The sequence below is a fragment of the Kitasatospora sp. NBC_01300 genome (assembly GCF_041435235.1).
In the GTDB taxonomy this organism is placed as follows: Bacteria; Actinomycetota; Actinomycetes; order Streptomycetales; family Streptomycetaceae; genus Kitasatospora.
In genome coordinates this window covers 4,841,854-4,897,798 of sequence record NZ_CP108408.1, presented here as the reverse complement: position 1 = coordinate 4,897,798, position 55,945 = coordinate 4,841,854, and the positions used below count along the sequence as shown (strand labels likewise).

General features: G+C 73.0%; 53 protein-coding genes (2 of these 53 running past the window's edge). 22 read left to right on the top strand and 31 right to left on the bottom strand.

The genetic code is table 11. The annotated features are described in order from the left end of the window. The 3 genes from OG556_RS21840 to OG556_RS21830 all read right to left on the bottom strand — a co-directional run. Positions 1-395 carry the beginning of a DUF5719 family protein gene (locus OG556_RS21840; RefSeq protein WP_371518599.1) on the bottom strand. Its footprint begins 1,327 nt before the window's first position, so the window shows 395 of its 1,722 coding nt (coding positions 1-395); it begins with the start codon at positions 393-395; its stop codon lies beyond the left edge, outside the window. A gap of 6 nt (positions 396-401) precedes the next feature. Next, positions 402-4,271, bottom strand: coding sequence for a glycosyltransferase family 2 protein (locus tag OG556_RS21835; RefSeq protein ID WP_371518598.1), 3,870 nt, complete (start codon positions 4,269-4,271; stop codon positions 402-404). A 217-nt stretch (positions 4,272-4,488) separates the two neighbouring features. Next, a complete protein-coding gene (locus tag OG556_RS21830) occupies positions 4,489-4,761 on the bottom strand; it encodes a WhiB family transcriptional regulator (RefSeq protein ID WP_063349134.1) in 273 nt (90 codons plus the stop codon). 622 nt (positions 4,762-5,383) lie between these two features. On the opposite strand from OG556_RS21830, the gene OG556_RS21825 reads away from it, so the two are divergent. The 3 genes from OG556_RS21825 (at position 5,384) to OG556_RS21815 (ending at position 8,410) form a co-directional block, all read left to right on the top strand. Further along, positions 5,384-6,043, top strand: coding sequence for a cysteine dioxygenase family protein (locus OG556_RS21825; protein WP_371518597.1), 660 nt, complete (start codon positions 5,384-5,386; stop codon positions 6,041-6,043). Between the two features lie 80 nt (positions 6,044-6,123). Beyond that, complete coding sequence (cofD, locus tag OG556_RS21820; protein WP_371518596.1) at positions 6,124-7,083, top strand: 2-phospho-L-lactate transferase; 960 nt, start codon at positions 6,124-6,126, stop codon at positions 7,081-7,083. Positions 7,084-7,117: 34 nt separating this feature from the next. Next, a complete protein-coding gene (locus tag OG556_RS21815) occupies positions 7,118-8,410 on the top strand; it encodes a coenzyme F420-0:L-glutamate ligase (RefSeq protein ID WP_371518595.1) in 1,293 nt (430 codons plus the stop codon). A gap of 3 nt (positions 8,411-8,413) precedes the next feature. Here the strand turns inward: OG556_RS21815 and OG556_RS21810 are convergent, their stop codons facing one another. From OG556_RS21810 to OG556_RS21800, 3 genes are read right to left on the bottom strand one after another with little or no spacing between them, the layout of a single operon-like run. After that, complete coding sequence (locus OG556_RS21810; RefSeq protein WP_371518594.1) at positions 8,414-8,860, bottom strand: PIN domain-containing protein; 447 nt, start codon at positions 8,858-8,860, stop codon at positions 8,414-8,416. Beyond that, positions 8,857-9,111 (bottom strand): type II toxin-antitoxin system prevent-host-death family antitoxin, encoded by a 255-nt coding sequence (locus tag OG556_RS21805; RefSeq protein ID WP_363377417.1) that lies wholly within the window; start codon positions 9,109-9,111, stop codon positions 8,857-8,859. Before OG556_RS21805 ends, OG556_RS21810 begins: the two co-directional genes overlap by 4 nt. Positions 9,112-9,136: 25 nt before the next feature. Beyond that, positions 9,137-10,102, bottom strand: a complete 966-nt coding sequence (locus tag OG556_RS21800) for a DNA-3-methyladenine glycosylase (RefSeq protein ID WP_371518592.1) — start codon at positions 10,100-10,102, stop codon at positions 9,137-9,139. Between the two features lie 6 nt (positions 10,103-10,108). Between OG556_RS21800 and OG556_RS21795 the strand changes: the two genes are divergently transcribed. After that, on the top strand, positions 10,109-10,600 hold the full coding sequence (locus OG556_RS21795) for an SgcJ/EcaC family oxidoreductase (protein ID WP_371518591.1): 492 nt from the start codon (positions 10,109-10,111) through the stop codon (positions 10,598-10,600). A 24-nt stretch (positions 10,601-10,624) separates the two neighbouring features. On the opposite strand, the gene OG556_RS21790 is transcribed toward OG556_RS21795, so the two are convergent. Further along, positions 10,625-11,737, bottom strand: a complete 1,113-nt coding sequence (locus OG556_RS21790; RefSeq protein WP_371518590.1) for an N-acetylmuramoyl-L-alanine amidase — start codon at positions 11,735-11,737, stop codon at positions 10,625-10,627. 103 nt (positions 11,738-11,840) lie between these two features. Between OG556_RS21790 and OG556_RS21785 the strand changes: the two genes are divergently transcribed. The 3 genes from OG556_RS21785 to OG556_RS21775 all read left to right on the top strand — a co-directional run bounded on the left by OG556_RS21785 (position 11,841) and on the right by OG556_RS21775 (position 15,857). Beyond that, complete coding sequence (locus OG556_RS21785; RefSeq protein WP_371518589.1) at positions 11,841-12,632, top strand: TIGR03089 family protein; 792 nt, start codon at positions 11,841-11,843, stop codon at positions 12,630-12,632. A gap of 36 nt (positions 12,633-12,668) precedes the next feature. Beyond that, complete coding sequence (locus tag OG556_RS21780) at positions 12,669-14,015, top strand: LCP family protein (RefSeq protein ID WP_371518588.1); 1,347 nt, start codon at positions 12,669-12,671, stop codon at positions 14,013-14,015. A 192-nt stretch (positions 14,016-14,207) separates the two neighbouring features. Continuing rightward, a complete protein-coding gene (locus OG556_RS21775; RefSeq protein WP_371518586.1) occupies positions 14,208-15,857 on the top strand; it encodes an LCP family protein in 1,650 nt (549 codons plus the stop codon). Positions 15,858-15,870: 13 nt separating this feature from the next. Here OG556_RS21775 and OG556_RS21770 read toward each other — a convergent pair whose 3' ends face one another. From OG556_RS21770 to ssuE, 6 genes are all read right to left on the bottom strand, one after another. Further along, positions 15,871-16,485, bottom strand: a complete 615-nt coding sequence (locus tag OG556_RS21770; RefSeq protein WP_371518585.1) for a DapH/DapD/GlmU-related protein — start codon at positions 16,483-16,485, stop codon at positions 15,871-15,873. Between the two features lie 96 nt (positions 16,486-16,581). Further along, on the bottom strand, positions 16,582-17,622 hold the full coding sequence (locus tag OG556_RS21765; RefSeq protein WP_371518584.1) for a glycosyltransferase family 2 protein: 1,041 nt from the start codon (positions 17,620-17,622) through the stop codon (positions 16,582-16,584). Between the two features lie 236 nt (positions 17,623-17,858). After that, positions 17,859-19,859, bottom strand: coding sequence for a hypothetical protein (locus tag OG556_RS21760; RefSeq protein WP_371518583.1), 2,001 nt, complete (start codon positions 19,857-19,859; stop codon positions 17,859-17,861). 178 nt (positions 19,860-20,037) lie between these two features. After that, the gene (locus OG556_RS21755) at positions 20,038-22,605 is read right to left on the bottom strand and encodes an ABC transporter permease (protein ID WP_371518582.1); all 2,568 of its coding nucleotides are present in this window, start codon (positions 22,603-22,605) and stop codon (positions 20,038-20,040) included. A 17-nt stretch (positions 22,606-22,622) separates the two neighbouring features. Then, positions 22,623-23,411: an ABC transporter ATP-binding protein gene (locus OG556_RS21750; protein WP_371518581.1), complete on the bottom strand. Its 789-nt coding sequence runs from the start codon at positions 23,409-23,411 to the stop codon at positions 22,623-22,625. A 331-nt stretch (positions 23,412-23,742) separates the two neighbouring features. Next, positions 23,743-24,297 (bottom strand): NADPH-dependent FMN reductase, encoded by a 555-nt coding sequence (gene ssuE / locus OG556_RS21745; RefSeq protein WP_371518580.1) that lies wholly within the window; start codon positions 24,295-24,297, stop codon positions 23,743-23,745. A 493-nt stretch (positions 24,298-24,790) separates the two neighbouring features. Between ssuE and OG556_RS21740 the strand changes: the two genes are divergently transcribed. Next, a complete protein-coding gene (locus tag OG556_RS21740; RefSeq protein ID WP_371518579.1) occupies positions 24,791-26,122 on the top strand; it encodes an LCP family protein in 1,332 nt (443 codons plus the stop codon). 152 nt (positions 26,123-26,274) lie between these two features. Here OG556_RS21740 and OG556_RS21735 read toward each other — a convergent pair whose 3' ends face one another. After that, complete coding sequence (locus OG556_RS21735; protein WP_371518578.1) at positions 26,275-26,832, bottom strand: hypothetical protein; 558 nt, start codon at positions 26,830-26,832, stop codon at positions 26,275-26,277. A gap of 229 nt (positions 26,833-27,061) precedes the next feature. Continuing rightward, entirely contained in the window at positions 27,062-27,556 is a 495-nt protein-coding gene (locus OG556_RS21730; protein WP_371518577.1) for a peptidylprolyl isomerase, read from the bottom strand. A gap of 152 nt (positions 27,557-27,708) precedes the next feature. Here OG556_RS21730 and OG556_RS21725 point away from each other — a divergent pair, with 152 nt between their 5' ends. Next, positions 27,709-28,101: a MerR family transcriptional regulator gene (locus OG556_RS21725; protein WP_371518576.1), complete on the top strand. Its 393-nt coding sequence runs from the start codon at positions 27,709-27,711 to the stop codon at positions 28,099-28,101. 32 nt (positions 28,102-28,133) lie between these two features. On the opposite strand, the gene OG556_RS21720 is transcribed toward OG556_RS21725, so the two are convergent. The 4 genes from OG556_RS21720 to OG556_RS21705 form a co-directional block, all read right to left on the bottom strand. Beyond that, positions 28,134-28,583, bottom strand: coding sequence for a MarR family winged helix-turn-helix transcriptional regulator (locus tag OG556_RS21720; RefSeq protein WP_371518575.1), 450 nt, complete (start codon positions 28,581-28,583; stop codon positions 28,134-28,136). A 75-nt stretch (positions 28,584-28,658) separates the two neighbouring features. After that, a complete protein-coding gene (locus tag OG556_RS21715) occupies positions 28,659-30,251 on the bottom strand; it encodes an alpha/beta hydrolase (RefSeq protein ID WP_371518573.1) in 1,593 nt (530 codons plus the stop codon). A 140-nt stretch (positions 30,252-30,391) separates the two neighbouring features. Further along, complete coding sequence (locus OG556_RS21710; protein WP_371518572.1) at positions 30,392-31,060, bottom strand: class I SAM-dependent methyltransferase; 669 nt, start codon at positions 31,058-31,060, stop codon at positions 30,392-30,394. A 107-nt stretch (positions 31,061-31,167) separates the two neighbouring features. Continuing rightward, on the bottom strand, positions 31,168-32,334 hold the full coding sequence (locus tag OG556_RS21705) for an acyl-CoA dehydrogenase family protein (RefSeq protein ID WP_371518571.1): 1,167 nt from the start codon (positions 32,332-32,334) through the stop codon (positions 31,168-31,170). A 181-nt stretch (positions 32,335-32,515) separates the two neighbouring features. Here OG556_RS21705 and OG556_RS21700 point away from each other — a divergent pair, with 181 nt between their 5' ends. Together OG556_RS21700 and OG556_RS21695 are read left to right on the top strand one after the other, a co-directional pair. Continuing rightward, positions 32,516-33,853: a UDP-glucose/GDP-mannose dehydrogenase family protein gene (locus OG556_RS21700; RefSeq protein ID WP_371518569.1), complete on the top strand. Its 1,338-nt coding sequence runs from the start codon at positions 32,516-32,518 to the stop codon at positions 33,851-33,853. 43 nt (positions 33,854-33,896) lie between these two features. After that, positions 33,897-34,310: a CoA-binding protein gene (locus tag OG556_RS21695; RefSeq protein WP_371522804.1), complete on the top strand. Its 414-nt coding sequence runs from the start codon at positions 33,897-33,899 to the stop codon at positions 34,308-34,310. A 26-nt stretch (positions 34,311-34,336) separates the two neighbouring features. On the opposite strand, the gene OG556_RS21690 is transcribed toward OG556_RS21695, so the two are convergent. The 3 genes from OG556_RS21690 to OG556_RS21680 are packed head-to-tail and all read right to left on the bottom strand — an operon-like array spanning position 34,337 to position 37,251. Next, positions 34,337-35,551, bottom strand: a complete 1,215-nt coding sequence (locus OG556_RS21690; RefSeq protein ID WP_371518568.1) for a dipeptidase — start codon at positions 35,549-35,551, stop codon at positions 34,337-34,339. A 27-nt stretch (positions 35,552-35,578) separates the two neighbouring features. Then, entirely contained in the window at positions 35,579-36,115 is a 537-nt protein-coding gene (gene purE, locus OG556_RS21685) for a 5-(carboxyamino)imidazole ribonucleotide mutase (RefSeq protein ID WP_371518567.1), read from the bottom strand. Next, on the bottom strand, positions 36,112-37,251 hold the full coding sequence (locus tag OG556_RS21680) for a 5-(carboxyamino)imidazole ribonucleotide synthase (protein WP_371518566.1): 1,140 nt from the start codon (positions 37,249-37,251) through the stop codon (positions 36,112-36,114). The genes purE and OG556_RS21680 overlap by 4 nt, the downstream gene beginning before the upstream one ends. A 246-nt stretch (positions 37,252-37,497) precedes the next feature. Here OG556_RS21680 and OG556_RS21675 point away from each other — a divergent pair, with 246 nt between their 5' ends. Further along, entirely contained in the window at positions 37,498-38,064 is a 567-nt protein-coding gene (locus OG556_RS21675) for a GtrA family protein (RefSeq protein ID WP_371518564.1), read from the top strand. 39 nt (positions 38,065-38,103) lie between these two features. Here OG556_RS21675 and OG556_RS21670 read toward each other — a convergent pair whose 3' ends face one another. Next, positions 38,104-39,348, bottom strand: a complete 1,245-nt coding sequence (locus OG556_RS21670; RefSeq protein ID WP_371522802.1) for an ATP-binding protein — start codon at positions 39,346-39,348, stop codon at positions 38,104-38,106. A 63-nt stretch (positions 39,349-39,411) separates the two neighbouring features. After that, a complete protein-coding gene (locus OG556_RS21665) occupies positions 39,412-40,086 on the bottom strand; it encodes a response regulator transcription factor (protein WP_030290974.1) in 675 nt (224 codons plus the stop codon). A 329-nt stretch (positions 40,087-40,415) separates the two neighbouring features. On the opposite strand from OG556_RS21665, the gene OG556_RS21660 reads away from it, so the two are divergent. From OG556_RS21660 to OG556_RS21650, 3 genes are all read left to right on the top strand, one after another. Beyond that, positions 40,416-41,924, top strand: a complete 1,509-nt coding sequence (locus OG556_RS21660) for a peptide MFS transporter (RefSeq protein ID WP_371518562.1) — start codon at positions 40,416-40,418, stop codon at positions 41,922-41,924. 108 nt (positions 41,925-42,032) lie between these two features. Further along, on the top strand, positions 42,033-44,105 hold the full coding sequence (locus OG556_RS21655; RefSeq protein ID WP_371518560.1) for a prolyl oligopeptidase family serine peptidase: 2,073 nt from the start codon (positions 42,033-42,035) through the stop codon (positions 44,103-44,105). 287 nt (positions 44,106-44,392) lie between these two features. Next, on the top strand, positions 44,393-45,223 hold the full coding sequence (locus OG556_RS21650) for a phosphotransferase (protein ID WP_371518559.1): 831 nt from the start codon (positions 44,393-44,395) through the stop codon (positions 45,221-45,223). Positions 45,224-45,279: 56 nt separating this feature from the next. On the opposite strand, the gene OG556_RS21645 is transcribed toward OG556_RS21650, so the two are convergent. The 3 genes from OG556_RS21645 to OG556_RS21635 are packed head-to-tail and all read right to left on the bottom strand — an operon-like array spanning position 45,280 to position 46,012. Beyond that, positions 45,280-45,402: a hypothetical protein gene (locus tag OG556_RS21645; RefSeq protein WP_363369142.1), complete on the bottom strand. Its 123-nt coding sequence runs from the start codon at positions 45,400-45,402 to the stop codon at positions 45,280-45,282. Continuing rightward, positions 45,399-45,653, bottom strand: coding sequence for a hypothetical protein (locus OG556_RS21640; RefSeq protein WP_371518557.1), 255 nt, complete (start codon positions 45,651-45,653; stop codon positions 45,399-45,401). The genes OG556_RS21645 and OG556_RS21640 overlap by 4 nt, the downstream gene beginning before the upstream one ends. After that, positions 45,650-46,012: an ATP-binding protein gene (locus tag OG556_RS21635; RefSeq protein ID WP_363369146.1), complete on the bottom strand. Its 363-nt coding sequence runs from the start codon at positions 46,010-46,012 to the stop codon at positions 45,650-45,652. Before OG556_RS21635 ends, OG556_RS21640 begins: the two co-directional genes overlap by 4 nt. Positions 46,013-46,172: 160 nt before the next feature. On the opposite strand from OG556_RS21635, the gene OG556_RS21630 reads away from it, so the two are divergent. From OG556_RS21630 to OG556_RS21600, 7 genes are all read left to right on the top strand, one after another. Next, positions 46,173-47,168, top strand: coding sequence for a helix-turn-helix domain-containing protein (locus tag OG556_RS21630; protein WP_371522800.1), 996 nt, complete (start codon positions 46,173-46,175; stop codon positions 47,166-47,168). Beyond that, positions 47,161-47,361, top strand: a complete 201-nt coding sequence (locus OG556_RS21625) for a DUF397 domain-containing protein (RefSeq protein WP_371518555.1) — start codon at positions 47,161-47,163, stop codon at positions 47,359-47,361. Before OG556_RS21630 ends, OG556_RS21625 begins: the two co-directional genes overlap by 8 nt. 124 nt (positions 47,362-47,485) lie before the next feature. Then, positions 47,486-47,767, top strand: a complete 282-nt coding sequence (locus OG556_RS21620; protein ID WP_371518553.1) for a hypothetical protein — start codon at positions 47,486-47,488, stop codon at positions 47,765-47,767. Continuing rightward, positions 47,739-48,263: a DUF6879 family protein gene (locus OG556_RS21615; RefSeq protein WP_371518551.1), complete on the top strand. Its 525-nt coding sequence runs from the start codon at positions 47,739-47,741 to the stop codon at positions 48,261-48,263. The genes OG556_RS21620 and OG556_RS21615 overlap by 29 nt, the downstream gene beginning before the upstream one ends. Positions 48,264-48,293: 30 nt before the next feature. Next, positions 48,294-49,142, top strand: a complete 849-nt coding sequence (locus OG556_RS21610) for a helix-turn-helix domain-containing protein (protein ID WP_371522798.1) — start codon at positions 48,294-48,296, stop codon at positions 49,140-49,142. Between the two features lie 117 nt (positions 49,143-49,259). Continuing rightward, positions 49,260-49,715 carry a hypothetical protein gene (locus OG556_RS21605; protein ID WP_371518550.1) on the top strand — a complete coding sequence of 152 codons (456 nt, stop codon included), beginning with the start codon at positions 49,260-49,262 and terminating at the stop codon, positions 49,713-49,715. A gap of 100 nt (positions 49,716-49,815) precedes the next feature. After that, complete coding sequence (locus OG556_RS21600) at positions 49,816-50,535, top strand: class I SAM-dependent methyltransferase (protein ID WP_371518548.1); 720 nt, start codon at positions 49,816-49,818, stop codon at positions 50,533-50,535. A gap of 54 nt (positions 50,536-50,589) precedes the next feature. Here the strand turns inward: OG556_RS21600 and hutI are convergent, their stop codons facing one another. The 4 genes in view from hutI to hutU are tightly spaced (at most 34 nt apart) and all read right to left on the bottom strand, a layout consistent with a single transcriptional unit that may run on beyond the window. Then, a complete protein-coding gene (gene hutI, locus OG556_RS21595) occupies positions 50,590-51,765 on the bottom strand; it encodes an imidazolonepropionase (RefSeq protein ID WP_371518547.1) in 1,176 nt (391 codons plus the stop codon). Between the two features lie 34 nt (positions 51,766-51,799). Next, positions 51,800-53,179 (bottom strand): formimidoylglutamate deiminase, encoded by a 1,380-nt coding sequence (locus OG556_RS21590; RefSeq protein WP_371518546.1) that lies wholly within the window; start codon positions 53,177-53,179, stop codon positions 51,800-51,802. Continuing rightward, entirely contained in the window at positions 53,170-54,351 is a 1,182-nt protein-coding gene (locus OG556_RS21585; protein WP_371522797.1) for an allantoate amidohydrolase, read from the bottom strand. Before OG556_RS21585 ends, OG556_RS21590 begins: the two co-directional genes overlap by 10 nt. 17 nt (positions 54,352-54,368) lie before the next feature. Beyond that, a protein-coding gene (hutU, locus tag OG556_RS21580; protein WP_371518545.1) for a urocanate hydratase crosses the window boundary here: on the bottom strand, positions 54,369-55,945 show its 3' portion. Its footprint extends 91 nt past the window's final position; the window shows 1,577 of its 1,668 coding nt (coding positions 92-1,668); the start codon falls outside the window, past its right edge; its stop codon occupies positions 54,369-54,371.

Sequence of the window (55,945 nt, the reverse complement as noted above, 5' to 3'; positions counted from 1 at the left end):
AGCCAGCCGGCCCCGCCGGTGGCGCCGCCCGTCCCGGGCGGGGTGTAGGCGGTGAGCGTGGTCGAGCCGGTCAGGCCCTGGAGCGGCTGCGGGCAGACCGCCGCCGTCCGCTCGACCTGCGCGGTGGTCGGGGTGACGCCGCCGTCCGCCTTGGCGGGCGCGGCCGGCGGGCGTGTCTCGGCGATCCCGAACACCGCCGCGAGCACGACGGCCGCGGCCAGCAGGGACTGCGTGGTCCTGGTGCCCCCGGACCGCCCGGCCGGCCGGGCGGAGGCCGCGGGCTCCGGCGCCTGGGCCGGGGCGGGTCCGGACTGCCCAACCTCGGCGGCCTCGGCGGACTCCGTCGGCTCGACGGCCTCGGGCGCGGACTTCTTCCTGAATGCGGGCTTCTTCATCGCGGGTCAGCTCCCCGATCCGTGCTGGTGCGGGTACCGGCCCGTGCCGTTGGGGTCGTTCGGGTCGTTGGGGTCGTAGTAGGGCTCGGCCTGCGGCTGCCCCGGCACCCACGGCTGCTGGTGCTCCGTCTGCTGCTGGTACGGCTGCTGCTCGTAGCCGTACTGCTGCTCCTGCGGGTACGGCTGCTGCTCGTAGCCCTGCTGCGGGTACGCCTGCGGCTGGTAGCCCTCGTAGCCCTGGCCGTCGTACCCCTGGCCGCCGTACCCCTGGCCGCCGTACGGCGCGGCCACCGGCTGCTGGGCCGCGTACTGGTCGTAGCTGTACGGGTCGGCCTGCTGGTAGGTCTGGTACGGGTCGGTGTACGGCTCGGTCTCCTGGACGGCGGCGGCCGCCTGGACCGCTTCGGCCACCGGCTCGCCGGCCGGCTGCGCCGGGATCGCGCCCGGCGGGCCCTCGTACACCCCGCCGTCCTCGCCGCCCTCGCCGCGCTCGGCCATCCGGCGGGCCCGGCGGCTGCCGGGGGCGGGCGCCTGCGCCTGGGCCGCGGCGGCCAGCGCGGCGGCGGCCACCACCTCCTCGGGCAGGTCGTCGTCCTTGTGGCTGCGGCGTCCGGGCAGGGCCAGCACCAGGATGGTCAGGCCGAGCAGCACCTGGGCCCAGATCCAGCCGGTGTGCGCGAAGCCGTCCTCCCGGGTGACGGTCAGCTTGCCGCCGCCGGCCGGGAGCTTGAAGCCCTGCGCCCAGCCGTCGACCTTGACGGACTCCAGCGCGGTGCCGCCCACGGTGGCCTTCCACTCGGGGGCGGCGGACTCGGCGAGCCGCAGCACCCGGCCGTCCGGGCCGGCCGGGACGGTGGCGGTGAGGTCGCGGGCCCCGGCCGGGACGACCACCGGGGCGGCGCCCGGGGCGGTGATCACCGCGCGGACGGCGGGGGCGCCGGTGACCTGCCAGAGCGCGGAGTCGCCGTCCTGGTTGGCCTTGACCAGGCCGGGGGTGGTGTCCAGGACGTCCTTGTAGGTGGCGATCACCGACTTCTGGACCAGCACGTAGGCGATGCCGTAGCCGGAGAGCGCACCGGCCTGGTCGGCACCGGAACCGGCCAGCAGGCTGCCGACCATCTTGTTCAGGCCGTCCTGGGTGCCGGTCGCCGGGTCGACGGTGGACTCGGCCTGGCCGAGCGTCAGGCCCGCGCCGCGGACCACGGTGTAGCGGACCGCGCCGCCGCCCGGGTCGCCGGTGACGACCAGGGTGCGGGACCGGTCGGTGGTGCCGGCCTCCTCCGCGATGAACGCGGGCACCTGGCCGGCCTGGGCCCGGTGCAGCGGCTTGCCGGCGCCGGTGAGCGCCCACCACAGGCCGGTGCCCAGCGGGGCCAGCACCGCGGCGGCCACCACCAGCGCGGCCACCGGCTGGCGCCAGCCGAAGGCGATCCCGGCCACGCGGGCGTTGGCGCCGTCGGCACCGATCGCGGCGGCCGCCAGCAGGGCGATCCCGGCGATCAACGAGGCCGGGCCGGCCCAGGCGGGCACCGCCGGGCCGCCGGAGGCCGGGGTGACGGAGGTGCCCGCCACCGCGACCGCGAAGACCAGGCCCGCACCGGCCGCACCCCAGGCGGCCAGCACCGCACGGCGGCGGTCGGCGCGCAGCAGCGCGGCGAGCGCGGCGAGCACCACGCCGGCCGACAGCCAGACCGGCGGCACCCCGGCGCCGCCGGGGTTGACCAGCAGCAGGCCGGCCGCACTCGCACCGGTGCCGTGCAGGCCGGGCAGGCCGGCCTCCAGCAGCAGCCACTGCGGGTGCGTCAGCACCGTCAGCGACCACGGCGCCAGCACCAGGACGGGCAGCGCGAGGATCACCAGGACGCGCAGGCCGAGCAGGCGCAGCGCGGCACCGCCCGAGCCGAAGGCACCGCCGCGGACCACCGCGACGACCAGCGTCGCCAGGCACAGCGGCAGGGCGAGCGCCCAGGTCAACGGCACGAAGGAGGTGGCCAGGGTGAGCAGCAGGACGGTCATCCAGACCGGCCGCCACCCCGGGCGGGCGCCCTTGGCGGCGCTCTCGTCGCGGATGCCGAGACCGGCCGCGATCGCGGCGGCGCGGGCCAGCGGCGGCAGCAGCACGGCGAGGACGGCGGTGCCGATCCGGCCCTGGGCGAGCGCGCCGGTCGCGGCGGGCAGCAGCGCGTAGGCGGCGCTGGCCCAGGCCCGGACCAGCTTGGAGTCCAGCAGCGGCCGGGACACCAGGTAGGCGCTGACCGCCGACAGCGGCACGGTGAGCACGACCAGCAGGGTCAGCGTGAGGTCGGCGTGGTCGAACAGCACCCAGGACAGCACCGCGAGCACGCCGAGGTACGGCGGTGCGGCGGCGGTGGAGCCGGTGCCGATCGGGTGCCAGGCGTCCGCGTACATCGACCAGAGGCCGGCGGCGCCGTCGGTGGCCGGCAGCAGGGCGCCGCCGAACAGCTCGCCGCTGCCGAACAGGCCGCGGCAGGCGATCAGGGCGAACACCAGCAGGGCGGCGAACAGCACCGGCGCCGGGCGCCGGGCCAGCTTCTTGATCAGCGTGAACTGCTCGACGACCAGGTCCTCGTCGTCCTCGCCGCCCGGCCCGGCCTCGACCGAGCCGTGCCGGCCGGTGTCGTCCCCTCCCCCTATGCCGAGGGAGCCGATCACGCCCTCGACGGCGAGCCGGGCGGTGGCGCCGGGCGGCGGGAAGAGCGTGCGGTCGTCCAGGGCGTCGGCGGCCCGGGTGCGGGCGCGCTGTTTGCGCGCTGCCAGCAGCCGGGGGAAGCGGACGAGTTCGTGGCCGAGGCCGGTGAGCTCGTCGAAGGCCTGGCGCGGGTCCTTGCCGAGCAGGTTGGTGACGGCCCGTAGCAGGGTGCCGAGCACCAGCCGCAGCAGGACGTAGGGGAAGAGCGCGCCCTTGCAGTTGGCGAGCAGGGTGTAGACGGCGCCGGCCTTGTCCACCCGGTGCGGGTGGGCGGGGCCGCAGTCGATGGCGCGGCGCTCGCGGCTGGCCGCCTCGGCGTGCCGCAGCACGGCGTCGGGGGCGACCACCACGCGGTGGCCAGCGGCGTTGACCCGCCAGCAGAAGTCGGCGTCGTCGCGCATCAGCGGCAGCGCCTTGTCGAAGCCGCCGAGTTCCTCGAAGACGTCGCGGCGCACCAGCATGCCGGCGCTGGAGACGGCGAGCACCGGGCGGACCTGGTCGTGCTGCCCCTGGTCCTGCTCGCGGCGGTCGAGGCCGGTCCAGCGGCGGCCGGAGCGGGCGATGGTGACGCCGACCTCCAGCAGCTGGCGGCGGTCGTACCAGCTGCGCAGCTTGGGGCCGACCACGGCGGCGCTGGGGGTGGAGTCGGCGACCTGGAGCAGCCGGCGCAGCGCGTCGGTCTGCGGCTCGCAGTCGTCGTGCAGCAGCCAGAGCCATTCGACGGGCTGGGTCTCGCGCGGGCCGCCGCGGCCGAGGTCGTCCTCCTGGGCGAGCGGGTCGCCGAAGTCGTCCCAGCCTCCGGTGACCGGGTCGTAGCCGGAGGGGTCGAGCCGGTACGGCAGGTCCTCCGGGCGCAGCGGCGGGCTGCCGAAGACGGCCTCGGCGACGGCGGTGCCGAAGCCGGCCCGGCGGCCGAGGAGCAGCGGGCCGCCCTCGGGCAGCCAGTCGGCGAGGGTGTCCGCCAGCAGTTGCGGAGAGTTGTCGGTGGAACCGGTGTCGACCGCGAGCACCCGCTGGACCTGGCGGTCCTGGCCGAGCAGGCCGGCGAGGGCCTGCGGCAGCCAGCGGGCCCCGTCGTGCGAGACGATCACCGCGGTGACCAGGTGGCGCGGGTAGGCGGGCGGCCTGGCAGCGGTGAAGCCGCTCTGGTGGCTGTAGACGGTCATCGAGTGCGCGGGCCTCAGTTCTCGGTGGACACAGCCGGTGAACGGCAACCGGATGGCGCACCACACTAACGGCTCCGGATGGCGGCTTCGTCCGCGGTGCCGGTGCGGGACCGGTGAAGACCCGGCAGGGAACACGAAAGCGCCCCACCGCCGCGGTGAGGCGCCCGTACTGCCGTGTGGTTGTCGAAGGGTCAGCGGGGGTCGGCGGCCGCCCCGGTCAGACCGCGCTCTTCTTGAGCCGGCGGCGCTCGCGCTCGGAGAGGCCGCCCCAGATGCCGAACCGCTCGTCATTGGCGAGGGCGTACTCCAGGCATTCCGAACGGACCTCGCAGGCGAGGCAGACCTTCTTGGCCTCGCGCGTGGAGCCGCCCTTCTCGGGGAAGAAGGACTCGGGGTCGGTCTGGGCGCACAACGCGCGCTCCTGCCAACCGAGTTCCTCTTCCTCCTCCGCGATGCCGTCACCGATCAACAGCTCAAAGAGCTCGCTCATGTGGCGCGCCTCCTCTGCCCCTACTTGGCGTCCCCGTGGTTGCCGTTGCCTCGTGCGGCCGACGACACGAGTGAAATTACAGTTGCGTCACTCTGGCTCAGTCAAGCCGAGCTCTGGTATTGGGGCGAGGATTCACTCCCCGGCACCAAGCCGTTACGAATAGTGTACATATTCGGACACATTGGACCTTCGATCCGAAAGCCCCGAACGGCGTCGAACCAGCCACAACCATTCGGCGAGTGACGCTCGGTCACCATCACAGGCCGGTCATCGCCCTGCCTTCCCGGCGATCTTCCCATCGAAACATAGAGCGTGATTTATCACCCCATCCGGGCAACTTCTTGGCGTAACCCCCTCGAATGCCCCATCCCTGTGTTTGACACCGGCCCCACGGATGCGGTCTCCTTTCCCCTATGTCAGAGTTCGCCAGCCCCCGGAGCGGTTCCACGCTCCGCCGTGCCGTGAACTCTTGTTGTCGCCTCTGTTCCTGCTGTATCTAGGCGCCCGCGTCCCACCGCGCGCCGCCCCCAGGAAGCACAGAGGCCGCCCGCGATTCCCGTCCCAGGACATCCCGGATCCGGCTGATCCCCGACGAACAGCCGCCACTCCGAGGACGACTCCCGTGCGTATGACCCGTATCCGCAAGCGGAACCGCGACCGCAGCAAACTCGCCCGCCGAAGCCCCGCGCCCGCCTCCCCCGCCGCGCCCGCCGCGCCCGCCCGGGGCTGGACCGACGGCCTCAGCGACGTCTCCATCGCCGGCGACCCGCTCGCCTTCCCGCACCTGGCCCGCACCGACCTGCCCCGCCACCCCACCACCGTGGCCGGCCACGCCCGGCTGATCCGCGAGATCGCCGCCGACCGCGCCCGCTGGGAACCCCTGGTCCGCTACGACGCGCTCACCCGCTGGTACGCCCGGCTGGAGACCGGCCCCGGCTACGAGGTCTGGCTGCTCAGCTGGCTGCCCGGCCAGAGCAGCGGCTTCCACGACCACGGCGAGTCCTCCGGCGTGATGACCGTCGTCCAGGGCGAGCTGATCGAACGCTCGCTCACCCGCGCCGGCGAGAAGGTCCGTACCCTGCGCGCCGGCGGGATGGGGGTCCCCCCGGCCGGAGGCTGGGGGAGGGTCTTCTCCTCCGGCTACCTCCACGAGGTGGTCAACGGCACGCTCGAACCCGCCGTCTCCATCCACCTCTACACCCCCGGCCTCACCGAGATGAACCAGTACGGCGGCACCGCCGTCCCCGAGCAGCACCCGCAGGCCCAGGCCGAGACGCACTGAGCACCCGCCCACGTCAGCCCGGCCGTCGCACCCGTCGGCGACCGGACTGACGGGCAGTCGGACCGTGGCAGGATGAACCCATGCGCATCGTGGCACTGGCAGGCGGAATCGGCGGAGCGCGCTTCCTGCGCGGACTCCTCGCGGCGGTCGGACCGCAGGACGAGATCACCGTCATCGGCAACACCGGCGACGACATCCACCTCTACGGCCTCAAGGTCTGTCCCGACCTCGACACCGTGATGTACACCCTCGGCGGCGGCATCCACGAGGAGCAGGGCTGGGGCCGCACAGACGAGACCTGGTCGATCAAGGCCGAGATGAAGGAGTACGGCGTCGGCCCCGAGTGGTTCGGGCTCGGCGACCGCGACTTCGCCACCCACCTCGTCCGCAGCCAGATGCTCACCGCCGGCTACAGCCTCAGCCAGGTCACCGAGGCGCTGTGCGTGCGCTGGAAGCCCGGCGTACGGCTGCTGCCGATGAGCGACGACCGGGTCGAGACCCACGTGCGGATCACCGACGAGCAGGGCACCCGGGCGATCCACTTCCAGGAGTACTGGGTCAGGCTGCACGCCGCCGTCGACGCCGAGGCGATCATCCCGGTCGGCGCCGACACCGCGAAGCCCGCGCCCGGCGTCCTGGAGGCCATCGCCGCCGCCGACGTCATCCTCTTCCCGCCGTCCAACCCGGTCGTCTCCATCGGCACCATCCTCGCCGTCCCCGGCATCCGGGAGGCCGTCGCCGCCGCCCCCGCCCCCGTCGTCGGGCTCTCCCCGATCATCGGCGGCGCCCCGGTGCGCGGCATGGCCGACAAGGTGCTCGCCGCCGTCGGCGTCGAGGCCACCGCGGAGGCCGTCGCGCTGAACTACGGCGCCACGCTCATCGACGGCTGGCTCGTCGACACCGCCGACCAGGACTCGGTCGCCGCCGTCGAAGCCGCCGGGATCGCCTGCCGGGCCGTCCCGCTGCTGATGACCGACGTCGAGGCCACCGCCGAGATGGCCCGGGCCGCCCTCGCCCTCGCCGAGCAGGTGCGCAAGTGAGCGGGCGCGGGCGCGGGAGCAACGGGGCGGGCGCATGAGCCTGCGGATCCTGCCGGTCGAGGGGCTGCCGGAGATCGACGCCGGGACCGACCTCGCCGCACTGCTCGCCAAGGCCGGCGAGTACCAGGACGGCGACATCCTGATCGTCACCTCGAAGATCGTCAGCAAGGCCGAGGGCCGGCTGCTGCACGCCGCCGACCGTGAGGCCGCGATCGAGGCCGAGACCGTCCGGGTGGTCGCCCGGCGCGGCCACGCCCGGATCGTCGAGAACCGCAACGGCTTCGTCATGGCCGCCGCCGGCGTCGACGCCTCCAACACCGCCCCCGGCACCGTCCTGCTGCTGCCCGAGGACCCGGACGCCTCCGCCCGTGCCCTGCGCGGGCAGCTCCAGCAGCTCACCGGCCGCCGGCTCGCCGTCGTCGTCACCGACACCTTCGGCCGGCCCTGGCGCAGCGGGCTCACCGACGTCGCCATCGGCGCCGCCGGGCTGTCCGTGCTGGAGGACCACCGCGGGCACACCGACAGCCACGGCAACGAGCTGACGCTCTCCATCACCGCCACCGGCGACGAACTCGCCGCCGCGGCCGACCTGGTGAAGGGCAAGACCAGCGGCGTGCCGGTCGCCGTCGTCCGCGGGCTCGGCCACCTCGTCACCGCCGAGGACGGCGACGGCGCCCGGCCGCTGGTCCGCCGCGCCGTCGACGACATGTTCCGGCTCGGCACCTCCGAGGCGCTGCGCCAGGCCGTCACCCTGCGGCGCACCGTCCGCTCCTTCACCGACGCCCCGGTCGACCCCGGCGCCGTGCGCCGCGCCGTCGCCGCCGCCGTCACCGCGCCCGCCCCGCACCACACCACGCCGTGGCGGTTCGTCCTGCTGGAGACGGCGCAGGCCCGCACCCGGCTGCTCGACGCGATGCTCGCCGCCTGGCAGCGCGACCTGCGCGAACTCGACGGCTGGGACGACGCCCGGATCGCCCGCCGCACCGCCCGCGGTGACGTCCTGCGCGACGCGCCCTACCTGGTGGTGCCCTGCCTCGTCATGGACGGCTCGCACCACTACCCCGACCAGCGGCGCGCCGCCGCCGAACGGGAGATGTTCACCGTCGCCGCCGGCGCCGCCGTGCAGAACCTCCTGGTCGCCCTCACCGGCGAGGGCTACGGCTCCGCCTGGGTGTCGTCCACCATGTTCTGCCGCGACACCGTCCGCGCGGCCCTCGACCTCCCGGACGGCTGGGACCCGATGGGCGCCGTCGCCGTCGGCCGCCCCGCCGAACCCCCGCGCGAACGCCCGGACCGCGGCGCCGACACCTTCATCGAGGTGCGGTGAGGATCAGCCGTCGAGGTCGTCCGGCAGCAGCCGGAAGGCCTGGTGGTTGGTCAGCGGCCTGATCGCACGGAAGTGGCGGCGGTCGACGGTCAGCACGGCGTCGGTCCTGAACTCCGTGGCCAGCGCGACGTTGATGGCGTCCGTCAGGCCGATGTTCAGGTCCGGGTACTGCCGCATGACCGCCCGCGCGGTGGCAAGGTGCGCGCCCACCTCGGGCACCTCGAAGCGGCCGATCGCACATCGGTCGATGATGTCGTCCAGGACGCGCATCGCCATCGCGGCTCCGAGCGTCCGGTGCGCGAGGTAGTCCAGCTCGGCCAGCACCAGGGGCGAGATGACCAGATGGCCGACCGTACGCAAGGCCTTCAGGCAGGCGTCGTGGTCGGGTTCCTCACCGGCGTACGCGGCGAGCAGGGCGCCGGTGTCACCGACCACCGCAACGTCGGTCACCTGCCGAAGCCTTCCATGTGCTGGTCGAGGTCGGCCAGGATGCGCCCGCCGCCGCCGGGGATGACCGGCATGTCGTCGAGCTCGTCCCCCATCGGATCGGTCCGGAAGGGGTAGACGGGTGCGGCCAGGCTCGGCGGCAGGATGGTGGCCACATGCCTGCCGTCCTTGGTGACGGTGACGGTCTCGCCCCGCTCGACGGCTCCTATCACCCTGGCCGTCTGCTGGTTCAGCTCCCGCATGGTTGCTTCCATGCGAGGCAGTGTACTACGGCGTAGTTCATCGCCGCCGGTGGTCGTTGGGGGTGAGGCGGGGGCCGTAGCGGGGGGCGTGGGGGGTGGTGGCCAGCAGGAGGCGGCAGAGGCGGTGGCGGTGCGGGCGGTAGGGCTCCAGCAGGGCGAGCATCTGGGCGTCGTCGCTGCGGGGGCGGCCGGCCAGGGCCCAGCCGACCAGGTTGGGCAGGTGGAAGTCGCCGACCGAGACCGCGTCCGGATCGCCGTTGCTGCGTTGCAGGGTCTCGGCTGCCGTCCAGGGGCCGATCCCCGGGACGGCGGTGAGCCGGGCGAAGGCCTCGGTGTGGTCCATCGCGGCGGCCTCCTCCAGCCGGGGTGCCAGCCGGACGGCGCGCATGACCGTCGCCGAGCGCTTCGGGTCCACCCCCGCGCGGTGCCACTCCCAGCTCGGCACCAGCGCCCACTCCCGGGCCGACGGCGCCACCCGCATGCCCTCGGCCGGGCCCGGCGCCGCGGTGCCGAAGTCCCGTAGCAGGGTGCGCCAGGCGCGGTAGGCCTCGTCGGTGGTCACCTTCTGTTCCAGGATCGCCGGGACGAGGGACTCCAGGACCAGCCCGGTGCGGGTGAGGCGGACCGCGGCGGTGCGGCGCTGGGCGTCCCGCAGCGGGCCGGGCGGCAGCACCAGGGCCTCCGGGTCGTCCTGCGCGCCCAGCAGCGTCGGCAGCCGCTCCAGCAGCCACGGCGCGCCCGGGCCCCAGGCGGTCGCCTCCACCTCGCCGGCGGCCGGGCGCGCCAGCACCCGCAGGGTGCCGATCCCGGTTGGGGTCCGGGACGCCCGCCAGAGCGCGCCGTCGCCGGTGGTGCGGTACGCCGGGTCGGCGGGGCCTCGGCGCAGCGGCAGCAGCGTCCGGGCGACGTCCAGCGGGAAGCCCGGCCGCCAGCGCCGTACCGACTCGCCCGTCACCGCCGTGCGCCTCCTCCGCTGTCCGGCTCCACCGCCTTCGTCGACCATGGGGATATGAACGATACGCGGCTGCCGGAGCTGTCCTCCGGGGACGAGAGCGCGGTGCGGGCGCTGTACCACCGGGCGCTGGAGGGGTGGAACCAGCGGGACGGTTCGGCCTTCGCCGGGCCGTTCGCCGAGGACGGGGAGGTGATCGGCTTCGACGGCACCCGGCACTGCGGGCGGTCGGTGATCGCCGCCGAACTGGGGCGGCTCTTCGCGGACCACGCGACGCCGGAGTACGTGGCCAGGGTGCGCCGGGTCCGTGCGCTGGGGCCCGGGGTGGCGCAGCTGGACGCCGTCGCGGGGCTGGTGCCGGACGCCGCGGAGGACCTGGACCCGGCGCTCAACGCGGTGCAGACGGTGATCGCGGTGAACGCCGGGGCGGGCTGGCGGATCGGACTGCTGCAGAACACGCCGGCGCGCTACGACCTCCGGCCGGACCTGGCGGCGGCGTTGACGGCGGAGCTGCGGGGGCTGGTCGGGCGGGGGCCCGGGCCGACGTAGGGCGGTGTGGTGCGGTGCGGCGCCTCAGGGGGCCTGGAGGTGGGCCGCGGCCGTGCGGAGGGCGGGGAGCCGGGCGTAGAGGGCGTTGCCGGGGCATTCGGTGTTGAAGGCGTCGCGGTGGCCGGAGACGGCGTCGAAGTCGACGACGGTGCCCTTGGGGTAGCGGCTGGCGTCGGAGGCTGAGGTCAGCTTGGTGCGGCCGTCGGCGGGGTGGCCGGTGAGGCCGAGCTTCCAGCCGGCGATGGCGGCCAGGCCGTCCAGGAGGGGCTGGGGCGGGGCGTCGCCGACGTAGGTGCCGATGGCGGCGACGCCGGCCGAGTCGGTGTTGAAGCCGAGGGTGTGGGCGCCGTGGACGGGCAGGTCGACGCCGCCGGCCCGGCCCTCGTAGACGGTGCCGCAGCGGTCGACCAGGAAGTTGTAGCCGATGTCCCGCCAGCCGCTGCTCTGAACGTGGTACTGGTAGATCGACCTGATCACCCGGGGGGCGTCGGAGCAGGCGTAGTCGGTGGCGGTGGCGGTGTGGTGGATGAACACCTCGTGGACCGGGCCGGTGTACTCGAAGGTCTGGTCGCGCAGGGACTCGTCCGCGCCCCAGCCGGCCCGGGTGACGATGGCGGGGCGCGGGGCCTGGTGGCCGTCGGCGGGGTGGCGGGGCAGGACCCGGGCGGCGGGCGCGGGCGCGCCCTGGCCGGGGTCGACCAGGTCGAGCCGCAGGCCGGGCGGGGGCCCGGCGGGGCCGGGGCGCACCTCGACGGCGACGCCGTCGCTGCGGCCCGTCCACAGGGGCGCGGTGGCGCCGTGCGGGGCGAGGTCGGGGCCGTCCTCGGTGTCGGCCTCCAGGTCGTGCCAGTCGCCCCAGCGGCCGGTGGCCGCGTCCCGGGTGCGGACCCGGACGGCGCCGCCGGCCAGCGCGTCCGCCGGGCCGTCCCAGCCGACGCCGAGGAGTTCGAACGGCCGGGTGGTGCGCGGGGCCAGGGCGGGGCCGTGGCCGAGCGGCAGTGAGGTGACCGACCCGCCGCCGGCGGAGCCGAGGCGCCGGGCGCCGTCGGGGTCGGCCGGGCCGGCGGTGGCGGCGGGCTGGAGGAGCAGGGCGACGGTGCAGCCGGCGAGCACGGCGGCCGGGAGGGAAAGGCGCATAAACCGGATGTTGGCGGTAAATCGGGCCGCTCGCCACGTCGCCCCGCGACCGGTCCGCCACCCCTCCCGACGGCCCACTCGAAGGCCGTAGGCTGGGCGCACCATGACTGCGCATTTCGCTGCCGATGCCCGCACCCCCGTCGAACTGCTGCACGCATATCTGCGAGGCGGCACGCCCACGGTCGATCCCGCGGCCCCGCTGGTCACCTTCTACGACGATGCCACCGGCGAACGGGTGGAGCTGTCCGCCCGGACCTTCGACAACTGGGTGGCCAAGACGGCCAACCTCCTCCAGGACGAGTTGAACGCCGGCCCGGGCGACCGGGCCGTGCTGCTGCTCCCCGCCCACTGGCAGAGCGCCGTCTGGCTGCTGGCCTGCTGGTCGGTCGGGGTGACGGCGGTGCCCGGCGGCGACCCGGCCGACGCCGACCTGGTGGTCAGCGGTCCGGACGGACTGGCGGCCGCCCAGGCGTGCGAGGGCGAGCGGGTGGCCCTGGCCCTGCGCCCGCTCGGCGGGCGCTTCCCGCAGCGCCCCGACGGCTTCCTCGACTACGCCGCCGAGGTGCCCGGCCAGGGCGACCGCTTCGCGCCGTACTCGCCCGTCGCCCCGGACGGCCACGCGCTGGAGACCGTCGTGGACGGGCTGCCGCTGAAGCTGACCGGCGAGCAGACCGTCGCGCTGGCCCGGGAGGGGGCCGTCCGACTCGGGCTCAAGCCCGGCGACCGGGTGCTGTCCACCCTCTCGTTCGACGACTGGACCGGTCTGGAGGCCGGACTGCTGGCGCCGCTGGCGGCCGGCGCCTCGGTGGTGCTGTGCCGCAACTCGCAGGGGCTCGGACCCGGGCAGTGGGAGAAGCGGACCGAGTCCGAACGGGTGACACTGCGCCTCGGGTAACCCCCGGATCGGACCGGGCGGGTAGGGATCCCTGCCATGGCCGAGGACGACACCGCGCACCCCCCGACCGACCCGCCCCCGACGGATGCGCACCCTTCCGAACCCGAACACCCGCGTCGGCGCCGGCGGTGGCTGATGATCACCGCCGGCGTCGTCGCGTTCCTGCTGGTCGCCACCGGGGCACTGCTCTGGATCGCCTACCGCACGCTGGACGGCAACATCCGCACCGACTCGGACACCGACCGGTTGCTCGCCCGGCTGGAGGCCGAGCGGCCGAGCCGGACCGCCGGGGCCAAGGGCTCCGAGAACATCCTGCTGATCGGCAGCGACGACCGCTCCGGCACCAACTCCACGTACGGCGGCGAGCCGGGCACCCAGCGCTCGGACACCACGATCCTGCTGCACCTGGCCGCCGACCGGAAGCACGCGACGGCGGTCTCCATCCCGCGCGACGTCATGGTCACCGTCCCCGCCTGCGAGAAGCCGGACGGCACCCGCAGCAAGGCCGGGCTGATGCAGTTCAACTGGGCGTTCGAGATGGGCGGCGCGGCCTGCTCGATCCGCGCCGTCGAGCAGCTCAGCGGCATCCGGATCGACCACTACGTGATCCTCGACTTCAACGGCTTCAAGACGATGGTGAACGCGATCGGCGGGGTCGAGGTGTGCGTCCCGCAGGCGATCCACGACAAGGACGCCAGACTCGACCTGCCCGCCGGGCGGCAGACCCTGCACGGCGAGCAGGCACTCGGCTACGTCCGGGCCCGGGAGAGCCTGGGCGACGGCAGCGACACCCAGCGGATGGGACGTCAGCAGCAGTTCCTGGCCGCGCTGGTCCGCAAGGTGCAGTCGCAGGGCGTGCTGCTGAACCCGGCGCGGCTGTGGCCGGTGCTGGACGCGGCCACCTCCTCGGTCAAGGCGGACGGCGGGCTGTCCTCGCTCGGGGCGCTGTACGACCTCACCCAGGACCTGCGGGACATCCCCTCGGCGGACGTGGTGCTCCTGACCGCGCCGCGCCGCCCGTACCGGTACGACTCGGACCGGGACGAGTTCGTGCAGCCGCAGACCACGCAGCTGTTCACCGCGCTGCGGGACGACCGGTCGGTCGCCGTCCGGCCGCCCGGTTCGGCGCCGTCGCCGGGCGCCGGTGCCGGTGTCGGTGCCGGAGCGGGCGCCGGTGTCGGGGCGGGTGCGAGCCCGAACCCGGTGGCGACGGGTACGAGCCCGAGCCCGGCGGCGACGGGTGCAGGTACGGGCGCGGGGTCTGACGGGGCGGCGGGGGCGGCCGGGGCTGCGGGGGCACCGGCGAAGGCGTCACCTTCGGCGGACGCCTCGCCCACCTTCGAGGGACGCACGGCCGACGTGGACGCCTGCGCGCAGCACTGACCGCGGCTGCGCCGCAGGTCGGCACGGGTTTTCCGGAAATCCCGCACGCCCAGGAGACTTTACCTGTCCATTACCTGAACATGGCGCAGATCACACCGGAAGGATTCCGCCGTTCGGCTCGTCTAGTGTGTCCGGATCGGCCCGCCGAACGGGCGAGCCGGAGCCGTGACCGGTCGGAGGTAGGGAACCCCCGTGCAGCAGGACAAACCGGAGGTCGATCCCGCCGACCAGTGGACGCGCGACCCGGAAACCGGCCAGTACCGCCTCGACCCGTCCGCCGGAATCCCCGGGCAGCGCCGCCGGACGGCCGAACGGGGAGCCGCCGAGCAGACGCCGGCCACCGGGACCGCGACCGCCGGCACCCCCGGGCCGGGCCGCCGCGACTCCCGGCGCCGGGCGGCCGCCGCCGCCAAGCGGACCCGGCGCCGCCGGGCGCTCAAGTGGACCGCCGGGGCCGGCGCCCTGGTGATGGTCGCGGGCTGCGGCGGGGCGTACTACCTGTACCAGCACTTCAACAGCAACCTGACCTCCGTCAAGGTCCAACTGGGCAACGAGGAGGAGCGGCCCAAGGCCGCCGGGGACGCGCTCAACATCCTGGTGCTGGGCACCGACAGCCGGCAGGGCCTCGGCCGCGAGTACGGCAACGAGGGCAGCGTCGGGCACGCCGACACCACGCTGCTGTTCCACATCTCCAAGGACCGCTCCAACGCGACCGCGATCAGCATCCCGCGCGACCTGATGGTGCCGATCCCGGAGTGCCAGAGCAGCGACGGCAAGAAGATCCCCGGCTCCGCGCGGGACATGTTCAACAACAGCCTCGGCCAGGAGGGGCGCGACCCGGGCTGCACCTGGAAGACCGTCGAGAAGATGACCGGGATCCGGGTCGACCACTTCGTGCAGGTCAACTTCGAGGCGGTGAAGACGCTGTCCAGCGCCGTCGGCGGGGTCGAGGTCTGCGCGGCCAAGGACATCAACGACAAGGACTCGCACCTGAAGATGAGCAAGGGCCGGCACGTGGTCCAGGGCGACGAGGCGCTGGCCTTCGTCCGCACCCGGCACGCCGTCGGCTTCGGCGGCGACCTCACCCGCATCCCGCTCCAGCAGCAGTTCATCAGCTCGATGATCCGCAAGATCAAGAGCGACGACACCCTGACCAGCCCGAGCAAGCTCTACAAGCTCGCCGACGCCGCCACCAAGGCGCTCACCGTGGACTCCGGGATCGGCAGCGTCGACAAGCTCAAGGACCTCGCGCTGGACCTCAGCAAGGTCGACACCAAGAACATCACCTTCGCCACCGTGCCGGTCCTGGACGACCCCAAGGACAAGGACCGGCTGGTGCTCAAGCAGCCGGACGCCGGGCAGTTGTTCTCGATGGTGGCGGGCGACCGCTCGCTGACCGAGACCGCCGCGCCCGCCGACGCCGCCACGGCCGCACCGGAGACCGCACCGGCGGCCCCGACCGCCGCCGCCCCGACGGTGGACCCCAAGGACGTCCGGGTGACGGTGCGCAACGGCAGCGGGACGCGCGGGCAGTCGGGGCCCACCGTGGAAAAGCTCCGCACCAAGGGCTTCGCCAAGGCCACGACCGCCCCCGACGCGCCCGTCACCGCGACCACCGCGGTGTCCTTCCCCGCCGGGCAGGACGCCGCGGCCGCCGCCCTGGCCGCCGCGCTCGGCCTGCCGGGCGACGCCGTCCGGCCGGATCCGAAGGCGGATCCGAAGGGCCCGCTGGTGCTGGTGCTGGGCAAGGACGTCCTCGCCGCTCCGGCGGCGGCCCCGACCGAGGCGCCGAAGGACCTCCAGCGGGTGCAGGCGGACGACACCGACGCGTGCGCCAAGTAGCCAGTACCAGGCCCTACTCCGGCGCGAGGGTGCCGTCCGTCTCCCGGTAGTGCTCGCCGGTGCGGGGGCAGTGCCAGCGGCCGTCGCCGGCGAGCTCCAGCGGCTCGCCGGCGCGGCCGACCCAGCCGATCCGGCGGGCCGGGACGCCGGCGGCCAGGGCGAAGTCCGGGACGTCCCGGTGGACCACCGCGCCGGCCGCGACCAGCGCCCAGCGGCCGACCGTCACCCCGGCGACCAGGACCGCCCGACCGCCGATCGAACAGCCCTGGCGGAGCGTCACTCCTTCGGCGTGCCAGTCCTGTTGACGCTTGGGCCGACCCTCCGGGGTCACCGCGCGGGGGTGGCGGTCGTTGGTGAGGACGGCGGCGGGGCCGATGAACACCCCGTCCTCGACCAGCGCGGGCTCGTACACCAGCGCGTGGTTCTGCAGTTTGACCCGGTCCCCGATCCGGACGCCCGGGCCGACGTAGGCGCCGCGGCCGATCACGCACTCGGCGCCGATCACCGCGTCCTCGCGGACCTGGGCGAGGTGCCAGACCGTCGTCCCCGCGCCGATGACGGCCCGTTCGTCGACGTCCGCGCTCGGCTCGATCCGGGCCGCGTCGGGCCCGCCCTCAACTGTCGCCATGCGCACCGACGATAGCGGTGCGGGTCGACTCTCAGGATTCGTCCGACAATTCGCGCGCCCGGCGGGAACTGTCGGACGAACCCTGCCCGGTCGGCGTCAACTCGCCCTGGAGAGCACGTCCTTGGCAGCCGGGCCGACACTGTCTATCACCCGGCGGGCCAGTGAGCGGGGCGAGGTGAGGAAGCCGAAGCCCCAGCTGAGGTGCATGGTGGCGAGTGCCACCGGCAACATCGCCCTGGCCTTGAAGGACAGGCCGCGGCCGCCGACCAGCCCGCCGCCGAGGATGCCCAGCACGTACGCACCGGGCACCGCGAGGAGGGCCGGGTGGACGGCGACGCCCAGCACCAGCCCGAGGGTGACGGCCAGCAGGGCGGTCGGCGGGGCCAGGTAGCGGAGGTTGACCGAGCCGCGGTGGTAGCGGGTGACCACCCGGCGCCAACGGCCGTAGTCCTTGTACTGCTTGGCCAGCGCCTTCACCGACGGCCGGGGCCGGTAGGTCACCTTGAGCTGCGGGGTGAACCAGACCAGCCCGCCGTCCTGGCGGATCCGGTAGTTGAGCTCCCAGTCCTGGGCGCGGATGAACTCCTCGTTGTAGCCGCCGAGCTTCTCCAGCACCTCGCGCCGGAACACCCCGAGGTAGACGGTGTCCGCCGGGCCGGCCAGGCCGCCGGTGTGGAAGGCGGCGTTGCCGACACCGATCTTGGAGGTCATCGCGGCGGCGACCGCGTTCTCCCACTCGGTCTCGCCCTCGGCGTGCATGATGCCGCCGACGTTGGCGGCGTCCATCTCGTCGAGCAGCCGGACCGCGGTGGTGATGTAGCCGGGGGTGAGCAGGCCGTGGCCGTCCACGCGCACCACTATCGGATGGCGCGAGCCCCGGATCGCGGCGTTCAGCCCCGCGGGGGTGCGACCGGTGGGATTCGGCACGGTCCGAACCCGCGGGTCCTCCGCCACCAGTTCGGCCGCGATCTCCGCGGTCCGGTCGGTGGACGGACCGAGGGCGATCACCACCTCCATCGGCCCGGGGTACTCCTGGTCCAGGATGCGCCGGACCGCCGTCCGCAGGTGTCGTTCCTCGTTGAGCACCGGCATGATCACGGAGACAGCCGGCAGCTCCTCAGCAGCCTTGGTGTTCATCGGGGCCAACCGTACCGGTGCGGACACGTCTCCGTCTTGTCCCGGTCCGGGCCGCTGCACGCAGCCCGCGACGCCCGGTTGGACTCCTTGATCACGCCCACCGTACTCCGCTCCGCTCACGGGCCCGCAGCCGGGTCGGAACGGGCGGTTTCCGGAGGACGGGACGGAGCCCGGCAGGGCGTCCCCGGCGGGGTTCGGCGGCAGCCGCGCGGGTTCGGTGCAGGTTCGGCGCAGGTTCAGAGCAGGTGGTGAACGATGGTGAAGAGCGCGTAGCCGGCCAGCGACAACCGGTTCAGCAGGTGCTGCGGGCCGCCCAGCCGGTCCGGCAGCGACCGGTGCGGGCGCAGGTCCGGCCGGTGGGCGGCGGTCGCGACGGCCCGGGCCAGCTCCACCGGGTCGTAGCGGTCCCCGAGGTGTCCGGCCAGCCAGGCGGCCGGGCGGCTGCCGACGGTGACCTCCGCGCCCGAGCGCAGCTGGACGGTGAGCAGGTTGCGGTGGACCGCTGCCGCGTTGATCTCCTGCCACCGGAAGGTCCGGGTGCGCAGCGCGGTGGCCATCCGCAGGCCGTCCCGGTCGACGACCATCTGCCAGGAGAGGGTGCGGCCGCAGGCGAGGATCGCCACCGTGCCGGTCAGGAGCGGGTGCACCACCCCGCCCCACCAGCCGCTCCGGTCGAGCAGCACGACGAGGCCCGCGAGCAGCAGCGCCGGCACCGGACCGGCCATCGCCCGCAGCGGCAGCGGCATCTCCCAGCGCCGGGCGGGCACCGGTTCGGCGTCCGGCCCGGCCGCGGGGGCGGCGGCCACCGTCTCGGCGGTCAGGGCGCCGACGGCCAGCTCCCGCTCCCGGTAGCCCTCGGTGCGCCGGCCCGGCCGCGGGGCCCGGGCGGCGGGGGCGACCACGGCCGCCACCCAGCGCGGGTCGTGGTCCAGCAGTCCGGGGCGGACCAGGAGCTGCTGCTCCGGCCCGTCGGGCCCCCGGTACAGCACGGCCGGCACGCTCCGGCCGGCGCGGGCGAGCCAGGCGGCGGCCTGCTCCGGGGTCAGCCGGTCGAGGACGTCCCCGAGCTCCTCCTCTTCCTCGTCGTAGGAGACCTCGAGATCGAGGTGGTCGGCGTCGTCGTCCTCGGTCTCCAGGTGTTCGGGCACCCAGGCCGGGCCCTCACCGTCCGGGGCGCCGTAGCGGGCCCAGCGGTAGCGGTCGCGCTCGACCAGCCGCCAGAGCGCGGGGCCGTCCGGCGGGCCGTCCAGCGGCTGCACCAGCAGGTCGCCCTGGGCGTCGGCGCGGACCCGGACGGCGAGGGCGGGTGCGGAGCCCGCGAAGGAGGGCCGGGAGCGGCGGGCGTTCGCGGCGGCGGCCGAGCCGAGCAGCAGCAGGCCGGGCAGGGCGAGCAGGCCGCCGGCGGTCAGCGCGCCGGTGAGGTCGTAGTCGTCGCCGGCGGCGCGGACGGCGGCGCCGTCCACCAGCAGCGGGACGGCCTCGCCGGGCTGCGGCGGCCGGGCCCACCAGACGTCCAGCCGGGCGGTGCGTTCCGGGCCGCCGCCGGGCGGGTGGAAGCGGACGGTCAGGACGCCGTCCTGGTCGGTGTCGCCCGCGGTGCCGGTGACCTGGTCGGCCCGTTCGGCGCTCGCCTGCTGCCGGGCCTGCCCCCACAGCCCGTACAGCGGGAACGCCAGGGCGGCGGCGAGCAGCAGGCCACCGAGTGCGCGGCGCAGCACCGGCGGGCCGTCGGGGTGGACGGGTGAGGGCGCTCCGGCGGCGGTCCAGGGGAAGGGGACGGGCGGGGCCATCAGTTCGTCGAGCTGCTGGCGGGCGCGGCGGCGGCCGAGCTCGGCGCCGATCAGCGCGGCGGAGAGCAGCAGGTGGACCAGGACGGCCGTCCAGCGGCCGAGCGGGGTGACCAGGCCGTGCGGGGCGTACCAGAGCACCGCGAGGACGGCCGGCGGGAGCAGCGCCCGGCCGCGGAACCGGCCGACCAGCAGGACCACTTCGGCGAGCACCGACCAGGCGGCCAGCGAGGAGCCCCAGGTGTCCCGGCAGACGCCCTGGACGTTGCAGTCACCGGGGGTCGGCTCCACCGCGGTGGCCAGGATGACGAAGGCGGCGGGCAGCAGCGCCAGCCAGCGGCTGTCCAGGCGCCAGGCGGTGCGGGCGGCGCGCCAGTGGGTGGCAGCGGCGGCGGTGAGGGGCGCGGCGCTGGGCAGCGGCGGGGCGTCCGGGGTATCCGGGGCGAACATCGGACGATCATCTCAGTCGACCGGGGGCGGCCCGTGCCGCAGGGGCCGGGTGCTGCCCGCACCCGGCCCCTGCCCCCCGTTCCCCCCTCGGCGGCCCCCCCACCGCCTGGTCCTGCGGCCTGCGCCGCCCGGTCGGTCCGTCGCGACGGCACCGGTCGGTCCGTCGCGACGGCCGCGATCAGTCCGTCGCGATGGCCGCGAGGACGTTCATCCGCCCGGCCCGGAAGGCCGGGACGAGGGCGGCGACCAGCCCGATCACCACCGAGGCGACCAGCGTCACCGCGAGCGTGGTGGTCGGGACGGAGAGCGTGGCCAGACCCTGGTCGCGCAACACCCGCTGGGCGGTGACGCCCCAGGCCAGCCCGAGCCCGGTGCCCAGGACCGCGCCGAACACCGAGATCACCACGGCCTCCAGCCGGATCATCCGGCGCAGCTGGCGGCGGGAGAGCCCGATCGCCCGCAGCAGGCCGATCTCCCTGGTCCGCTCGACCACCGACAGCGCCAGGGTGTTGACCACCCCGAGCACGGCGACCGTGATGGAGAGGCCGACCAGGCCGTAGATCAGGTAGAGCAAGGTGTTGACCTGGGACTGCACGACCTCCTTGTAGCCGGCCTGGTCCTTGATGGTCAGCTGCGGGTACTCCTTGAGCGCGCCCTCCAGGGCGGTCAGCGTCTTCGCGACGTCGGCTCCGGAGGAGGCCTTGGCGAAGAACGTCCAGACCGGCGGCTGCTCGTCGGCGGGCACGGCCCTGGCCATGGTGTCGAAGTCGACGAAGGAGCCGTCGCCGAACAGCGAGCCCTTCGCGAACACGGCGCCCACCGGCAGCACCTGGGTGCGGCCCTTGCCGTAGGCGACGGTCACCTGGTCGCCGACCTTCAGGCCGTGGTCCTTCGCGAAGGCCTCGCCGATCCCCAGCTCGCCCCGCCCGATCGCGTCCACCGAACCGGCGGTGACCGGGAGGTGGAAGTCGGTGCCGAAGAAGGCGGGCGGCGCGGCGGTGAGGTTGGTCTTCACGCTCCGGCCGTCCGGCAGCTGGAGCTTGGGGTTGAAGAACTTCTGGGTGGTGACGTGGTCGATGCCCGGGGTCCGGCGGACGGCGTCCAGCATCTCGGGGGTGATCGAGGTGCGGCCGCCCTGGACGATGTAGTCCGCGCCCACCGACCGGTCGATCTGCGCGTTGGCCGAGGTGACCGTCGAGGCGCTGAACACCGAGGAGCCGATCACCAGCGCCAGTCCGATCATCAGCGCGGCGGCGGTGGCCCCGGTACGACGCGGGTTGCGCATCGCGTTGCGCTGGGCGAGCCGGCCGGACGGGCCGAACAGCGCCGGCAGCAGCGCGCCCAGCACCCGCACCACGGCGGTGGCCAGCAGCGGGCCGAGCACCACGAAGCCGACCAGGGTGAACAGCACGCCGAGACCCAGGTACTGGCCGCCGGTGGCCGCCTTCTGCGCCTGCGCGGCCAGCACCAGCAGACCGCCGCCGCCCGCCGTCAGGACCAGGCCGACCACCGTGCGGACCAGGTTGGCGCGGCCCTCGGCCGGCGTGCCGTGGTCGCGCAGCGCGGCCATCGGCGCGATCCGGCTCGCCCGGCGGGCCGGGACCCAGGCCGCCACCAGGGTCACCACGATGCCCAGGGCGTACCCGGCGAGGAACACCGTCGGACCGATCTTCAGGTCGCCCGCGTCGAGCTTCATGCCGATCGCGTTCATCAGCTTGATCAGGCCGACCGCGATGCCCAGACCGGCCGCGACCCCGAGGGTCGAGCCGAGCACGCCGAGGATCAGCGCCTCGACCAGGACCGAGCGGTTCACCTGCCGGCGGCTGCCGCCGATGGCGCGCAGCAGGCCGATCTCCCGGGTGCGCTGGGCGACCAGCATCGAGAAGGTGTTGATGATCAGGAAGCAGCCGACGAACGCCGAGATGAGCGAGAAGCCGAGCATCGCGTTCTTCATGAAGCCGAGGCCGCTGCCGATGCTCTTGGTGTTCTCGTCCTTCTGCTCGGCCGCGGTCTTCACCTGGTAGCCGGCGCCCAGCCTGGCCAGGGCGTCGGCCTTGAGCTGGTCGTTGCCGCGGCTGCCGTCGCCGAACGCCTCGACCGAGGTGTACGCCGGCTCGCCGAGCAGCACCTGCTGGGCGGTCGGGGTGTCCAGGAAGGCCAGTGCCGCACCGGGGTTGGTGGTGGTGAAGGAGACGATGCCGGAGACCGTGAACTCGTGCCGGCCGTCGGCGTTGTCGACCCGGAGCTTGGCGCCGAGGCCGAGCCCGGCCTTCTTCGCGGTGTCCGCGTCCAGCACCAACTCGCCCGCGCCCTGCGGGGCGTGACCCTGGGTGAGGCGCACCGCGCTGCGCGGGGTCTCGGTCCAGTTGCCGACCAGGGTCGGCGCGCCGGAGGTCGGGCCGACCAGCTTGTTGGTGGCCGGGTCGACCAGGGTCGCGTTCTCGACCATGACCTGGCCGACCGCCGACTTCACCCCCGGCACCGCGGCGACCTGCTGCGCGGCCGCCACCGGGACGGTCCGCGGCTTGTCGGAGGCCTGCTGCTCGTCGTCCTCGGCCGGCTTGGGCGGCTGGACGGAGACGTCGGAGGCGGTCGCGGCGAACAGCTTGTCGAAGGTGCTGGTCGCGGTGTCGGAGAAGACCAGGGTGCCGGAGACGAACGCGACCGACAGCATCACGGCGATCAGGGAGAGCGCCATGCGGCCCTTGTGGGCGAAGAAGCTCCGCAGAGCGGTCTTGAGCAGCATCTGTCCGTCCCGCCCGCTCAGCTGGTCCGCTTGCCGTCGAAACGGCGCATGCGTTCGAGGACGGAGTCGGCGGTGGGCGCGTGCATCTCGTCGACGATCACGCCGTCGGCCAGGAAGAGCACGCGGTCCGCGTAGCCCGCGGCGACCGGGTCGTGGGTCACCATCACGATGGTCTGGCCCAGTTCGTCGACCGAGCGGCGCAGGAAGGTGAGCACCTCGGCGCCGGCCCGGGAGTCCAGGTTGCCGGTGGGCTCGTCGCCGAAGATGATCTCGGGCCGGGCGGCCAGCGCCCGGGCCACCGCGACGCGCTGCTGCTGGCCGCCGGAGAGCTGCGCCGGGCGGTGCTTGAGCCGGCCGGCCAGGCCGACGGTCTCCACCACCTGGTCCAGCCAGGCCTGGTCCGGCCGGCGGCCGGCGATGTCCATCGGCAGCGTGATGTTCTCCAGCGCGGACAGCGTCGGGAGCAGGTTGAACGCCTGGAAGATGAAGCCGATCTTGTCCCGGCGCAGCCTGGTCAGCTGCTTGTCCTTGAGGCCGGTGATCTCGGTGTCGCCGATCCAGATCCGCCCGCCGCTGACCGTGTCCAGGCCGGCCAGGCAGTGCATCAGGGTCGACTTGCCGGAGCCCGACGGGCCCATGATCGCGGTGAAGCGGCCGCGCTGGATGTCGACGTCCACCGCGTCGAGCGCGGTGACCCTGGTCTCGCCCGCGCCGTACGCCTTGCTGACCTGGCGGGCCGCGGCGGCGATGGCGGGCGCGCCACCGGGAAGCTGGGGGTCGTACACGGCTGTGGCTGCCGTCGTCACTGGAGTCTCCTAAGAAGTGGGCCCGACCGTCGACCCCGGCCGACCCTCCGTGCGCGGGCATGCCGCAGGACGCGGGCATGGCGCAGGAAGGGTCGTCGACCGGGAGTTGACCCCACCCACCGGGCCCGGCGGGCGCCGGTTCCCGGGAGAACCTCGCCCCTCGTCGGCACGAGCGGGGACGTCCACAACGTTATGAGCAACGGCGGGCGCGCTCGTCATCCGCCGGAATGAAGCCGCCCGACCAAGGATCTACGGGGCGCGGCACCCCTCCCCCTAGGGGGTGCCGCAGCCCGTCTCGGGGACGCCCCGTACGGGGCCCGGCCCCGGTTCCTCAGCCGGTCAGCGCCGGTGCGGCCAGCCGGTCCAGGGCCTGCGCGAAACCCTCCACGACCGGGGCCAGCAGGGTGTCGGTCTCCCGCTCGACCAGGGTCGTCCCGTCCTCCCCGGTGGTGATGTGGCGGTCGAGCACGAACCAGCCCTGGGTGATGTGGCCGGCGCCCATCGAGCTGAGCACCGGGCGCAGCGCGTAGTCCACCGCCAGCACGTGCGCGGGCGAGCCGCCGGTGGCCAGCGGCAGGACGGCCTTGCCGGCCAGCGCGTACTGCGGGAGCACGTCCAGCAGGGCCTTCAACAGGCCCGAGTAGGCGGCCTTGTAGACGGGGGTGCCGATCACGACGCCGTCCGCCCGGGCGAACAGCTCGGTCACGGCGACGATCTCCGGGTGGTCGAAGTCGCCCGACAGCAGCGCGTGCGCGGGCAGGCTGCGTGCCTCGAACGGGACGACGTGGTGGCCGCGGGCCTCCAGCCCGGCGTCGACGTGGCGCAGCAGGCGGGTGGTGCGGGAGGTGGCGGACGGGGAGCCGGAAACGGACAGGACGGTGGCCATGGGTTCACCTTTGGCTGGAAGCGGGGGCGGGGCCACGCGGCGCAGGAGGACCGCTGCGGGTCGGAGCCCGGGAAGGTGTTTCGACGTGCTCGACGTGCTCGACGCGTTCGAGGTGGGGTGCCCGGCGCGGGTGGGGTGACGCCGAGGTGATCCGGTGGGCGCGCTTCAGCCGCGACAGAGCGAACAGGCCACACCACGCCGCAGGTCGACGTGCCGCCGACGCGTGAGTGCCCAACGCTGATCCATACCCGAAATGCAAACACGCTGCGTTCGAGCCGGTCAAGAAACGTTTCGCCAGTTGAACGGCGGATGACGTGGCGCGTGGTGACCGGGCTCACGTCGACCCGGCGCCCGCGCCGTCCGCCCCCACCGTCGTACGGCCGCGCGGAAGTTGCGGCGGAACGATCCGACCCGTGCATCAAAACTGCTACAAGCGACCTGGTGAGTACCCCGGGGGGAGTCAGCACGAGCGGGGTCGGGCATCCTCGACGACATGAACACGTGGCAGGAGGGCCGCCCGGGAGGCGGCGGGAACCCGTACCGAGACGGGAACCCGTATGGGGGCGGCGGCAACGGCGGCGCGTACGGGCGCGGCGGGGGCGGCGGGGCGGCCGAGCCGCCGCTGCCGTCGTCGATGAACCCGCGCGGGCCGGGTGCGCCCGCGCCACGACAGCCGGAACCGTCCCGGCTCGGCGGCGTCCCGCCGCAGGGTCCGGGCGGACAGCCCGGCGGCCGCCCCGGCGGGCCCGGTGGCCCCGGCGGCCCCGGCGGTCCCGGACGGCCGGGTGGGCCCGGGGGCCCGGGCGGCGCCCAGCCGGGCGGTATACAGACCAAGCGGTGGCCGCGGCGCCGGATCGTCAAGTGGTCGGTCTTCGGCCTCCTGATCGCCGTCATGGTCACCGCCGTCTCGACCTGGTTCTGGGCCGACTCCAAGCTCAACCACGAGAACGTGCTCGCCGACTACCCCGGCCGCCCGCCGGCCGGCAAGGGCACCAACTGGCTGATCGTCGGCTCCGACAGCCGCCAGGGCCTCACCGACTCGGAACAGGACGACCTGCACACCGGTCACGACACCGAGGGCAAGCGCAGCGACTCGATGATGGTCCTGCACGTCGGGGACAACGGGAACACCCTGATGAGCATCCCGCGCGACTCCTGGGTGCCGATCCCCGAGTACAAGAGCAGCAGCGGCAAGACCCTCAAGGGCACCACCTCGAAGATCAACTCGGCCTTCGGCAACGGCGGCGGCCGCCTCCTCGTCCAGACCGTCGAGCTGAACACCGGCATCCGCATCGACCACTACGCCGAGATCGGCTTCGCCGGCTTCGTCGGCATCGTCGACTCCATCGGCGGCGTCGAGATGCACATCGACCAGGACGTCAAGGACAAGGACTCCGGTCTCGACCTCAAGGCCGGCGACCAGACCCTCAGCGGCAAGCAGGCCCTCGCCTTCGTCCGCCAGCGCCACCAGATGGCCGACCAGGACCTCGGCCGGATGCGCAACCAGCAGAAGTTCCTCGGCGCCCTCGCCCACCAGGCGGCCTCCCCCGGCACCGTGCTGAACCCGTTCACCTTCTACCCGCTGGTCGACTCCGCCCTCGGCACCCTCATCGTCGACGACGACGCCGGCCTCACCGACCTCGGCTCGCTCTTCCTCGCCATGAAGGACGTCAACGGCGGCGGCGGCAAGACCCTGACCGTCCCGATCGGCAACCCGGACTACCGGACCAAGACCGGGGAGTCGGCGGTGCTGTGGGACGCCACCAAGTCCAAGCAGGTCTTCGACGCCTTCAAGAACGACACCGCGGTACCGGACATCAAGTAGCCCGCCGTGACGTGAAGCAGCCGCGCGGCCGCGACGGGTGGATGCCACTCGTCCCTGCGCTCGTCCACCGCCTCCTGGGCCACCTGGTCCAGGAGGCGGTGGCGCTCCACGGCGCGGTGTCCCGACTCCCGACCGGCCCGGGCCTCGGTCGCCTAACCCGTCTGCGGGAGCAGGCCGGTACCGCACTCGGGGAAGCGGACCAGCCACTCCCCCTCGCCGCCGGCGTCCTCGGTGGCGCCCGCGTAGCCGTAGTGGATCAGTAGCCCCTCGCCGCCCGCCAGCCAGCGGGCGCCGGTCAGGTGCACGGTCAGGGCCGCCGGGCGGTGCGGGTCGGGCCGCTCCAGCACCAACTCGTGCTCGGCCTCGCCCGGCCGGAAGGCCACCTCGGTCTCCGTGGCCGGCCGGCGCGGGCTGCCGCCCTCCCGGTACGTCCAGTACGCGGCCACCGTCACGGTGAGCGCGCCGTCCACGCCGCCGGCGCCCGGCCGCACGTACTCCTCGTCCGACACCCAGCGCGAGTGGTGGCGGATCTCCTCCGGCCCCCAGCGCTCGTCCCAGCGCACCCAGTAGCCCGCCACCCGCTTGACCGTCATGACCTCGCAGGCGACCCGCACCGCGATCCGCGCCGGATTGACCGGCTCGCACGAGGCGAGCGAGACCACCGTCACCTGCTCGTACGTCACCGCGCCGTCGTCGGCGTCCTGTTCCATCGGTGAACCACCTTGCCGGAGTGTCGAGTTCGCCGCGGCTCCGACCGCGCACGGAGAGCCTAGAGCGACCGCTCCGCTGCACGGAGTGATTGCCCGGTTCCGGCCCCGCCCGCCCGCTCACCCGGCTACCCTGCCCCCGAAAACTGCCACCGCCCCGGAGTGGGAAGTCGACTGATCAGACTTCCCGGCCGGGGCGGTGTGCGGTTTTTCGAACCTGGTGAACCGATGACTACTCGACGATGCCGGACTTGGCGATGGTGACCTTCGCCGAGGTGCGGCCGCTCTGCGAGCCGAGCTTCTCGACCGCCGTCACGACGTCCATGCCCTCGACGACCTCGCCGAAGACGACGTGCTTGCCGTCCAGCCAGTCGGTGACGATGGTGGTGATGAAGAACTGCGAGCCGTTGGTGTTGCGGCCGGCGTTGGCCATCGACAGCAGGCCCGGGCGGGTGTGCTTGATCTGGAAGTTCTCGTCGGCGAACTTCTCGCCGTAGATGCTCTTGCCACCGGTGCCGTTGTGGTTGGTGAAGTCACCGCCCTGCAGCATGAACTGCGGGATGACGCGGTGGAAGCCGGAGCCCTCGTAGCCGAAGCCGTTCTGGCCGGTCGCGAGCTCGCGGAAGTTGCGGGCGGTCTGGGGGACGACGTCGTCGTACAGCTTGAAGACGATGCGGCCCGACGGGACGCCGTCGATCTCGATGTCGAAGAAAACGTTGGAAGCCATGCAGGGATCATGGCACGACCCGTCGGCCGATGCGCGTCACCCCCGGCCCGGCGCCGGGTGGCGGCCCCGTGTTATCCGGCCGGCGCGACGGCCGTGGAAGCTAGCATCGGCGTCAGGTTCAGGCGTTCGGTCACGGCGACGGGGTGGGCGGCATGCGGATCGGTGAACTGGCCCGACGGACGGGCGTGAGCGAGCGCTCGCTGCGCTACTACGAGCAGCAGGGCCTGCTGGCCGCCCGGCGGACGGACGGCGGGCACCGGGAGTACCCGGAGCCGGCGGTGGACCGGGTCGTGCTGATCCAGGAGCTGTTCGCGGCCGGGCTGCACAGCCGCACGATCTACAAGATCCTCCCCTGCATGCGCGACTCCGACGGCGGCCCGAACGAGATCGCCACCCCGCTGCTGGTCGAGGAGCTGTCCTCCGAACGGGACCGGATCGACCGGATGATCACCGACCTGCTCCGCTCCCGCGAGGTGCTGGACGAGGTGATCGCGACCGCCTCCGGCCGGGCGCGGGCCGGGGCGGCGGAGGCCGACGCGGTGTAGTCGGCACGGCGGAGGCCCGGGGCGCCCGAGGCTCAGGCCTTCAGCTTGCGCCAGACCGCTTCCAGGGCCGCGATGTCGCCCTCGTCGAGCCGGTCGGTGAAGACCGGCGCGAGGACGGCCCGCCGGGTGGCGTCGGCCTCGGCGAAGGCGGCGCGGCCCTGCCCGGTCAGTTCGATCCGCACCGACCGGGCGTCCGAGGCGGAGGGCGTGCGGGCCACCAGGCCGCGCGCGGCCAGGGCCTCGACCACCCGGGAGACCTGGCTGCGGCTGAGCATCGTCTTCGCGCCCAGGTCGGAGGCGGCGACCGGCTCCTGCTGCCCGTCGAGCCAGAGCATCACCTCGAACCAGGACAGCGACAGCCCGTGCACCCGGGTGAGCTCGCGGTCCACCTGGGCGGCGAGGGTGGTGCCGGCCCAGACCAGGCCGTAGAAGGCGTGGTCCCGCTCGGACAGCGGGCCCAGGGAGAGGTCGGCACGGTTCATGACGTTCATCGTACCGAGGTGCGTGCGCGTGCACGGACTCCGCGCACGCGCACGACCAGGGCGGCCGGACAGGGCCTAGAACGCCTGGTGGTCCGGCTCGCAGACCGTGCCGGGCGGCGGGAGCTCACCGCTGACCAGGTACCGCTGCTCGCGCTCCCAGGCGCAGGCGCTCGGGTTGCCCAGCGCCGTGTGGCCGTAGCCGTGGACGGTCAGCAGGCGGCCGCGGGCGAGGGTGTCGGCCAGCGCGCGGGACCCTTCGTAGGGCCAGGCCGGGTCGCCGGTGAGGGCCACGACCAGGATCGACGCGGAGGTCGGCCGGTTCCACGGGCCGGTGTAGCGGTCCCGGGCGGCCTCGGCCGGCCAGGCGGCGCAGCGCTGGTTCTGCCAGACCAGGTACGGGCCGGTGGCGCCCGCACGGGCCCGGGCGAGGGCGGACAGCGCCGGGTACGTGGTGTCGGCGGCCGGGTCGGCACCGGAGACGGGCGGGTTGACGGTGTCGGCGCAGAGCGCCCCGAGGGTCTGCGCCTGCTTGGGCTGGCCGCCGGTCGGCAGCGGCGCCGAGGCGTCCGGGGCGGCGGTCCACAGCTGCTGGAGCAGTCCGCCCAGCGCCGGCCAGCCGGTGCCGGGGGCGTTCGGCACCGGGGTGGCGGCGTAGAGCATCGGCAGGACGGTCGAGGCGGTGGAGGCCTGGTCGAAGGTGACCGCCGCCGGCAGGGTGCCGAGCGTCACCGGCGTCCGGCCGAGCCGGTCGAACAGTTCGGCGAACTTGGCGCGGGTGGCGTCCCGGTCCGCCGCCGCGAAGGCGCAGGCGGTGGGGCCGGCGTCGGCGCACTGGTCGAGGAAGGCGTCGAGGGTGCGGGCGCCGGCGAGGTCGCTGCCGGTGCGCAGGAACGGCGGCAGGGCGCGCTGCTGCGGCGAGCGCCCGGTGGACCAGGCCACCGGGTCGGGGGCGCTGTCCAGCACCATCGCGCGCACCCGGGTCGGGAAGAGGTTGGCGTAGGTGGCGCCCAGGTAGCTGCCGTACGAGGTACCGAGGTAGCTCAGCCGGCGGTCGCCGACGGCGGCGCGCAGCTGGTCCAGGTCGCGGGCCGTGTCGGCGGTGGACAGGTGGGCGAGCAGGCCGGTCCGCTCGTTGTCGGCGCACTGGCGGCCGAAGCGCGCGTACGTCGCCGCCCAGGCCGACTCCTGGGCGGCGCCGACCGGGTAGCCGGCCGGCAGCCCGGCGAGCAGGCCCTGCTCGGCCGCCGCGTCCGGGAAGCACTGCGGCAGGGTGGAGTCGCCGACGCCGCGCGGGTCGAAGCTGACCAGGTCGAACCGCTCCCGCACCTGCGCCGGGAGCATCCCGTACACGGCGGGCAGCGCCTGGGTGCCGGGCACGCCCGGGCCGCCGGGGTTGAAGAACAGCGAGCCGATCCGGTGCGCCGGGTCGGTCGCGGGGTGCCGGATGACGGCCAGCTCGACGGTGCGCCCGGCCGGGTCGCGGTAGTCCATCGGCACCGTGGCGCGGGCGCAGTCGAAGTCCGGCACGCAGGACCGCCAGTCCAGCCGGGGCACCGGCGCCGCGGGGGCGGCCGCCGCCGAGGCGGCCGGGGCGAGACCGGCCAGCAGCAGCCCGGCGGCCGCGGCGGCACCGGTTCTGAGGGCGGAGGTGAGGCGGGGTCGGGGCATGGGCAGGGCCTCCCGTTCGGTGAACTGACGTGCGATCACCAAGGTTCGGGGCACCCGCTGTCAGACCTCTCACACCCCACCGGCACCGCTGTCATGCCGCTGTCACCACCACCCCATGGGGCTCGGGCGACTCACGCGACTCAGGCGGGCTTGCGGGCCAGCAGGTAGGCCTGCGGGGTCGGCTGCACGCCCTCCTCCGACTCGCGGAGCGTGCGGGAGGTGAGCCGCAGGCCGGCCACGCGGACCAACTCCGCGATCCGGTCGGGCTGCTGGCGGCGGAAGTCCAGCGCCACCGGGTGGCCGAAGGGCCGGTCGATCCGCAGGGGCTCGTCACCGACCTGGAAGGCGAGCAGCAGGTGGCCGCCCGGGGCGAGCACCCGCGCGAACTCGGCGAACACCTCCGGCAGGCGCTCCGCCGGGGTGTGGATGATCGAGTACCAGGCGACCGCGCCGGTCAACTCGCCGTCCCGCAGCGGGAGGTCGAACAGCGAACCCTCGGCGAAGTCCAGCCCGGGGTACGTCGCGCGGGCCAGCTCGACCATCCGCGGCGACAGGTCGATGCCGCGGACGTCGAGGCCGAGGCCGTGCAGGTGGTGCGTCACCCGGCCGGGGCCGCACCCCAGTTCGGCCACCGGGCCGTCGGCGCGCCCGGTACGGACCGACTCGGTGCGGACCAGATCGGCGAAGGCCGCGAGCACCGCCCGGGACAGCGGCTCACCGGCCAGTTCGTCGCGGAAGCGGTCGGCGTAGTCGACGGCGATGGCGTCGTAGAACGCCCTGGTCGTGGCGAGGAAGTCCGGCTCGGTCATGGTCCGGCACCCTACTCGTCACCGCCGGGTCCAGGGCGTGTCCAACTCCAGCTCCGCCACCGTCTGGTCGCCACTCGTCTCGCCGGTCGGGCGGAAGCCCCGCCCGGCTACGGCAGGTTGCGGGCCATGACGATGCGCTGGACCTGGTTGGTCCCCTCGTAGATCTGGGTGATCTTCGCGTCCCGCATCATCCGCTCCACCGGATAGTCCCGCGTGTACCCGTACCCACCCAGCAACTGCACCGCATCCGTCGTGATCTCCATCGCCGCATCCGACGCATAGCACTTCGCCGCCGCCCCGAAGAACGTCAGATCCCCGTCCCCACGCTGCGACTTCGCCGCCGCCGCATACGTCAACTGCCGCGCCGCCTCCAGCTTCATCGCCATGTCCGCCAACATGAACTGCACACCCTGGAACTCCGCGATCGCCTTCCCGAACTGCCGGCGCTCCTTCACATACCCCTTCGCGTAGTCCAGAGCCCCCTGCGCGATCCCCACCGCCTGCGCCGCGATCGTCACCCGCGTGTGGTCCAACGTCCGCATCGCCGTCGCGAAACCCGTCCCCTCCGCACCGATCATCCGATCCGCAGGAATCCGCACATCGTCGAAGTACACCTCACGCGTCGGCGAACCCTTGATCCCCAACTTCCTCTCCGGCGCACCGAACGACACCCCCTCGTCGCCCTTCTCCACCACGAACGCCGAGATCCCCCTCGACCGCAGCTCCGGATCCGTCACCGCCATCACCGTGTAGAACTCCGACACACCCGCGTTCGTGATCCAGCGCTTCACACCGTTCAGCACCCAGAAGTCCCCGTCCCGCACCGCCCGGGTCCGCATCCCCGCCGCGTCCGAACCCGCCTCCGGCTCCGACAGGCAGTACGAGAACATCCCCTCACCCCGCGCCAGCGCCCCCAGGTACTTCGCCTTCAACTCCGGCGAACCCGACAACTGCACCGGCAACGACCCCAGCTTGTTCACCGCCGGAATCAACGAGGACGACGCACACACCCGCGCCACCTCCTCGATCACGATCACCGTCGCCAGCGCGTCCGCCCCCGCACCACCGAACTCCTCCGGCACGTGCACCGCATGCAGCTCACTCCCCTGCAACGCGTCCAACGCCTCCTGCGGGAACCGCCCCTGCTCGTCCACCTCCGCCGCGAACGGAGCGATCTTCGCCTCGGCCAGCGAACGCACCGCCTCACGGAGCATCTCGTGCTCCTCGGAGATACGGAAGAGATCGAAGTCAGCCGCCCCTGCGCTGCCCGCCATGATGCCCGCCTCGTCCAGTGATCGAAGTCAATCCGGGGTTAACTACCGTTCAGTAGAGATCCTAGGGCTCCGACCTGCGGCTGCCTAGCGTCCCCGGCGCACAGGCGATCGAGGTCGGATCCGTCGGGGCGGATAGCATCAGACGCACCCGTACAGGTCGAGTCCGCACAAAGGGGAACCCGTGACCCTCCGCATCTCCGTGATCGGCACCGGCTACCTCGGCGCCACGCACGCGGCCGCGATGGCCGAGTTCGGCTTCGAGGTGCTGGGCCTGGACATCGACCCCGACAAGATCGCCACGCTGACCGCCGGCCGCGTCCCGATGTACGAGCCGGGGCTGTCCGAGCTGCTGCTCAAGCACGTCGCCGGGCACGAGGGTTCGACCGGCCGGCTGCGCTTCACCAGCTCCGTCCAGGAGGCCGCGGAGTTCGGCGACGTGCACTTCGTCTGCGTCAACACCCCGCAGCGCAAGGGCGAGTTCGCGGCCGACATGTCGTACGTCGACGCCGCGATCGACGGCCTCGCCCCGTACCTGACCCGCCCGGTCCTGGTGGTCGGCAAGTCCACCGTGCCGGTCGGCTCGGCGAGCCGGCTCGCCGAGCGGCTGGCCGCGCTGGCACCCGTCGGCGCGGGCGCCGAACTCGCCTGGAACCCGGAGTTCCTGCGCGAGGGCTTCGCCGTCCAGGACACCCTGCGCCCGGACCGGATCGTCGTCGGCGCCCACAGCGAGCGCGCCGAGCAGCTGCTGCGCGAGGTGTACGCCGAGCCGATCGCGGCCGGGGTGCCGTTCCTGGTCACCGACTACGCGACCGCCGAGCTGGTGAAGGCCGCCGCCAACTCCTTCCTGGCCACCAAGATCTCCTTCATCAACGCGATGGCCGAGGTCTGCGAGGCGGCCGGCGCCGACGTCACGCTGCTCTCCACCGCGCTCGGGCACGACGAGCGGATCGGCCGCAAGTTCCTCAACTCCGGCCTGGGCTTCGGCGGCGGCTGCCTGCCCAAGGACATCCGGGCGTTCATGGCCCGGGCCGGCGAGCTCGGCGCCGACCAGGCGCTGACCTTCCTGCGCGAGGTCGACTCGATCAACATGCGCCGCCGCTCCCGGATGGTGGAGCTGGCCCGCGAGCAGTGCGGCGGCGGCTTCCTGGGCCGCCGGGTGGCCGTCCTCGGCGCCGCGTTCAAGCCCAACTCGGACGACATCCGGGACTCCCCCGCGCTCAACGTCGCCGCCCAGATCCAGCTCCAGGGCGCCCAGGTCACCGTCTACGACCCGAAGGCCGTCGACAACGCCCGCAAGATGTTCCCCTCGCTCGCCTACGCCGACTCGGCCCTGGAGGCCGCCGAGGGCGCCCACGTCGTCCTGCACCTCACCGAGTGGGCCGAGTTCCGCGAGCTGGACCCGGCCGTCCTCGGCGCCGTGGTCGCCGAGCGCCGCCTGCTCGACGGCCGCAACGTCCTGGACGCCGACGCCTGGCGCGCCGCCGGCTGGACCTACCGCGCTCTCGGCCGCCCCAGCTGACGCCCGCGGGAATCCGGCGCCCGTGGTCGTCGTTGGCACCGGCATGACGAGCTACGGCGACGACGCGACGGTTCGCGAGATCCTCACCGGCACCGGCGACACCTGGGCGGTGGTCGGCCTGTCCGACAACACCGCCCGCGCCGCCCACGGGGTGGCCGGGGTGCTCCAGCGGTACGGCAAGCGCGTCGTGCCGGTGCACCCGAAGGCCGAGACGGTCCTCGGCGAGCCCGGATACGCCTCGCTCGCCGAGATCCCGTTCCCGGTCGACGTGGTGGACGTGTTCGTGAACAGCGCGCTGGCCGGGGAGGTGGCCGACCAGGCGGTGGCGGCCGGGGCGAAGGCCGTCTGGTTCCAGCTGGGCGTGGTCGACGAGGCCGCGTACGCGCGGACCAGGACGGCCGGGCTCGCCATGGTGATGGACAGGTGCCCGGCCATCGAGATCCCGCGGCTGGGCTGACCCCAGCCCTTCGCGCCGTCCCGATCTCAGCCCTTCACGCCGTCCAGCTGCGCGATGGTGGCGATGGACGGGCGGCGGCTGGCCCGCAGCCCGGCGGCGACGGACTCGGCGTCGCGCAGGACGCGGACGGCGTTGTGCCAGGTGAGCTTGGCGAGGTCGGCCTCGGACCAGCTGCGGCGCAGGAGTTCGGCGATCAGGTTGGGGTAGCCGGCCACCGAGCCCAGGCCGTCGGGCAGGAAGGCGGTGCCGTCGAAGTCGCCGCCGATGCCGATGTGGTCGATGCCGGCGACCTCGCGCAGGTGGTCGAGGTGGTCCGCGACGGTGGCCGGGGTGGCGATCGGGCGCGGGTTGGCGGCCTCGAAGGCGCGCTGGCGCTCCATCGCGGGCGGGGTGGTGTCGAGCGGGTGGAAGCCGTGGGCGCGCATGTTCTCGTCGGCGGCGAGGGTCCACTCGATGGCGGCGGGCAGGATGAACTTGGGCACGAAGGTGGCCATCGCCACGCCGCCGTTGGCGGGCAGCTGGGCGAGCACGTCGTCCGGGATGTTGCGCGGGTGGTCGCAGACGGCGCGGGCGGAGGAGTGCGAGAAGACGACCGGCGCCTCGGTGACCCGCAGCGCGTCGCGCATGGTGTCGGCGGAGACGTGCGAGAGGTCGACGAGCATGCCGAGCCGGTTCATCTCCCGGACGACCTCCTCGCCGAACCGGGTCAGCCCGCCGGCCGCCGGCTTGTCGGTGGCGGAGTCGGCCCACGGCACGTTGTCGTTGTGGGTGAGCGTCAGGTAGCGCACGCCGAGCTCGTGGAGAGCCCGCAGGGTGGCGAGCGAGCAGTCGATGGAGTGGCCGCCCTCGGCGCCCATCAGGGAGGCGATCCGGCCCTCGGCGCGGGCGGCCTCCATGTCGTCGGCGGTGCGGGCGAGCCGGAGCCGGTCGGGGTAGCGCTCGACCAGGGCGTGGACGAAGTCGATCTGCTCCAGGGTGGCGCTCACCGCGTGGTCGCCGGCCAGCCGGGTCGGCACGTAGACGGACCAGAACTGCGCGCCGACCCCGCCCTCCGCGAGGCGGGCGAGGTCGGTGTGCAGGCGGTCGCTCTGGTCGGCGGCCAGGTCGACCGCGCCGAGGTCGTACCCGGCCTGCTCGCGCATCGCCCACGGGAGGTCGTTGTGGCCGTCGACCACGGGGGCGGTGCGCAGCAGGGCCTTGGCGCGGTCCAGCGGGGTGGGGGAGTCCAGCTCGGTAGTCATACCGGCTGTTCTACCCCACCGCCGGGGCTACTTGCCGAAGCCGAAGGAGGAGGATCCGGCCACCTTGGCGCGGAGCTTCTTGCCCTTCTCGGTGGCCTGGTTGTTCAGCTCGGCCTGGAAGTCGGCCATCCGCTCGGTCAGTTCGGGGTCGAACGCGGCCAGCATCCGCACGGCGAGCAGGCCGGCGTTGCGCGCGCCGGCCACCGAGACGGTCGCGACCGGGACGCCGGCCGGCATCTGGACGATGGACAGCAGGCTGTCCATGCCGTCCAGGTAGCGCAGCGGCACCGGCACGCCGATGACGGGCAGCGGGGTGACGGAGGCGAGCATGCCCGGCAGGTGGGCGGCGCCGCCGGCGCCCGCGATGATGGCCTTGAGGCCGCGCCGGTGGGCGTTCTCGCCGTACGCGACCATCTCGCGGGGCATCCGGTGCGCCGAGACGACGTCGACCTCGTAGGGGATCTCGAACTCGTCGAGCGCCTGGGCGGCGGCCTCCATGACGGGCCAGTCGGAGTCCGAGCCCATGACGATGCCGACGAGCGGGCTCGAAGGGGAGGAGGTCATTCGGTGATCGTTCCTCGCAGGTAGGCGGCCGCGTGGCGGGCGCGCTCGCGGACGTCGTCGAGGTCGTCCCCGAAGACGTTGACGTGGCCGACCTTGCGGCCGGGCTTCACGTCCTTCCCGTACATGTGGATCCGCAGGCCGGGGTCGCGGGCCATGCAGTGCAGGAAGGCGTGGTACATGTCCGGGTAGTCGCCGCCGAGGACGTTGACCATGACGGTCCACTTGGCGCGCGGCCGGGGGTCGCCGAGCGGGAGGTCGAGGACGGCCCGCAGGTGGTTCTCGAACTGCGAGGTGACGGCGCCGTCCTGGGTCCAGTGCCCGGAGTTGTGGGGGCGCATGGCGAGCTCGTTGACGAGGATCCGGCCGTCCCTGGTCTGGAACAGCTCGACGGCGAGGTGGCCGGTGATGCCGAGGTCGCCGGCGATGCGCAGGGCCAGCTGCTGGGCCTCGTCGGAGAGGGCCGGGTCGAGGTCCGGCGCGGGGGCGGTGACCTCGGCGCAGACGCCGTTCTCCTGGACGCTCTCCACCACCGGGTAGGCGACGGCCTGGCCGCTGGGCGAGCGGACGACGTTGGCGGCGAGTTCGCGGACGAAGTCGACCTTCTCCTCGGCGAGCACCGGGACGCCGGCCAGGAACGGCGCGTGCGCGTCCTCCTCGCCGTCGACGACCCAGACGCCCTTGCCGTCGTAGCCGCCGCGGACGGTCTTCAGCACGACCGGATAACCGGAGCCCTCGTTCGCGAAGGCGGTGACGTCGGCCGGGTCGGCGACGATCCGGTGGCGGGGGCAGGGCACGCCGATGGAGTCGAGCTTGGCCCGCATGACGCCCTTGTCCTGGGCGTTGACCAGCGCGTCCGGGCCGGGCCGGACGGCGATGCCGTCGGCTTCCAGGGCCCGCAGGTGCTCGGTGGGGACGTGCTCGTGGTCGAAGGTGATCACGTCGCAGCCGGCCGCGAAGCGGCGCAGCGTGTCGAGGTCGCGGTAGTCACCGAGGACGACGTCGGAGACCACCTGTGCGGCGGAGTCCTGGGGCGTGTCGGCGAGGAGTTTGAACCTGACCCCGAGCGGGATGCCCGCCTGGTGTGCCATGCGGGCCAACTGCCCGCCGCCGATCATGCCCACCACTGGAAAATTCACATTGCCCGGGGAAGTCACCCCGCCAGGATATCCGGGCCGGTCGGGGGCGGTGGAACCGCTGGGGTGGGCTGGGCGTCCCAGTCAACCCGGAGCCCTGGGGGCTGAGCCGTTCGGTGGAAGCGGGTAGCCTGGACGGCTAGGTCCTGGTCTGCGCAGTCCGATCATGTGCGTGCACGCAGGGCTCAAGGGGTGGACGCGTCCACGCGATCCGCTCTTCGACCCGCAGGCACATGGAGGCAGCCCGGTATGGCGACGTCCGCAGCTTCGAGCCCTTCGCTCTCGCAGAAACTGCGGGGGCTGTCAGGCGAAGTGGTGAAGTTCGGCCTGGTCGGCCTGAGCGGCGTGGTGGTCAACTTCGCCGTGTTCTGGGTGTGCCTCAACGGGCTGGGCCTGGCCTCGCTGCGGTCCAACATCGCGGCGACGCTGATCGCCATCGCCACCAACTACCTGGGCTACCGCTACTGGCTGTACCGGGACCGCGACGCCGCCTCGCGCAAGCGGGAGATCACGCTGTTCCTGGTGTACAGCGGCATCGGCATGCTGATCGAGACCGGGGTGCTCGGCTTCTCGGTGTACGTGCTCGGCCTCGACTCGCACTACGAGCAGCTGGGCGCCAAGGTGGCCGGCCTCGCGGTGGCCACCGTGTTCCGCTTCTTCTCGTACCGGACCTGGGTGTTCAAGGCGCTGCCCGAGCCGGTCGCACAGGAAGCGAGCAGCGCCGGCGACACCGGCGGCGCCAGCGGCCAGGAGCTGGCCGCCCAGGCCGAGCTGATGCTGGCCGCCGAGCAGATCCGCTACGCCAAGGCCGAGTAGTAGTCAGCCAGCCGCACCCCCGGCCGCACGCGCCCCGGCTCAGTCCGTGTGGCTGCGGCCGAGGAAGAGCGCGAACACCGCGGGCTTCAGCGAGAGCAGTTCGAGCCGCCCGCCGTCCGCCTCCGCGAGGTCACGGGCGACGGCCAGGCCGATGCCGGTGGAGTTGCGGCCGCTGACGGCGCGCTCGAACACCCGGTTGCCGAGGTCCGGCGGAACGCCGGCGCCCTGGTCCTGCACCTCGACCACCACCGAGGTGCCGGAGGGCCGGACCCGCAGGGTGATCGTCCCGGCGCCGTGCATCAGCGAGTTCTCGATCAGGGTGGCCAGCACCTGGGCGACGGTGCCCGGGGTGCCGACGGCGGTGACCCCGTGCAGGCCCTCCAGGGACAGCACCCGGCCGGTCTCGCGCAGCGACGGGCCCCACTCCTCGACCTGCTGCTTGATCACCTCGTCCAGGTCGAAGGCCACCGCGGTGGGGCTGCGCGGGTCGCGCTGGGTGGTGAGCAGCCGCTGGACGACGTCGGTGAGCCGTTCGACCTGCTGGAGGGCGATGGTCGCCTCCTCCTTGACGGTCTCCGGCTCCTCGGCGAGGGCGGTGATCTCCTCCAGCCGCATGGAGAGCGCGGTGAGCGGGGTGCGCAGCTGGTGCGAGGCGTCGGCGGCGAGCCGGCGTTCGGCGGTGAGCATCCGGGCGATCCGCTCGGCGCTGGTGTCCAGCACCTCGGCGACCCGGTCGAGTTCGGGCACCCCGTAGCGGCGGTCGCGGGGGCGCGGGTCGCCGGAGCCGAGCCGTTCGGCGGTCTCGGCCAGGTCGGTGAGCGGCCGGGCGAGCCGTTTGGCCTGCCAGACGGCGAGCGCCACGGCGGCCTGGACGGCCAGCAGGGCGACCACGCCGAGCAGCAGCAGCATGTTGGCGATCTCGTGGTCGACGTCCGCGCGGGACTGCTCGACGGTGACGACCTCGCCGCTGTTGCCGCGTTCGACGGCCTTCAGCAGGTGGCCGCCGGCCAGGCGTTCGCCGCTGGAGACGACGTCCTGGCCGGGGATCTGCACCTCGACGTAGCTGCCCTCGGTGACCTGGTTGTCGAAGGCCCGGCCGGTGACCGACTCACCCGCGGAGAGCCGGTTCTCGACCAGCGCGAGCACCCGGACGGCGGCCGCGTCCACCCGGTCCTGGGCCGAGTTGACGATGGTGCGCTTCTCGACCAGGGCGAGCGGCACGCAGAACACCACGACCACCACCAGGACGACGCCCAGCAGTGAGTTGATCATCCGGCGTTTCACGCTGCCGCTCCCCGAGGTGCTCCGCTTCATCGGCCGACTCCCGGCCGCGTTCTCCGTACGGGGCTAATTCTTCTCGAACCGGAACCCCACTCCGCGCACGGTGGCGATGTAGCGCGGGTTCGCCGCGTCGTCACCGAGCTTCTTGCGGAGCCAGGAGATGTGCATGTCCAGGGTCTTGGTGGAGGTCCACCAGGTGGTGTCCCAGACCTGCCGCATGATCTCCTCGCGGGTGACCACCCGGCCGGCGTCCCGGACGAGGACGCGCAGCAGCTCGAACTCCTTGGCGGAGAGGGTGAGCTCCTCCTCGCCGAGCCAGGCGCGGTGGGACTCGATGTCGATCTTCACCCCGTGCGCGCCGGTGGTGAGCTGGTCGACGTTGCCGCGCCGGAGCAGGGCGCGGACGCGGGCGAGCAGTTCGGCCAGGCGGAAGGGCTTGGTCACGTAGTCGTCGGCACCGGCGTCGAGGCCGACCACGGTGTCCACCTCGTCCGCGCGGGCGGTGAGCACCAGGACGGGGCAGCTCTTGCCGTCGGCGCGCAGGCGACGGCAGACCTCCAGGCCGTCCATCTCGGGCAGGCCGAGGTCGAGGACGACGAGGTCGACCTCCTCGGTCAGGCCCGCGGCCAGTGCGGTCGGACCGTCCTCCCGGACGAGCACCTCATAGCCCTCACGTCGCAGGGCTCGGGCGAGCGGTTCGGAGATCGCCGGATCGTCCTCGGCGAGCAGCACACAGGTCATGTGGTGATGGTAGTCCGCCCGGGTATGGCGGACTGCCTTGTGAGGTAGTTCACAGAGCGTGATCGTTACACAAGAGCACCTTCAGGCTCAACACGCCGTCGCAGACCGCCCGTTCGGCGAAGAATCCGGCCTTCAATCTTGAAATTGAAGGGAAATTTGCCCGTCTACCATGGATAGATCGGGCAGATCTGTCACGGACTTTGCCATTCCCATACCTGATTCGTGGCTTTTGTCATCTGATAACGCTAAATATCGCCACGTAGAGTGGTTCCGTCCACGTCCGCCGCCACCCCCCTTGGCGGACGCTGTCAGGCAAGGAACCCCTACTCATGGCGTCTACCACCCTGGAAGCCGGCCTCACCCCGGCCTCGCCCAGCGGCAAGACCTTCCTCGGTCACCCCCGAGGGCTCGCCACGCTCTTCCTGAGCGAGATGTGGGAGCGCTTCAGCTACTACGGCATGCGCGCCCTGCTGGTGCTCTACATGACCGCCTCCGTCACGGACGGCGGCCTCGGCATGAAGCTGGCGACCGCCGGCGCCGTGTACAGCGTCTACACGGCCATGGTCTACCTGCTGGCCCTCCCGGGCGGCTGGATCGCCGACCGCTTCCTCGGCGCCCGCAAGACGGTCGCGATCGGCGGCACGATCATCATGGCCGGCCACTTCCTGCTGGCCGTGCCGTTCACCGGCGCGTTCTTCGCCGGTCTGGTCTGCATCGCGGTGGGCTCGGGCCTGCTCAAGGCCAACATCTCCACGATGGTCGGCCACCTCTACGACGGCCCGAACGACCCGCGCCGCGACGGCGGCTTCACGATCTTCTACATGGGCGTCAACCTCGGCGCCTTCTTCGCCCCGCTGGTGGTCGGCACCGTCGGCCAGAAGGTCGACTGGCACCTGGGCTTCGCCCTGGCCGGCATCGGCATGGCGCTCGGCCTGCTCCAGTTCCTGCTGGGCACCCGCCACCTGAGCCCCACCAGCGACATCGTGACCTCGCCGATCGGCGCGGACGAGAAGCGCAAGATCTTCCGCAAGGCCGGCATCTGGCTGGCCGCGGCGGTCGTCTTCTACGGCATCGTCGTCTCCACCGGCCACTTCACCATCGACTGGGCGGTCTGGCCGCTGTCCATCGCCGGCCTGGCGATCCCGGTCTTCGTGTTCGCCAAGGTGAAGCGCGACAAGGACCTCAGCTCGGACGAGCAGTCCAAGATGAGCGGCTACATCTGGTTCTTCGTCGCCGCCGCCGTGTTCTGGATGATCTACGACCAGTCCGGCTCGACGCTGAACGTCTTCGCCAAGGACCACACCGCCTCCACGCTGTTCGGGATCAACTTCCCGTCCAGCTGGTTCCAGTCGCTCAACCCGCTGTACATCATGGCGCTGGCCCCGGTCTTCGCCTGGCTCTGGGTCGCCCTGGCCCGCCGGTCGAAGAACCCCAGCACCACCATGAAGTTCGCCTTCGGCCTGCTGATGATCGGCGCGTCCTTCCTGGTCATGATGGCGGCGATGGGCGCCGCCTCCGGCGACGCCAAGGTCACCCCGCTGTGGCTGGCCACGGTCTACCTGGTCCAGACCGTCGGCGAGCTCGCCCTCTCCCCCGTCGGCCTGTCCGTCACCACCAAGCTGGCCCCCACCAAGTACGCCAGCCAGATGGTCGGCGTCTGGTTCCTCGCCGTCACCGCCGGCGACTGCGTGGCCGCCATCTTCCAGCTGGTGCTGGGCGACAAGGTGGTCGGCAGCACCTGGTACTTCGCGGTCCAGGGCGCCATGGCGATCGTCGCCGGCATCGCGCTGGCGACGTACCGCAAGCGGGTCGTCAAGCTCATGGGCGACGTCCACTGACGCCCACGCCCGCCCGAGCCGGGGCCGCCGCGGATTCCTGAGATCCGCGACGGCCCCGGCCGTTTTCCGCTCGACAACGCCGCGTCGGCCGTGCCTATGGTGCCCGGCATGACGACCGACCCGTTACCGCGCCAGCTCGCCCGCACCCGGTGCTTCACCCTGGGCGCCCCCACCCACCCGGGCATCACCGCCGACGGCGCCGCCGTCCTGTTCCTGCGCAGCCGCGGCGGCACCGACCCGCTCGCCTGCCTCTGGGCGCTCGACACCGCCACCGGCCGGGAACGGCTGATCGCCGACCCGGCCGCGTTGGGCGCCGGCCCCTCCACCGACGGCATCACCGGTTACAGCACCGACGCCACCGGCCGGCTCGCCGCCTTCGCGCTCGACGGCGCCCTCTGGCTCGCCGACACCGCCGACGGCACCGTCCGCGCCGTCCCCACCGCCACCGGCGTCCACGACCCGCGGCTCGACCCGACCGGCCGCCGGATCGCCTACACCGGCGACGGCGCCCTGCGCGTGGTCACCGTCAACAGCACGAACGACGCGGACGGCACGGACGACGGGAGCGCCACGGACGACCGGGCGCTCGCCGAGCCCGAGGCCGGGGACGTCGCGTACGGCGTCGCCGAGTACGTCGCCGCCGCGGAGATGTACCGCACCCGCGGCCACTGGTGGTCCCCCGACGGCACCGCACTGCTCGTCACCCGCGTCGACGAGCGCCCCGTCCACCGCGTGCACCTCGCCGACCCGACCGACCCGCAGCGCCCGCCCCGCGTGATCCGCTACCCGCTGGCCGGCACCGCCAACGCCGAGGTCTCGCTCCTGCTGCTCGGCCTCGACGGCACCCGCACCGAGGTCCGCTGGGACCGCACCGCGTTCGAGTACCTCACCGCCGCCGGCTGGGACGCCCACGGCCCGTACGCCGCCGTGCAGAGCCGCGACCAGCGCACCGTCCGCACCCTGGCGATCGGGCCCGACGGCGCCACCCGGGTGCTCGCCGAACGCCGCGACGAGCACTGGGTCGAGCTCCTCCCCGGCCTGCCCGCGCGCACCGCCGGCGGCGCCCTGGTCGACACCGCCGACCTCGGCGACACCCGGCACCTCACCGTCGACGGCGAGCCGGTGACCCCGCCCGGACTACAGCTGTGGGAGGTGCTCGGCACGGACGGCGAACAGGTCCTGTTCACCGCCCTGGAGGACCCCACCGAGACCCACCTCTGGCACTACGAACCGGGCCGCGGCATCCGGCGGCTGAGCAGCGGCCCCGGCGTCCACACGGGCATCCGGCGCGGCGCCGCCCTCGTCGTCACCACCCGCTCCGAGGGCTTCCCGGCCGGCCGCACCACCGTCCACCGCGACGACCGGACGGCGCACCCGATGGCCTCGTACGCGCAGCCGCCCGTCCTCACCGCACGCCCCGAACTGCTCCGCCTCGGCCCCCGCGAGCTGCGCGCCGCGCTCTTCCTGCCCACCGGCCACCGCCCCGGCGGCGCCCCGCTGCCCGTGCTGCTCGACCCGTACGGCGGGCCCGGGATGCACAAGGTCACCAGCGGCGGCGCGTGGTGGGGCCGGGTCTCCCAGTGGTTCGCCGACCAGGGCTTCGCGGTGCTGGTCGTCGACGGCCGCGGCACCCCCGGGCGCGGGCCGCGGTGGGACAAGACGATCTACGGCGACAAGGCCGGCCCCGCCCTGGCGGACCAGGTCGAGGGCCTGCACCAGGCCGCCCGGCTGCGGCCCGGACTGCTCGACCTCGACCGGGTCGGCATCCGCGGCTGGTCCTACGGCGGCTACCTCGCCGCCCTCGCCGTCCTGCGCCGCCCGGACGTCTTCCACGCCGCCTCCGCCGGCGCCGCCCCCACCGACTGGCGGCTCTACGACACCCACTGGCAGGAACGCTTCCTCGGCCACCCCGACGAACACCCCGAGCACTACGACGACGGCTCCCTGATCGCCGGGGCCCCGGAGCTGCGCCGCCCGCTCCTGCTGATCCAGGGCCTCGCCGACGACAACGTCCTCCCCGCGCACACCCTGCGGCTCTCCCACGCCCTCCTCGCCGCCGGACGCCCGCACGAGGTCCTACCACTACGCGCCACCGGCCACCGGCCGACCGACGAGGCGGTGGTGGAGCACCTGCTGCTGCATGAACTGGAGTTCCTGCGGAGATCGTTGGGCGTGGGCTGAGCGGCGCCCGCGCCACCGAACGCCGCAGCCTGGTCACTGGCGTGTAGAAAGCACCTGAACGCGCAGGAGGTCGGCCGGGCCGACTTCCTGCGCCAGGTAGCCGGGCCGGTCGGTCTGCGGCCAGGGCTGCCGCAGCGGGCACGGTGCGCCGCAAACCGGACGCGCGTTTCCTGCACACGTGCAACCGCGAGACGCTCACCCTGGGGGGACCCGTTGGCCAATGATTGACCAACAGCGTCCCGTTTGGAGCGAGCCCCAACTCCGCTGAGCATCGCTACCGTTGTCCCATGACGGATCTGCGCCGGGCACCGGTGGACGAGGTGCTGGTACGTGTCGAGACGGCCTTGGGCACGCAACTCAACAGGGCGACAGTGGTCCGCAAACGCCGATCCGTGGGAGCCGGCACGACGCGTGGCACGTGGGTACGCATCGAGCGGCGAGGACTCGATCGAATCGGTGTCCAGGGCTGGGACGGCACCCCCTCCGCCGAGGCCCTGCGAGGGATTGCGAAGCCCGCGTGGCTGGCCGGCATCGCCTGGCGGGATGATGAGGTCGAGCCAGTCATGTGGCGAGCCGATGAAACCGAACTACTGCCATCCGCCCCGGCGGGGTCCGCCGTTGTGACCGAGGGTCCCGACCTGCCGCCCAGCTGGTGGCCGGAGCTGAACGCCTCTCTCGATGCGCTCGCGGGGCAGCGAACGAATCGGATCGCCACGCCGGACACGGAGACGATCACCCAGGAGCTGGTGACTCGGACGATCCGTCAGGTGTTCCCGGGCATCGACGCCACGGTGAGCGAGTGGTGTCCGGCGCATGCGGATCTGAACTGGGCGAACGTGACGGCGCCCGAGTTCTGCGTCTTCGACTGGGAAGACTGGGGTATGGCCCCGCGTGGCCTGGACGCTGCCACGCTGTGGGCGGCGTCGCTTGCCGTGCCTGCGCTGGCTGATCGTGTCCGTGTCGAGCGGAGCGGCGACTTCGCGAGCCGGGACGGCAAGCTGATGACCTTGTTCGTCGCGGCGAAGATCCTCGGGCCGTACGCGCATCCCGAGGACCCTCGCCTTCAGGGCGCCCGCGTGTTGGCGGAGCAGGTGGTGAAGGAGCTTCAAGCGGACTGACGCTGAGTGGGCGCCCGCGAGGCCCTCGCCCGGGTGGGCGAGGGCCTTCGCGCGGTTCAGTGCTGGTCGTCGCGGTCGTCGGGGTGGGGCATCTTGAGGGTGGCGAGGACGCCGAGGGCGACGGTGGTGATGGCGAGGGCGAGGAGGGCGAGGAGGATCGCGCCGACGAAGAACTTCACCGGTGCCGCTCCTCGTCGTCATCGTCCAGGTCGCGGAGCAGGCGGAGGAGGTTGAGCAGAGTGCTGACCGGCGCGTTCCCGAAGTCGATCAGGATGCGTCCGTCGATGGTGGTCCCGCCCGTCGAGGCGGACCCCCAGAGGAGCCCGTGCGGCAGGCCGCGCCTATGCAACTCCCCTAGGAGAGACATGATTTGGGGCTTGGTGTAGTCGCGCATCCGGGGGTCCTCCGGCACGATGGGGTCGCGGGTCACGCGCGGGAGTCCAGCTCGTACCAGATGGTTTTGCCGCGCTTCTGCGGGTCGACGCCCCAGCGGTGGGTGAGGCCGTCCACGAGCTGGAGGCCCCGACCGGTCTCGGCGAGGTCGGCGGGCGTGCGCGGCTGCGGGAGGGCGTCGCTCTCGTCGGAGACGGTGACACGGAGGGTGCGGTCGAGGATGGAGAACCAGACGACGGGCGCGGGGGTGTCGCCGTGCCGCCAGGCGTTGACGATGAGCTCGCAGAGGGCGAGTTCGGCGTTGAAGACGGCGTCGGCGTCCCAGCCGCTGCGGGTCATGGCGTCCCGCAGGGCCTGGCGGGAGAGGGTGAGCGAGGGGGTGTTACGGGTGCACACGGGAACCTCCGGGAGGCTGTGGTGTGGGGAGAGGTGGTGACGGGGTCGTCGCCGTGAGCCAGGCCGGGGCGGCGGCTTCTCTTCGGCGTGCACTCAGGGCAGCAGGCGCCTACTGCCCTGAGTGCAGGCATTACTGACGATCCGTCGGTTCGAGCTGAGAATGACGATAACTCAGATCCATGAGAAAATTTCCATGGGATCCAAATATTCCCTCGATCGTGGCTGGCGGTCTCAGATGGACCCATGTCAGGCCACGCGGCAGACTTGGACCACCCTCGCCCCGGAAGGAACCATGGCTCGTACGAACCCCACACTCCGTCAGCGCAGGCTGGGAACAGAACTGCGGAGGATGCGAGAGCAGATCGGCCTCGGCGGCAGCCAGCTCGGCAGAGCGGTCGGCATGAATCCGGCCCAGGTGACGCAGATGGAGGCGGGGAAGATCGGCATCAGCGTGGAGCGGCTGCACACGATCGCCACGACATGCATGTGCTCCAACCAGCCGCTGATCGACGCGCTCGCCGACGTCATCACCGAGCGAGGCAAGCCCGGGTGGTGGGAGGAGTATCGAGAAACGCTGGCAACAGACTTCCTCAACGTCGCTGAACTGGAGGGTCACGCTCGCAGGCTCTCGACCTACGGGACTACCTTCGTCCCCGGCCTGCTCCAGACCGGCGCCTACACGGCAGCATTGTTCGCTCAGGCCTACCCGCCACCGCTGCGTCACGAGGTCGATCTCAAGACAGCCTTCCGCATGCAACGGCAGCGCATCATCCGATCTGGAGCGACGCCGTACACCGCCTTCATCCATGAGGCGGCCCTGCGCATGCAGTTCAGTGATCCGAAGGTCAACGTCGAGCAGGTCGACGCACTCCTCGCCGACTCAGAGCAGCCCAGCATCTCGGTCCGAGTCGTACCGTTCGCTGCTGGCGCTGTCCCGAGCCCGTGCGAGAACTTCACCTATGCCGAAGGGCCCATAACGGACCTGGACGCCGCGCAGATGGACACAGGCCATGGCGTCCAGCTCTTCGACAGCCCCACCCACCTTACGAGGTTTCGCGCCCTCCTTGCCATGATGGACTCCACGGCGCTCTCCGAGGAGAAGTCACGGGACTTCCTGCAGTCGATCAAGGAAGAAATGGCAGGTCAGCATGTCTAACTCCGCATGGCAGAAGTCCAGCTACTCGGGCGCAAGCGACAACTGCGTCGAGGTGCGTTCCATCGACGGTTTGATCGAAGTACGCGAGTCCGACGACGCACACGTCATCGTCTGCACCACGTCCCTCAAGTTCGCCACGTTCCTCCAGGGCGCCAAGGCAGGCGAGTTCGACCACCTCACCACCAACCCCTGAGCGAATCGGTCCGGCGGCCTCTTGCTTCCCGCAAGAGGCCGCCAGCAACTCGAATGTGGCCGATGGGTTGCAACTGCACTCGGAGTACGCACTCTTGACGACAGTTGCTCATCCGGGAATCGTCATGCAAATCCACGCAACCGAGTTGCAAGGGGAAGCTGGCATGGCACTACGGTTCATCGGGATCGACCCCAATACCGGGGACGACGAGTGCCCGACCGTCTGGTACGACGACGAGGCTGACGAGATCGTCGTGCAGGGCTGGAAGGCTACCGAGAAGCTGCGCGCCAAGTGCCGGGAGACCGGGAGCATCCCCGATTCGGAGGATGTGGTCCGGCTGCCGGCCCGCATGGTGCCGATCTTGAGGAAGGCATGCGATGCCGCCGAAGGTGCCGACGTTCGCTGAGCAGCTGACTGCTACGCGCTCCAGCGCGGTTCACCTGGAGATGCGTGACTCCTACAGCGTAGTGAAGGAGGCGGAGGCGGTCGCCGCTTGGCGGGACGGTTTCCGCTACGACCCGGCCGACCGTGCGTCCTGGTGGCGTCCGTGGCTGACGCTGATCGAGAAGACCGTGAGCCGGGGCGTCGAGGTTCGCCGTGCCCGGATCGTGTCTGAGCCGGTCTCGGAGTACATCCGGTTCGAGCACTCCGGGACGTTCACCAACATCGCCGCGGGCGAGCAGATCCGCTGGCTGCCGCGACGGCAGGCAGCGGACCTCGCCCTGCCGGGCTGCGACTTCTGGCTGTTCGACGGCGAGTTGGTGCGGTTCAACCACTTCACCGGCGACGGGGAGAGTGCTGGGCCGTCCTTCAGCGACGACCCTGCGGTGGCCCTACTGTGCGCCACCGCGTTCGAGGCGGTCTGGCAACGGGCCGTACCACACGAGAAGTTCAGCATCTGACCGCCACCGGTTTCGAGCGCCCCAGTGACGATGCCGATCTCCCCGTCCTCCAGCGTCCAGGCGGCCCGCGCGACCCTCGCTACCCGCCTCGGCGAGCTGATGCGGAACGCCGGCCTGAAGGGCAGGGAACTGTCCGCCCTCTGCGGCTGGCACCCCGCCAAAACCTCCCGCATCCTCAACGCCAAGGCCGCCCCGTCCGACTCGGACATTCGCACGTGGTGCCGCGCCTGCGGCGCCGACGGCCAAGCGCCCGATCTGATCGCCTCCAACAGGGCGGCGGACTCCCTGTACGTCGAGTGGCGGCGCATCACCCGGACCGGCCTGCGTCACGCCCAGGAAGCCCGGGTGCCTCTCTACACCCGCACCCGCCATTTCCGTGCCTACTCCTCCCGCGTCGTTCCCGGTGCCCTGCAGACCCGGGAGTACGCCGGCGCCCTGCTGCGCACGGTGGCCGACGTCCGCCAGACCCCGGACGACGTGGCGGACGCGGTCGAAGCCCGGCTCGCCCGTTCCAGCGTCGTCTTCGAGGGCGGGCGCCGCTTCGTCGCAGTCATCGAGGAATCCGTGCTGCGCTATCGGATCGGCGACGACACGGTGATGGCCGAACAACTCGGCAGCCTGCTCAGGGTCATGTCGATGCCTTCGGTTTCGCTCGGCGTCATCCCGTTCACAGCCTCCCGCACCATGTGGCCCACGGAGACCTTCAACCTGTTCGACGACCGCCAGGCCGGGGTGGAGCTGTTGTCGGCCCAGGTCACCGTGACCGCGCCCAGCGACCTCGCCCTCTACGCGCAGGCATTCGTGCGCTTCGGCGCCCTGGCCGTTCACGGCGGCGCCGCCCGTGCACTGATCACCGCCGCGATCGACTCACTGGGGTGAGGCATCCGCAATTCTCCGCAACTTCCTTGAGCAATAAGAGAATTGGTCCGTAGATTTCACAGAGCCGCCGGGCAGCGCCCGGCGTCACCAGGTGCCCCAACAACAGTCGGAGGAACCATGGCAACCGCAGTTGCACCCGCCGACCCGATCGTCGGCCCGCTCCGGAACGTGCGCGACCACATCCCCGCCGACCTGTGGGACAAGCAGATCGGCCTCCTGATGCGCGACTACCCCTACGACACCATCATGGCCGCCCGCGTCCTCGGCCAGGGCTACGCCTACCTGCTGACCGCGATGGCCCACCGCAGCGAACACCTGGGCCTCGGCCCCAGCTCGCTGGTGGACATCGGCGTCCACACGATCATCCTGGACACCGTCGCCTACGCCGAGCTGTGCCAGAAGCACAACAACGGCCACTTCCTGCACCACGTGCCGGCCGTCGAGTACAAGGACGACGGCACCGTGCTGCGCACCGCCCAGCTCATAGCAGCAGACGGCTGGGACGTGGACCTGCCGCTGTGGGCGGATGCCTCCAAGTGCAGCCCCTGCCACCCCGGCAACGACTCGCACTGACCGGACAGTTGCGGTGGCCCCGAGCTCAGTCCGGGGCCACCGCGACCCGGAAGGGTGGAGTTCACCCAAACCCCTGCGCCGGCGCACGCCGGACGCGAGGATGACCCGGGTGACGACCACCTCACCCGTCCACTCCGGTGTGCCGGACCTCTGGCATCACTACGGCCGCACCCGCGCTGACACCAACCGGACCGTCCCCGGCGCCTTCCACTGGGTCTGGGCCCAGGACGGCGGGCCTGAAACCGAGGTGCTGGGGGACATCACCGGCCTCGTCGTGGCGGACCTCGGCGCGGGTGCCGCCCGTCATGCCGCGCACCTCGTCGCCCACCACTCTCCGGCGCGGGTCGACGCGATCGACGCCTCCCCCGCCCAGCACGCGATGGCCTGCGACCTCTACGGCCACCTCGTACCGCGCCTGCGCACGGTGCGCGCCGGCGCGACCGCGCACCTGGAGGCGCATCCAGACGAGTACGACGTGCTCTACTCGGTGTTCGGCAGCCTCGACTTCGCCGACCCTCGCCAGCTGCTCCCGGCCGCTGCCCGCGCCCTGCGACCCGGCGGACTGCTGGCCGCCTCCACCTTGGGCCACTACCTCGGTGGAGCCCCCGCTGAACCGGACGTCCAGCACGCCGACGTTCCGGCCCGCACCCCGGACGGCGCCCCGGCAACCATGCGCCGCTGGGTTCTCCAGGAGGCCGTCTGGACGAAGCTGTTGGACGAGGCGGGGTTCACGAAGATCAGTGTCGACCGGCTCCCTCCCACCGTGCCGAGTACACGCGCTGCAGACACCCTGCTTGTCCGCGCCTACCGTCAGCCCTGACGACCTTGGGAGAAATCGGCATCGGGGCATGCTGGCCGTTCCGGCTGCGGCTACTCAGACCTCCCGGACGCCAGCTCGCCAGACCGCCGCCGTCAGTGGCACGCCCGGGCGGTAGGCCAGGTGCACGTGCGAGGGCGCGTCCAGCAGCAGCAGGTCGGCGCGGGCGCCGACCGTGACGGTGCCGACGTCGCTGCGCCGCAGCGCGTGGGCACCGCCCAGGGTTGCCGCCCAGACCGCCTCGTCGGGGGTCATGCCCATCTCGCGCACCGCGACCGCGATGCAGAACGCCATCGAACTGGTGAAGCTGGAGCCCGGGTTGCAGTCGGTGGACAGCGCCACCACCGCGCCCGCGTCCAGCAGCCTGCGCCCGCTCGGGTACTCGGCCCGCGTCGAGAACTCCGCCCCCGGCAGCAGCGTCGCGACCGTCGCCGACCCCGCCAGTGCCGCGACATCCTCGTCGGTCAGGTGGGTGCAGTGGTCCGCCGAGGCGGCCCCCAGCTCCACCGCGAGCTGCACGCCGGGCCCGTACGTGAGCTGGTTGGCGTGCACGCGCGGTGTGAGGCCCTTCTCGATCCCCGCCGTCAGAACGGCCCGCGCCTGGTCGCCGTCGAAGGCGCCCTGCTCGCAGAACACGTCCACCCAGCGGGCGTGCGGGGCGCAGGCGTCCAGCATCTCGCCGGTGACCAGGTCGACGTACCCGGCCGGGTCTTCGGCGTACTCGGGCGCGACCACGTGCGCGCCCAGGTAGGTGGTCTCCGGGGTGTGCCGCGCGGCGATCCGCAGCGCCCGCGCCTCGTCCTCGACCGTCAGCCCGTAGCCGGACTTGCACTCGATGGTGGTGGTGCCCTGCCGCAGCGCCTCCCGGACGAATCCGGCCAGGTTGGCCTCCAGTTCGGCGTCACTCGCCGCCCTGGTGGCCGCCACCGTCGTCCGGATGCCACCCGCCGAATACGCCTGCCCGGACATCCGGGCGTTGAACTCGGCCGTACGATCCCCCGCGAACACCAGGTGGGCGTGCGAGTCGACGAAGCCGGGCAGCAGCGCCCGGCCCTCGGCGTCGAAGCGCTCGTCCGCCGCCGGGGCCTGCGCTGCCGGGCCGACCCAGGCGACGGTGCCGCCGTCCAGCACCACGGCCGCGTCGGTGAGCAGGCCGAGCGGCCCGGTGCCGTGCCCGGGGTCGTTGGTGACCAGGCTGCCGATGCCCGTGATCAAGGTGGTCCTGGTGCTCAAGACAACGCCTTCCGAAGGGAATTGAACAAAGAGGTCAGTGGTCCAGCGCGCCGATCGAGTCCCGCAGCGCGCCCGGCACGTCCGCGACGAGCTGGTGCACGCCGTCCCGGACGATCTGCCGGCCGCCGACCACCACGTGCCGCACGTCGGCCGCCGAGGCCGCGAAGACGGCGGTCTCGGCGCCGAGGCGGGGCGGCGGGCCCGCGGTGCGCACCGAGTCCAGGGCGATCACGGTGAAGTCGGCGAGCGCGCCGGCCTCGACCCGCCCCGCCTCCGGCCAGCCGAGCGAGGCGTGCCCGTCCTCGGTGCCGGCCCGCAGCAGGAGGTTGGCCGTCCAGTGCCCGCGGGTGCGGGTGCGCAGCCGCTCGTTCAGCTCCAGGGCGCGAGCCTCCTCGAACGGGTCGATGACGGCGTGGCTGTCGCTGCCCAGGGTGACCGGGCAGCCCGCCGAGGCGAGCCGGCGGGCCGGGCCGATGCCGTCCGCGAGGTCCCGCTCGGTGGTGGGGCACATGCAGATGGTGGTGGAGGTGTCGGTGAGGAGCCGGACGTCCTCGTCGGTGAGGTGGGTGGCGTGCACGGCCGAGGTGCGCGGGCCGAGCACGCCGTGGTCGGCGAGCAGCCGGGTCGGGGTGACGCCGTGCGCGGCGAGGCAGGCGTCGTTCTCGGCGGTCTGCTCGGACAGGTGGACGTGCAGCGGCGCCTCGCGCACCGCCGCCCACTGCGCGACGGTGCCCAGCTGCTCGGCCGGGACGGCCCGCACCGAGTGGACGGCGGCGCCGATCCGGGCGTGCTCGCGGGGCTTGAGCGCGTCCGCCCGCACCGCCCAGGCCTCGGCGTCGCCGTCGCTGAACCGCTGCTGCGGCCTGGTCGGCTCGGCGCCGAAGCCGGCGGACAGGTAGCAGGTGTCGAGCAGGGTGATCCGGATGCCGGCCCGGGCGGCGGCCTCGATCAGCGCCTCGCCCATCGCGTTGGGGTCGTCGTAGCGGGCGCCGCCGGGGGCGTGGTGCAGGTAGTGGAACTCGCCGACGGCGGTGACCCCGGCCAGCGCCATCTCGGCGTAGACGGCGGTGGCGAGCGCCAGGTAGCGGTCCGGGTCGAGCGCCCCGGCGAACCGGTACATGGTGTCGCGCCAGGTCCAGAAGGTGCCGGAGCCGACCTGGACGTGGCCGCGCAGCGCCCGGTGGAAGGCGTGCGAGTGGGCGTTCGCCTGGCCGGGCAGCAGCAGCCCGTCGAGGCGGACGGCCCCGGGCGGGCAGGGCCCGCTGTCCGGGGTCACCGCGGTGATCCGGCCGCCGGGGCCGGTGGTGATCAGCACGTTGCGCTCGACCACCGGCCCGTTGGGGTGCGGCAGCCAGGCGTACTGCGCCCAGTACGCCACCGGCTCGGTCCCCGAGGTCAAGGGGCTCAGCGACACGCCAGGTCCTCCAGTACGTCGGCGAGGGCGGCGACCCCGGCCAGGCAGTCGGCCTCCTCGGCGTGCTCGGCCGGGGAGTGCGACACCCCGCTGGGGTTGCGCACGAACAGCATGGCGGTCGGGACGGCCGACGCCAGGATCCCGGCGTCGTGTCCGGCGCCGGTGGGCAGCACCGGGGCGTCCAGCAGCTTGGCGAGCCGGTCGCGCAGCGGGCCGTCGAAGTCCACCACCGGGGTGTAGGACTCGCGGGTCAGCTCGACCCGGACGCCGTCGCGCCCGCCGCGCTCGGCGGCGGCCTGCTCGATCTCCTCGACCAGCGCGGTGAGCGTCGCCTCGTCGGCGGCCCGGGAGTCCAGCCAGCCGCGCACCAGCGAGGCGATCGCGTTGGTGCCGTTGGGCTCGACCGCGACCTTGCCGAAGGTGGCCAGCGCGCCCGCCTGCCGGGCCTTCTTGCGGGCCGCGAGCACGGTGTTGGCGTACGTCAGCATCGGGTCGCGGCGGTCCTCGATCCGGGTGGTGCCGGCGTGGTTGGCCTCGCCGTGGAAGTCGAACCGCCAGCGGCCGTGCGGCCAGATCGCGCTGGCCACGCCGACCGGCCGGTCCTCGGTGAGGAGGCGGCCCTGCTCGACGTGGAGTTCGACGAAGGCGCCGATCCGGGCCAGCCGGTCGTCGTCCGCGCCGATCGCGCCCGGGTCGTAGCCGGCCCGCTCCATCGCGTCGGGCAGCCGGACGCCGTCGGCGTCGCGCAGCTCGTACGCGGCCTCGCGGGAGAGCACGCCGGCGGACAGGCGGGAGCCGATGCAGGCCACGCCGAACCGGGCGCCCTCCTCGTCGCCGAAGTTGGTGATCGCCAGCGGGCGGGTGAACTCGGCCCCGCGGGCGCGGAGTTCGTCCAGGGCCGCGAAGGAGGAGACCACGCCGAGCGGGCCGTCGAAGGCGCCGCCGTCCGGAACGGAGTCCAGGTGCGAGCCGGTGACGACCGCCCCGCCCGCGTTCGGATCGCCCAGCCAGGCCCACTGGTTGCCGTTGCGGTCCAGCTCGTAGGCGAGGCCGCGGTCCCGGGCCTGCTGCTCGAACCAGGCCCGGCACTCGGCGTCGGCGGAGTTCCAGGCGAAGCGGCGGTAGCCGCCGGAGGCGGCGGAGCGGCCCACGGGGAGCAGCTCCGCCCACATCTCTTCGAACGAGGACGTCACAGCTCACCCATGGGGACGCGGACGCCGCGCTCGGCGGCGACCTCGGTGGCCCGGTCGTAGCCGGCGTCCACGTGCCGGATCACGCCCATGCCCGGGTCGTTGGTGAGCACCCGGCGGATCTTCTCGCCGGCCAGCGCGGTGCCGTCGGCGACGGTGACCTGCCCGGCGTGGATCGAGCGGCCGATGCCGACGCCGCCGCCGTGGTGGATGGAGACCCAGGACGCGCCGGAGGCCACGTTGACCATGGCGTTGAGCAGCGGCCAGTCGGCGATCGCGTCCGAGCCGTCCAGCATCGCCTCGGTCTCCCGGTACGGGGAGGCGACCGAGCCGCAGTCGAGGTGGTCGCGGCCGATCACGATCGGCGCGGACAGCTCGCCGGAGGCGACCATGTCGTTGAAGCGCTCGCCGGCCTTGTCGCGCTCGCCGTAGCCGAGCCAGCAGATCCGCGCGGGCAGGCCCTGGAAGTGCACCTTCTCCTGGGCCATCTTGATCCAGCGGTGCAGCGACTCGTTCTCCGGGAAGAGGTCGAGGACGGCCTTGTCGGTCTTGTGGATGTCCTGCGGGTCGCCGGACAGCGCCGCCCAGCGGAACGGGCCCTTGCCCTCGCAGAACAGCGGCCGGATGTACGCGGGGACGAAGCCGGGGAAGGCGAACGCGCGGTCGTAACCGGCCAGTTGGGCCTCGCCGCGGATCGAGTTGCCGTAGTCGAAGACCTCGGCGCCCGCGTCCTGGAAGCCGACCATCGCCTCGACGTGCCGGGCCATCGACTCGCGGGCCCGCTGGGTGAACTCGGCGGGCTTGGCCGCCGCGTAGTCCGCCATGTCGTCGAAGGCGACGCCCACCGGCAGGTAGGCGAGCGGGTCGTGGGCGCTGGTCTGGTCGGTGACGATGTCGATCGGCGCGTCCATCGCGAGCAGCTGCGGGACCAGCTCGGCGGCGTTGCCCAGCACGCCGATGGACAGCGGCTGCCGCTTGTCGCGGGCCGCGGTGGCCAGCTCCAGCGCGTGCCCGAGGTCCTTGGCCTCGACGTCCAGGTAGCGGTGCTCGATCCGGCGAGCGATCCGGGACGGGTCACAGTCGATGCAGATCGCCACGCCGCCGTTCATGGTGACGGCCAGCGGCTGGGCGCCGCCCATCCCGCCGAGGCCGGCGGTGAGGGTGATGGTGCCTTCCAGCGTGCCGTCGAACCGCTTGTTGGCGACGGCGGCGAAGGTCTCGTAGGTGCCCTGCAGGATGCCCTGGGTGCCGATGTAGATCCACGAGCCGGCGGTCATCTGCCCGTACATGGTGAGCCCGAGGCTCTCCAGCCGGCGGAACTCCTCCCAGTTGGCCCAGTCGCCGACCAGGTTGGAGTTGGCGATCAGCACCCGAGGCGCCCACTCGTGGGTCTGCATGACGCCGACCGGCCGCCCGGACTGGACCAGCATGGTCTCGTCCTGCTTCAGCCCCTCCAGCGTCCGCACCATGGCGTCGAACGAGCGCCAGTCCCGCGCCGCCTTGCCCGTCCCGCCGTACACCACCAGCTTCGACGGGTGCTCGGCGACCTCCGGGTCGAGGTTGTTCATCAGCATCC

Bases quoted from the DNA above. Each gene is read 5' to 3' on its own strand.
- OG556_RS21610 (WP_371522798.1), top strand. From the start codon at position 48,294: ATGCCGATCTCCCCGTCCTCCAGCGTCCAGGCGGCCCGCGCGACCCTC.
- OG556_RS21690 (WP_371518568.1), bottom strand. From the start codon at position 35,551: ATGACTACCGAGCTGGACTCCCCCACCCCGCTGGACCGCGCCAAGGCC.
- OG556_RS21605 (WP_371518550.1), top strand. From the start codon at position 49,260: ATGGCAACCGCAGTTGCACCCGCCGACCCGATCGTCGGCCCGCTCCGG.
- OG556_RS21830 (WP_063349134.1), bottom strand. From the start codon at position 4,761: ATGAGCGAGCTCTTTGAGCTGTTGATCGGTGACGGCATCGCGGAGGAG.
- OG556_RS21650 (WP_371518559.1), top strand. From the start codon at position 44,393: ATGACGGATCTGCGCCGGGCACCGGTGGACGAGGTGCTGGTACGTGTC.
- OG556_RS21805 (WP_363377417.1), bottom strand. From the start codon at position 9,111: ATGGAAGCAACCATGCGGGAGCTGAACCAGCAGACGGCCAGGGTGATA.
- OG556_RS21760 (WP_371518583.1), bottom strand. From the start codon at position 19,859: ATGTTCGCCCCGGATACCCCGGACGCCCCGCCGCTGCCCAGCGCCGCG.
- OG556_RS21740 (WP_371518579.1), top strand. From the start codon at position 24,791: ATGAACACGTGGCAGGAGGGCCGCCCGGGAGGCGGCGGGAACCCGTAC.
- OG556_RS21785 (WP_371518589.1), top strand. From the start codon at position 11,841: ATGACTGCGCATTTCGCTGCCGATGCCCGCACCCCCGTCGAACTGCTG.
- OG556_RS21695 (WP_371522804.1), top strand. From the start codon at position 33,897: ATGACGAGCTACGGCGACGACGCGACGGTTCGCGAGATCCTCACCGGC.
- OG556_RS21620 (WP_371518553.1), top strand. From the start codon at position 47,486: ATGCAAATCCACGCAACCGAGTTGCAAGGGGAAGCTGGCATGGCACTA.
- OG556_RS21725 (WP_371518576.1), top strand. From the start codon at position 27,709: ATGCGGATCGGTGAACTGGCCCGACGGACGGGCGTGAGCGAGCGCTCG.
- OG556_RS21715 (WP_371518573.1), bottom strand. From the start codon at position 30,251: ATGCCCCGACCCCGCCTCACCTCCGCCCTCAGAACCGGTGCCGCCGCG.
- OG556_RS21835 (WP_371518598.1), bottom strand. From the start codon at position 4,271: ATGACCGTCTACAGCCACCAGAGCGGCTTCACCGCTGCCAGGCCGCCC.
- ssuE (WP_371518580.1), bottom strand. From the start codon at position 24,297: ATGGCCACCGTCCTGTCCGTTTCCGGCTCCCCGTCCGCCACCTCCCGC.
- OG556_RS21765 (WP_371518584.1), bottom strand. From the start codon at position 17,622: ATGAACACCAAGGCTGCTGAGGAGCTGCCGGCTGTCTCCGTGATCATG.
- OG556_RS21735 (WP_371518578.1), bottom strand. From the start codon at position 26,832: ATGGAACAGGACGCCGACGACGGCGCGGTGACGTACGAGCAGGTGACG.
- OG556_RS21800 (WP_371518592.1), bottom strand. From the start codon at position 10,102: ATGGTCGACGAAGGCGGTGGAGCCGGACAGCGGAGGAGGCGCACGGCG.
- OG556_RS21710 (WP_371518572.1), bottom strand. From the start codon at position 31,060: ATGACCGAGCCGGACTTCCTCGCCACGACCAGGGCGTTCTACGACGCC.
- OG556_RS21615 (WP_371518551.1), top strand. From the start codon at position 47,739: ATGCCGCCGAAGGTGCCGACGTTCGCTGAGCAGCTGACTGCTACGCGC.
- OG556_RS21770 (WP_371518585.1), bottom strand. From the start codon at position 16,485: ATGGCGACAGTTGAGGGCGGGCCCGACGCGGCCCGGATCGAGCCGAGC.
- OG556_RS21780 (WP_371518588.1), top strand. From the start codon at position 12,669: ATGGCCGAGGACGACACCGCGCACCCCCCGACCGACCCGCCCCCGACG.
- OG556_RS21705 (WP_371518571.1), bottom strand. From the start codon at position 32,334: ATGGCGGGCAGCGCAGGGGCGGCTGACTTCGATCTCTTCCGTATCTCC.
- OG556_RS21665 (WP_030290974.1), bottom strand. From the start codon at position 40,086: ATGACCTGTGTGCTGCTCGCCGAGGACGATCCGGCGATCTCCGAACCG.
- OG556_RS21585 (WP_371522797.1), bottom strand. From the start codon at position 54,351: ATGTGGGCGGAGCTGCTCCCCGTGGGCCGCTCCGCCGCCTCCGGCGGC.
- OG556_RS21660 (WP_371518562.1), top strand. From the start codon at position 40,416: ATGGCGTCTACCACCCTGGAAGCCGGCCTCACCCCGGCCTCGCCCAGC.
- OG556_RS21795 (WP_371518591.1), top strand. From the start codon at position 10,109: ATGAACGATACGCGGCTGCCGGAGCTGTCCTCCGGGGACGAGAGCGCG.
- OG556_RS21815 (WP_371518595.1), top strand. From the start codon at position 7,118: ATGAGCCTGCGGATCCTGCCGGTCGAGGGGCTGCCGGAGATCGACGCC.
- cofD (WP_371518596.1), top strand. From the start codon at position 6,124: ATGCGCATCGTGGCACTGGCAGGCGGAATCGGCGGAGCGCGCTTCCTG.
- OG556_RS21630 (WP_371522800.1), top strand. From the start codon at position 46,173: ATGACGATAACTCAGATCCATGAGAAAATTTCCATGGGATCCAAATAT.
- OG556_RS21720 (WP_371518575.1), bottom strand. From the start codon at position 28,583: ATGAACCGTGCCGACCTCTCCCTGGGCCCGCTGTCCGAGCGGGACCAC.
- OG556_RS21600 (WP_371518548.1), top strand. From the start codon at position 49,816: ATGACCCGGGTGACGACCACCTCACCCGTCCACTCCGGTGTGCCGGAC.
- OG556_RS21655 (WP_371518560.1), top strand. From the start codon at position 42,033: ATGACGACCGACCCGTTACCGCGCCAGCTCGCCCGCACCCGGTGCTTC.
- OG556_RS21675 (WP_371518564.1), top strand. From the start codon at position 37,498: ATGGCGACGTCCGCAGCTTCGAGCCCTTCGCTCTCGCAGAAACTGCGG.
- OG556_RS21730 (WP_371518577.1), bottom strand. From the start codon at position 27,556: ATGGCTTCCAACGTTTTCTTCGACATCGAGATCGACGGCGTCCCGTCG.
- OG556_RS21790 (WP_371518590.1), bottom strand. From the start codon at position 11,737: ATGCGCCTTTCCCTCCCGGCCGCCGTGCTCGCCGGCTGCACCGTCGCC.
- OG556_RS21755 (WP_371518582.1), bottom strand. From the start codon at position 22,605: ATGCTGCTCAAGACCGCTCTGCGGAGCTTCTTCGCCCACAAGGGCCGC.
- purE (WP_371518567.1), bottom strand. From the start codon at position 36,115: ATGACCTCCTCCCCTTCGAGCCCGCTCGTCGGCATCGTCATGGGCTCG.
- OG556_RS21625 (WP_371518555.1), top strand. From the start codon at position 47,161: ATGTCTAACTCCGCATGGCAGAAGTCCAGCTACTCGGGCGCAAGCGAC.